Origin of the sequence: Raoultella sp. T31 (genome assembly GCF_002806725.1) — a bacterium.
GTDB lineage: Bacteria > Pseudomonadota > Gammaproteobacteria > Enterobacterales > Enterobacteriaceae > Klebsiella > Klebsiella electrica.
In genome coordinates this window covers 1-56,107 of the sequence record NZ_PIBO01000032.1, presented here as the reverse complement: position 1 = coordinate 56,107, position 56,107 = coordinate 1, and the positions used below count along the sequence as shown (strand labels likewise).

Genomic DNA, 56,107 nt, shown 5'->3' with positions numbered 1-56,107 from the left:
CTGAATGCGCGCGTTGCTGCCCTGGCCGAAGCGCGTCTGAGCGATGCTTACCGTATCACTGATAAACAAGAGCGTTACGCTCAGATTGACGTGATCAAAGCAGAAACCATCGCGACCCTGATTGCTGAAGATGAAACCCTGGACGCTAACGAACTGGGTGAAATCCTGCACGCTATCGAGAAAAATGCCGTGCGTAGCCGCGTACTGGCAGGCGAGCCGCGTATCGATGGCCGTGAAAAAGATATGATCCGTGGTCTGGACGTTCGTACCGGCGTACTGCCGCGTACTCACGGTTCCGCACTGTTCACCCGTGGCGAAACTCAGGCTCTGGTGACTGCGACGCTGGGTACCGCACGTGATGCGCAGAACATCGACGAACTGATGGGCGAGCGTACTGACTCCTTCCTGTTCCACTACAACTTCCCTCCGTACTCCGTCGGCGAGACCGGGATGGTAGGTTCACCGAAGCGTCGTGAAATCGGTCACGGTCGTCTGGCTAAGCGCGGCGTACTGGCCGTTATGCCGACCACGGAAGAATTCCCGTACACCGTTCGCGTGGTGTCTGAAATCACCGAATCTAACGGTTCTTCCTCCATGGCTTCCGTGTGCGGTGCTTCTCTGGCGCTGATGGATGCTGGCGTGCCGGTGAAAGCCGCCGTTGCGGGTATCGCGATGGGTCTGGTGAAAGAAGGCGACAACTACGTCGTACTGTCTGACATTCTGGGTGACGAAGACCACCTGGGTGATATGGACTTCAAAGTGGCGGGTTCCCGCGACGGTATCTCTGCGCTGCAGATGGATATCAAAATTGAAGGCATCACCAAAGAGATCATGCAGGTTGCACTGAACCAGGCGAAAGGTGCACGTCTGCACATCCTGGGCGTAATGGAGCAGGCGATTAACGCGCCGCGCGGCGATATCTCCGAATTTGCACCGCGTATCCACACTATCAAGATCAGCCCGGACAAGATCAAAGACGTGATCGGTAAAGGCGGTTCTGTGATTCGTGCGCTGACCGAAGAGACCGGCACCACCATCGAAATCGAAGATGACGGTACCGTGAAGATCGCAGCGACCGACGGCGACAAAGCGCAGCATGCTATCCGTCGTATCGAAGAGATCACTGCTGAGATCGAAGTTGGCCGTGTTTACACGGGTAAAGTGACCCGTATCGTTGACTTTGGCGCATTTGTTGCCATCGGCGGCGGCAAAGAAGGTCTGGTGCATATTTCTCAGATCGCCGATAAGCGCGTAGAGAAAGTGACCGATTACCTGCAGATGGGCCAGGAAGTGCCGGTTAAGGTTCTGGAAGTTGACCGTCAGGGCCGCGTTCGTCTGAGCATTAAAGAAGCAGCTGAACAGACTCAGCCTGCCGCTGCACCGGAAGTTCCGGTTGCTGAGCAGGGCGAGTAAGGTTGCCGTTTGCCCTCCGCGTTGGCGGAGGGCGTATTACGGGCAGGACGCCTTGTTTGCAGCCGGGGAACTGGACGTTCATCCAATCGTTGTCTTCGGGAGTGGGAAATGAAGCCTTTTTTGCGCTGGTGTTTCGTGGCGACAGCTCTCACGCTGGCAGGATGCAGCAACTCTGCCTGGCGTAAGGACGCAGTCCTCGCGGTGCCATTGCAACCGACTTTGCAGCAAGAAGTGATTCTGGCGCGCATGGAACAAATTCTTGCCAGTCGGGCTTTAACCGATGACGAACGCGCACAGCTTTTATATGAGCGCGGAGTGTTGTATGATAGTCTCGGTCTGAGGGCATTAGCGCGAAATGATTTTTCACAAGCGTTGGCAATCCGACCTGATATGCCCGAAGTATTCAATTACTTAGGCATTTATTTAACGCAGGCAGGCAATTTTGATGCTGCCTATGAAGCGTTTGATTCTGTACTTGAGCTTGATCCAACTTACAACTACGCGCACTTGAATCGCGGCATCGCCCTGTATTACGGCGGTCGCGCTAAGTTAGCGCAAGATGATCTGCTGGCGTTTTATCAAGACGATCCCAATGATCCTTTCCGTAGCCTGTGGCTTTACCTCGCTGAGCGTAAACTCGACGAGAAGCGGGCGCTTGAAGCACTGAAACAGCGCTTCGACAAATCGGATAAAGAACAATGGGGATGGAACATTGTCGAGTTCTACCTTAGCGACATCAACGAAAAAACGTTGATGGACCGTTTGAAGGCAGACGCAACGGATAACACCTCGCTCGCTGAGCATCTCAGTGAAACCAACTTCTATTTAGGTAAGTACTACCTAAGTCTGGGGGACAAGGACAGCGCTACGGCACTGTTCAAACTGGCGGTCGCAAACAACGTTCACAACTACGTTGAGCACCGATACGCATTGTTGGAATTATCGCTCCTGGGCCAGGAGCAAGATGACCTGGCAGAATCGGACCAGCAATAGCTGACGAACACATCAGCCCATTTTTTGTTTGCCATCACCTTCACGGGTGAGGGCGTTGTTGTTCGTTAATACACCTACTTTGAGCCGGTTCACACTTTTCAATGAAAATTACTCTAAATTTTCACGTTGAGTTATGTAGACTGGCCGCCATTAATTTTGAGGCACACGTACTACATGGCTGAATTCGAAACCACTTTTGCAGATCTGGGCCTGAAGGCTCCCATCCTTGAAGCGCTTAACGATCTGGGTTACGAAAAACCATCTCCGATCCAGGCTGAGTGCATTCCGCATCTGCTGGGCGGCCGCGACGTTCTGGGTATGGCCCAGACGGGTAGCGGTAAAACCGCAGCGTTCTCTTTACCGCTGCTGAACAACCTTGATCCTGAGCTGAAAGCACCGCAAATTCTGGTGCTGGCGCCGACCCGCGAACTGGCGGTTCAGGTCGCTGAAGCAATGACGGACTTCTCTAAACATATGCGCGGTGTAAACGTGGTAGCCCTTTACGGCGGCCAGCGTTATGACGTGCAACTGCGTGCTTTGCGCCAGGGACCACAAATCGTTGTGGGGACCCCAGGTCGTCTGCTGGACCACCTGAAGCGCGGTACTCTTGATCTCTCTAAACTGAGCGGTCTGGTACTGGATGAAGCTGACGAAATGTTGCGTATGGGCTTCATCGAAGACGTAGAAACAATTATGGCGCAGATCCCGGAAGGTCATCAGACCGCTCTGTTCTCTGCCACCATGCCGGAAGCAATCCGTCGCATTACCCGCCGCTTTATGAAAGAGCCGCAGGAAGTGCGCATCCAGTCCAGCGTCACCACTCGCCCGGACATCAGCCAGAGCTACTGGACTGCTTACGGTATGCGTAAAAATGAAGCGCTGGTGCGTTTCCTGGAAGCGGAAGATTTTGATGCGGCGATTATCTTCGTTCGTACCAAAAACGCGACCCTGGAAGTGGCTGAAGCGCTGGAGCGTAGCGGCTACAACAGCGCCGCGCTGAACGGCGACATGAACCAGGCGCTGCGTGAGCAGACTCTGGAGCGTCTGAAAGATGGTCGTCTGGATATCCTGATTGCGACCGACGTTGCGGCTCGTGGCCTCGACGTTGAGCGTATCAGCCTGGTTGTTAACTATGATATCCCGATGGACTCCGAGTCTTACGTTCACCGTATCGGCCGTACCGGTCGTGCGGGTCGTGCTGGCCGCGCGCTGCTGTTCGTTGAGAACCGTGAACGCCGCCTGCTGCGTAACATCGAACGCACCATGAAGATGACGATTCCAGAAGTAGAGCTGCCGAACGCAGAACTGCTGGGCAAACGCCGCCTGGAAAAATTTGCTGCCAAAGTTCAGCAGCAGCTGGAAAGCAGCGATCTGGATCAGTACCGCGCGCTGCTGGCGAAAATCCAGCCGTCTGCTGAAGGTGAAGAGCTGGATATCGAAACTCTGGCCGCAGCACTGCTGAAAATGGCTCAGGGCGAACGTCCGCTGATTCTGCCGCCGGATGCGCCGATGCGTCCTAAGCGTGAATTCCGCGACCGTGACGATCGTTTCGAACGTCGTGGCGACCGCAATGACCGTGGCCCGCGTGGCGACCGTCCGGAGCGTAGCGGCGAAGACCGTCCTAAGCGCGAACGTCGCGATGTGGGCGATATGGAACTGTATCGCATTGAAGTGGGCCGCGATGATGGCGTTGAAGTTCGTCATATTGTTGGCGCTATCGCTAACGAAGGCGATATCAGCAGCCGTTACATCGGTAACATCAAGCTGTTCGGTACCCACTCCACGATCGAACTGCCGAAAGGCATGCCGGGCGAAGTTCTGCAGCACTTCACGCGTACTCGCATCCTGAACAAGCCGATGAACATGCAACTGCTGGGCGATGCTCAGCCGCGTCCGGACCGTGGCGGCGAACGTCGTGGCGGCGGTGAACGTCGTGAAGGCGGTCGTGCATTCGGTGGCGAACGTCGTGAAGGCGGCCGCAACTTCGGTGAGCGTCGCGAAGGCGGCCGTGGTGATGGTCGTCGTTTCAGCGGCGAACGTCGTGACAGTGCTCGTGCCCCGCGTCGTGATGATGCGTCTGCGGCTCCGCGCCGTGATGATTCCGCTGGCCGTCGTCGTTTCGGTGGCGATGCGTAATTAACGCACTCCGCTAGCGTAAAGTAAATAATACAGCCCCGATCGTGATGATTGGGGCTTTTTTTATTTCCTTTGTACTCGTGTACTGGTACAGTGCTGCGCGTTAACAACGAAAAGCATGATTGACTGGAGATTTCGGCAAATGGCGACACTTACCACTACGGCAACCCGACCGTCCTTGTTTGGCGGCGTGGTGATAATCGGCGGAACCATCATTGGCGCAGGCATGTTTTCGCTGCCGGTGGTCATGTCCGGCGCGTGGTTCTTCTGGTCGCTGGCAGCGCTGATCTTTACCTGGTTTTGCATGCTCCATTCCGGACTGATGATTCTGGAAGCCAACCTGAACTACCGCATTGGTTCCAGCTTCGACACCATCACCAAAGACCTGCTCGGCAAAGGCTGGAATCTGGTCAACGGTCTGTCGATCGCTTTTGTGCTCTATATCCTGACCTACGCCTATATCTCGGCCAGCGGCTCCATACTGCACCATACCTTCTCTGAGCTTTCATTGAATGTGCCGGCGCGGGCTGCGGGCTTTGGCTTTGCGCTGCTGGTGGCTTTTATTGTGTGGTTGAGCACCAAAGCGGTGAGCCGAATGACGGCAATCGTGCTGGGAGCAAAGGTCATCACCTTCTTCCTGACCTTTGGCAGCCTGCTGGGACATGTTGAACCGACGACGTTATTTAATGTTGCCGAAAAAAATGCTTCCTACACGCCATATCTGCTGATGACGCTGCCGTTTTGCCTGGCCTCCTTTGGCTATCACGGTAACGTACCGAGCCTGATGAAGTATTACGGCAAAGATCCCCGGACCATTATCCGCTGCCTGGTGTACGGCACGCTGCTGGCCCTTGGACTGTATGTCGTCTGGTTACTGGTGACGATGGGCAACATTCCACGCACTGAGTTTATCGGCATCGCGCAGAAGGGCGGTAACATTGATGTGCTGGTACAGGCATTGAGCGGAGTGCTCAACAGCCGTAGTCTGGACCTGCTGCTGGTGGTGTTCTCGAACTTCGCCGTTGCCAGCTCTTTCCTTGGCGTCACTCTGGGCCTGTTTGACTATCTGGCGGACCTGTTTGGGTTTGATGATTCGGCTCTCGGCCGTTTTAAGACCGCGCTCCTGACCTTTGTGCCACCGATCATTGGCGGCCTGCTGCAGCCCAATGGTTTCCTGTATGCCATCGGTTATGCCGGTTTAGCCGCAACCATCTGGGCGGCGATTGTCCCGGCCCTGTTAGCCCGCGCATCGCGTAAACGCTTCGGTAGTCCACAGTTTCGTGTCTGGGGCGGAACGCCGATGATTGTGCTGATTCTGCTGTTTGGCGTCGGCAACATTATCGTGCATTTTTTATCGAGCTTTAATCTGTTGCCTGTTTATCAGTAAGCAGAATGCCCGGTGGCGCGAGGCTGACCGGGCCTACAGGAATGAACAGGCCGGATAAGACGCCGCCGCCATCAGGCAAAAAGTGACCCTGTCGACTCGAAGTGAGAATGCCCGGTGGCGCGAGGCTGACCGGGCCTACAGGGAATGAGCAGGTCGGATAAGACGCCGCCGCCATCCGGCAAAAACTACCCCAGCAACTCCTCTTTCACCTGCATCGCTAAATCAAACGAATGCAAACGCGCCTGATGATCGAAGATCTGCCCGTTGACCATCAGCTCATCGGCCTGGGTTTCCCGCAGAATGGATTCCAGCCCGTGGCGGATTTTGGCTTTATCCCCCACCAGCGACATGCTGAGCGCCTGCTGTACTCCGTACTGTTCAGAGGCGGACCACAGTTGATGCATATTTTCCACCGGCGGCGGCAGCTGACCGGTTTCGCCGCGACGCAGTTTCACGAATGCCTGTTGCATCGAGGTGAACAGGAATTCGGCATCACGGTTGCTATCGGCGGCGATGATATTAATACATACCATGGCGTACGGTTTCGCTAAGCGTTCGGACGGTTTGAACTGGGTGCGGTAGAGATGCAGCGCCTGGAATAACATATCCGGCGCGAAGTGCGAGGCGAAGGCAAAAGGCAGCCCAAGCTGCGCCGCCAGCTGCGCGCTGTACAGACTGGATCCTAACAGCCACACCGGGATCTTCTCGCCGTAGCCGGGAACCGGGCGCACGTGCGGATTGGGGTCGCGGGCATCAAACCAGCCCACCAGTTCGGCGACATCACGTGGGAAGTTATCAACATCCCCACCCATATGGCGGCGGAGCGCCATCATCGTGCGCTGGTCGCTGCCCGGTGCCCGGCCAAGCCCGAGGTCAATACGACCGGGATACAAGGTATTGAGCGTACCGAACTGTTCGGCGATCACCAGCGGTGAATGGTTGGGTAACATCACGCCACCGGATCCCAGGTGCAGCGTCGTGGTATTCGCCGCCAGATAACCGATAAGCACCGAGGTTGCGGCGCTGGCGATGCCAACCATGTTGTGGTGCTCCGCCAGCCAATAGCGGTGATAGCCGCGTTTTTCAGCCAGACGCGCGAGATCCAGAGAGTGTGAGAAGGCCGTTTTGGCGCAAGAACCCTCGGGGATCGGTGCCAGATCGAGCACCGAGAACGGAATAGATTTGTCAGTCATAAAGGCTCACTTTGTTACAGCATCGTCATCAGATTGAAGGTCTTCTTCCAGCCTGGCGCATTCAGCGAGCGTCGGCCAGAAAAGCTGCAGCGTTCATACTGCATGAAAAGACGAAGCATGCTGTTAACAAAGTGAGCTATTTTCAGGACTGCAGTTCCAGCCCGGCCAGCCGTTTCCAGTAACCGTTACAGTCACTGTTGGCGATCAGCGGCAGCGGCGAGGCGCCGTTTTCATTGGCGCGGAAAGCATCAAGCATGGCAAAGGTATCGTTGTCCAGCGGGGACAGGCGCACCATATCGACCAACCCCTGCATCGACGCCAGTTCGTTGCCGAGGTTATAGACATAGCCGCTCATGGTCTGAATACCGTTCAGGACAAACACCTGCTGATTTTCCTGGGACAGCACGCTGCGCCCGTTCGGGTACTTGATGCAGCAGGTCTCGCATTCGTCTTTTGGCCGATCTTCGGAACGTGCGGTAAAGCAGCGCGCAGAATAGGCCAGCGGCAGATGGCCGTAGCTCAGGACTTCCACTTCGAACTGATCGCGCAAACCAAGATCTTCGCACTGGGTGAGCAGATTCACCAGCCAGTCGCGAGACAGTTCAACCGGCATACACCAGCGGATCATTCCCTGTTTACGCAGCAGACGCAGGGTGACGGCGTTATAGCAGTTGAGCGCATGTCCGGCGACGAACGGCAGTTTGCGCTCTGCGCACATATTGACGACGCCAAGATCGCTGGCTTCGATCAGAAATTCGCCGTTATCGACATAGCGCTTCAGCTCATTGAGTTCGGAAGAGGCCTGCACCAGCGCAAGCGTGGAGAGCACCACCTGCTTACCGCTGCCCGCCAGCGCTTTCGCCATCTCCAGCCAGTCGCCTGTTTTGGTGGCGCGACGTTTGCTGCATACGGCTTCGCCCAGATAGATCGTATCGGCACTGGAGCGCGCGGCCTGCTGGTAAAAATCTTCCAGCGTCTCCTTCGGCCAGTAGTAAAGCACCGGCCCTAATGAATATTTCATGACTTTTCTCACTGCCATTTACGGTGGTAGGCGCCAAGAGTGGTTTGTGTCCCTTCGGACATCGCACCGAGCGTCTTCATCCATGCGGATTGCGGAATAAAGTTTTGCGGATCGGCTTTGCAGCGGTCGATCGCCTGACGCCAGACTTTCGCCACCTGGGTGACATAGGCCGGGCTGCGCTGACGACCTTCAATTTTCACCGACGCAATATTTGCCGCCATCAGTTCCGGCAGGAGCTCCAGCGTATTCAGGCTGGTTGGCTCTTCCAGCGCATGATAGCGCTCGCCATCTACCAGATAGCGGCCCTTGCATAGCGTCGGGTAGCCCGCATTTTCACCATCCTGGTAGCGATCGATCAGCACTTCGTTGAGGCGTGATTCGAGACCCTGCGGCGTTTGCTGCCAGCGAACAAAGCGTGCAGGGGAACAGGCGCCGACGGTATTTGGCGATTCGCCGGTCAGGTAGGAAGAGAGGTAGCAGCGGCCTTCCGCCATGATGCACAGGCTACCGAAGGCGAAGACCTCCAGCGGCACCGGCGTTGTGCGGGCCAGCTGTTTTACCTGATGAATTGACAGCACGCGCGGCAGCACGACGCGGGCGACATCGAAATTGCGCTGATAGAAACGCACCGCCTCTTCATTGGTTGCCGACGCCTGTACCGAAACGTGGCGTTCAATATGCGGATAACGCTCCGCGGCGTATTCCAGCATGGCGATATCGGCAAGGATTAAAGCATCCGCGCCCAGCTGCGCCGCCATGTCTACCGCGCGCTGCCAGCGGGCATAGCCGTCAGGATGCGCAAAGGTATTGATCGCAATATGCAGCTTACGACGGTGCTGATGCACAAAACTCACGGCTTCCTGCAGTTTCTTTTCGGTGAAATTAAGACCGGCAAAGTGGCGGGCGTTGGTGTCATCTTTCAGCCCGATATAGACGGCGTCGGCACCGTTTTCGATGGCCGCCTTAAGTGCCGGAAGGTTGCCGGCTGGGCAGAGCAGCTCCATAACTTTTCCTGAAAAATGCGGCCCGAAGGGACGCTGATAGGGTTAATGAGCAGGGATTTTAGTTAACCTTCTGGTGACAATTTTTGATTTGAGGCAGTTAAAAGCGTATTGGCGGCGCCAATAATAGCTACCCGTCGTGGTGATTTTGTTGATTTACGCCGCTATGTCGTTTATTTGATATGGCACAATAGCGGAACTATTGCTTTCATGGAGTAAGGCTTGTGTTGGATAAATTGCGTTCCCGGCTGGTCCACTTTGGCCCGTCTTTGATGAGCGTGCCGGTTAAGCTGGCGCCTTTTGCCCTCAAGCGCCAGGTGCTGGAGCAGGTATTAAGCTGGCAGTTTCGTCAGGCTCTGGAGGATGGCGAACTGGATTTTCTCGAAGGCCGCTGGTTAAGTATTAATGTGCGTGATATCGGTCTGCTGTGGTATACCTCGGTGAGCGATGGGCGTCTGGTGGTCAGCTCTACGGCCGAAGCGGATGTGAGCTTCAGCGCCGATGCCAGCGATCTGCTGATGATTGTCGCGCGTAAACAGGATCCGGATACATTGTTCTTCCAGCGTCGGCTGGTCATCGAAGGCGATACTGAGCTGGGGCTGTATGTAAAAAACCTGATGGATGCCATTGAGCTGGAGCAGATGCCAAAAGCGCTGCGCGTGATGCTGCTGCAGCTGGCTGACTTTGTTGAAGCGGGGCTAAACGGCCCGCGGAAACCTGAACAGACATCGGTAGGTGAGGCATGCTGATTCGAGTTGAAATTGGGATTGATGCACCGGGAATCGACGCGTTATTGCGCCGTACGTTTGGCAGCGATGCCGAAGCGCAGCTGGTGCACGATTTACGTGAAGACGGTCTGATCACGCTGGGCGTGGTGGCGACAGATGATGAAGGGCAGGTTATTGGCTACGTCGCCTTCAGCCCGGTCTCCGTTGAAGGCGAAGAGCTGCAGTGGGTCGGACTGGCGCCGCTGGCGGTAGATGAAAACTATCGCGGCCAGGGCATCGGCAGTCAGCTGGTCTACGAAGGGCTGGATTCATTAAATGAGTTTAGCTATGCCGCAGTGGTGACGCTGGGCGATCCGGCCCTCTACGGGCGCCTTGGCTTTGAGCCGGCTGCCCGCTTCGATCTGCGTTGCCGCTGGCCGGATACCGCCGAGGCGTTCCAGGTACGCCCGCTGGCCGATGACGCGCTGGAAGGGGTGCATGGGCTGGTCGAGTACTGCGATCGCTTTAACCGCCTCTGAGGCTCTCCAGCAGAGTCTCAAAAGAACCATCACCGGCAACGAGGCGCTCTTTCTGGCGCTTCGTTAGCTGCTTGATACGATACTCCAGTCGTAATGCAAGTGAGTGTTCACCAACTTCCTGACTGAACGCCAGCTGCAGCTCGCCTTTTCCCCGCAATGCTTTTGCTCCCTTGCCATCCTGATGCTGACAAAAACGGCGCGCAACATCGGTAGTAATCCCGGTATAAAGGCGATTATCGGCGGTACGTATCAGATAGAGAAACCAGCGCACGGTAGAAAGGTCGGTATGTTAAGGTAGATGCACCATAACATACCGGAGAGTAAAGATGGATACGCTTGCTGCTATCAGCCGCTGGCTTGGCAAACAGCATGTGATTAGCTGGTGCGTTGCCAGTGAGGGAGAGCTGTGGTGCGCCAATGCGTTCTATGTGTATGACGCGCAAAACGTCGCCTTCTATCTCCTGAGTGATGACCATACCCGCCACGGGCAGATGACCGGCCTGCGCGCAAAGGTTGCCGGCACCGTAAATGGCCAGCCGAAAACCGTAGCCCGCATTCGCGGCGTCCAGTTTAAAGGTGAAATTCGCCGTCTTTCCGGCGACGAGGAAGCGGCGATGCGCGCGCGGTACGTCAGCCGCTTTCCGATCGCCAGGATGCTGCGGGCGCCGGTCTGGGAAATCCGTCCGGATGAGCTCAAATTCACCGATAACACGCTGGGGTTCGGCAGCAAGTTACACTGGCTCCGTCACCCGGATAGCGAGTGAAAGCCCGCACGGGCGTGCAGAGTCTGACATTTCCCGCATACTTTTGTTACCGCGGCATCCGCTGCTGAAGGGCTGATTTTTCAGGGGGCATAATGAGCCAGGTGCTAATAACAGGGGCTACCGGGTTGGTTGGTGGGCACTTACTTCGAATGTTAATTCAGGCGCCGGGCATTGCGGCGATAACTGCCGCAACCCGCCGCCCGCTGGCGGATGCCGAGGGGGTGCTGAATCCCCATGCCCCTCAACTGAGCGATGCGCTGGCGCAGGTTGTTGACCCCGTCGATATCGTGTTTTGCTGTCTGGGGACTACGCTGCGAGACGCGGGCAGTCAAGCCGCCTTCATTCAGGCCGATTACCGGCTGGTGGTGGATACTGCGCTCACCGGGCTACGGCTGGGCGCGAAGCACATGCTGGTGGTCAGCGCGATGGGGGCCAATCCGCATTCGATGTTCTTCTACAACCGCGTTAAAGGCGAAATGGAAGAGGCGTTGCGTGCGCAGCCGTGGAGGCGTCTGACGATTTTGCGCCCGTCGATGCTGCTGGGCGATCGCGAGAAAAAAAGGGCAAACGAAGCGGTGCTGGCACCATTGTTCCGACTGCTGCCGGGAAACTGGAAATCTATCCCTGCCCATGAGGTGGCGCAAGCGATGCTGAGCGAAGCGCTGACCCCTGGACGGGAAGGCGTGACGATTCTGCCATCGGCAAAACTGCGTGAAATTGCGACCCGCGAAGGGTAGTATTCTGCGCTTCACATCACCACATCCTTCCTGGGGAATACTATGGCTGGTCAGTCTTCATCTCGGGCGGCATCACCGTTTCAATGGTGGAAGCCCGCGCTGTTTTTTCTCGTTGTTATCGTTGGCCTGTGGTTCGTTAAATGGCAGCCTTACTATGGCAAGGCGTTTACGGCCGCAGAAACCCACAGTATCGGCAAATCAATTCTGGCCCAGGCCGACGCTAACCCGCTGAAAGCGGCATGGGACTACGCGGTGGTCTACTTCCTGGCGGTCTGGAAAGCGGCGGTGCTGGGCGTGCTGCTCGGTTCGCTGATTCAGGTGCTGATCCCACGCGACTGGCTGCTGCGTACGCTGGGTCAATCGCGATTTCGCGGTACGCTCTCAGGTGCGCTGTTTTCTCTGCCCGGTATGATGTGTACTTGCTGCGCCGCACCGGTCGCGGCGGGAATGCGTAAGCAGCAGGTATCGATGGGCGGCGCGCTGGCATTCTGGATGGGCAACCCGCTGCTGAATCCGGCAACGCTGGTATTTATGGGCTTTGTGCTGGGCTGGCAGTTTGCCTTGATTCGCCTGGTTGCCGGGCTGGCAACGGTGCTGATCGTGGCGACGCTGGTGCAAAAATGGGTCAAAGAGGCGGCAACGCAACCGTCAGACCTTCCGGCTGTCGGTGATACCGCACAGGGGCCTTTTTTCACCCGCTGGCTGAGCGCGCTCTGGACCCTGTTCTGGAACACTATCCCGGTCTATATTCTGGCGGTCCTGGTGCTGGGAGCGGCGCGCGTCTGGCTGTTCCCGCATGCCGATGGCGTCGTGGGGAATACCCTGTTCTGGGTGATAGCGATGGCGATAGCCGGCTGTCTGTTTGTCATCCCTACCGCAGCGGAGATCCCTATCGTCCAGACCATGATGCTGGCGGGAATGGGGTTTGCCCCGGCGCTGGCGCTGCTTATCACGTTGCCTGCGGTCAGCGTGCCGTCGTTGATTATGTTGCGTAAGGCTTTTCCGGCGAAAGCGCTGTGGCTGACCGGTGGGCTGGTGGCGCTGTGCGGTGCGGTGACTGGCGGACTGGCGCTGATATAACCCTCCCGGGTCGCGGCGTAAACGCCTTACCCGGGCTACGGGATTGGTGGCGCTGTGCGGTGCGGTGACTGGCGGACTGGCGCTGATATAACCCTCCCGGGTCGCGGCGTAAACGCCTTACCCGGGCTACGGGATTGGTGGCGCTGTGCGGTGCGGTGACTGGCGGACTGGCGCTGATATAACCCTCCCGGGTCGCGGCGTAAACGCCTTACCCGGGCTACGGGACCGGTGGCGCTGTGTGGCGCGCTGGCTGGCGGGCTGGTGTTGATATCGTTCTCCCGGGTTGCGGCGTACACGCCTCATCCGGGCTACGGGATTGGTGGCGCTGTGCGGTGACTGGCGGACTGGTGTTGATATCGTTCTCCCGGGTCGCGGCGTAAACGCCTTACCCGGGCTACGGGACCGGTGGCGCTGTGTGGCGCGCTGGCTGGCGGGCTGGTGTTGATATCGTTCTCCCGGGTTGCGGCGTACACGCCTCATCCGGGCTACGGGATTGGTGGCGCTGTGCGGTGACTGGCGGACTGGTGTTGATATCGTTCTCCCGGGTCGCGGCGTAAACGCCTTACCCGGGCTACGGGACCGGTGGCGCTGTGCGGTGCGGTGACTGGCGGACTGGGGTTGATATCGTTCTCCCGGGTTGCGGCGTACACGCCTTACCCGGGCTACGGGACAGCACATTCGTAGCCCGGCTCAGCGTAGCGCAAGCAGGGGGGCGCGTTTATTTGATATAGGTAAAGGCGGTGGTGACGCGCGACACGCCGCTGACCCGGCTGGCAATATCTGCCGCCGCGCGACCTTCACGTTCCGTGACCAGACCCATCAGGAACACTTCGCCATTCTCGGTCGTTACTTTGACGTTTGACGATTTTACCTGATCGGATCCCAACAGCTGAGAGCGCACTTTTGTGGTAATCCAGGTATCCGAAGAAGCGGTACCTAAACCAATCGGCTGGCCCTGACGCACTTCGTTAAAGACTTCCGTTGTCCCTTCGACGCCCATCGCAATTTGCTTCGCGCGCGCGGAGAGGTCTGCCACCGGAGACTGACCGGTCAGCAGGACTTTACCCTGATAGGCCGTCACGTTAATCCGGGCCTGCTTCTTAATTTGCTCGTCTTTCGACAGCGCGCTGTTGACGCGCAGTTCCAGCGTACTGTCATCAACCTGAGTACCTACCGTACGCGGGTCCGTGGCGGCTTTGGTGCCGACAGCGGCCGTTCCGACTACCGCTGCGGCAACGCATCCTTGTAGCAGTAGCGCAGAAAGAATGATGGCAAGGGGCGAGAGAGCCTTCATGTGTTCTCCTTAATCGTCCTGGTGTGGAAAAAGCGTGTTATCAATTAAATCGCACAGGCAGTTAACGGTGAGCATATGCATTTCCTGAATTCGCGCGCTGCGATGGGACGGAATGCGGATTTCGACATCCTGCTGCCCCAGCAGACCCGCCAGCTCACCGCCATCGTAGCCGGTAAGTGCGACGATGGTCATATCGCGGGTGACCGCAGCCTCAACGGCTTTCACGATATCCCGACTATTGCCGCGTGTGGAAATAGCCAGCAGAACATCACCTGCGTGGCCTAGCGCGCGAACCTGCTTGGCGTAGATTTCGTCATGCAGGCGATCGTTGGCAATTGCGGTTAAGACCACATTATCGGTATTTAGTGCAATGGCGGGTAAACCAGGACGCTCTGTTTCAAAACGATTAATCATGCTGGCAGCAAAATGCTGTGCGTTGGCGGCAGAGGTGCCATTGCCACAACAGAGGATTTTGTTGCCATTGAGTAACGACTGAACCAGGGTCAAGGCCGCACGAGAGATGGCATCCGGGAGAGCTTCCGCTGCTGCAATTTGGGTTTGAATGCTTTCAGTGAAGCAGGCTTTAATTCTATCGAGCACGGGATCCCTTAATTCATTTACGCTATTCGCCAAAGGCGTTTTTCAGCCATTGGATGTCGTTTCCGGTGAAGGCTACCACATCGAAACGGCAATCCACAGTGTCAAAGCTCCCATTCTGTCGGGAGAGCCACAGGCGAGCAGCCTGGAGGAGTCTTTGTTGTTTTTTTTGCGTGACGCTGGAGGCGGCATCTCCGTAGCTTGCGCTGCGCCGATAGCGCACCTCCACAAAAACGGTTACCGCGCCATCGCGCATGATGAGGTCAATTTCGCCACCTCGCTCACGAGCGTTGGCGGCGATAAAACGCAGACCCTGGCTTTCCAGCCACCGGCGAGCCTGGTTTTCCCAGGCATCTCCGGTCTGTTTGGTTAGTTGGCGGCGACAATCTGTCCGCGCTGGTACTTGAGCCATGACAATTTCCTGTTGATCACGCAGTCCTGCGTGGCCGTCAAATCGCCGGTGTTACCGTTCAGCTCGAAGCCCGGCGTCTGGCGCATCTGGGCGAAATGGTTAGCCAGCGACCAGGCATCCGCGCCCATCGCATACAGGCGCGCCAGCGAATAATCGTTACGCACGGCGGTGAGCGCCTGCTGCATCAGCGCCGGGTTGCTGCCGGCCAGCATCGGGATCTCACTATACTGCAAACCTTCCATCTCAAGGCGGAAATCCGGACCGGCAGTGCCCTGGGCGCTACGGGAGCTGGCGTACAGGGTGACATTACTCTGACTGCCGTTGCGCAGGGCGATCATGGGTTTGATATAGGCAATCTGTTCCGGTGTCGCCAGGATCCAGGCGGCATCGACGCCACCGCTACTGCTCACCGGAGCCTCTTCCGGGTTGCCGGTGGCGCTGTCAGCCGCCGACGGCAGCGTAGAAACGGGCGTTCCGCTCAGAGAGATACCGCTGTTGACGCTGGATTTCAGCTCGGAAGTTGAGCCGAAGCGCTGCTGCAGGACGGTACCACCGCCCAGTTTTAACCACTCGTTGGCAAAGGCGCTCACTACGCGATCGCCGAGTGCGCCGCGAGGCACCAGCAGCAGCGGCGTTTGTTTGCCCTGATCGTGAATATGGCGCGCCGCGTCACGGGCCTCATCTTCCGGGGAAAGGGCGAAATAGCAAATATTGGCGCGGTTTTCGACTTTCTCCGGCTGGTTCAGCGCCAGCACGTTGAGCGAGGTGTTGCTCTTGATGACATCCTCGACGTTATCTTTGAGCAGCGGGCCGACGACGAGGGTGGCGCCATCCTGCTGTACCTGCGCGAGCAACTGACTCATGGGTTGCGCGGTGGTGTCGTAAATTTTCAGTTCAGCCGCAGGATTGGCTGGGGCCGTGGCAACCGTCTGGGCCTGCGGGGCGGTGACCGCGGGTTGAGCGCTCGTCGCGCCGGTATTGCTGGTGGCTGGCTGATTCGGCGCCACGGCGGCCTGAGCGGCGGTCGGTGCCGTCACCGGAGCCGGTGCCCGATCGGCTGCCGGCGCCTGCACAGGAGCCGGCGTGGTATTGGCCGAGGTCAGGTCGCCTACTTCTGCCTGCGAAGGGCTTACGACGTCGCTACTGGCGACCTGCGCAACCTGGGCAGGAACGGCGCTTCCGGCAACGGTTGGCGCGCCATTTTTCGCTGCTTCAAATCCCTGCTGAATGGTACGGCCGAAGACGGCGGCCTGGCCGTTGAGCGGCAGCAGGAGCGCAATCTTATTGGTTGAAGCCGGTTTATAATTTTGCATATTCACCAGCGCCGTTGGCAACATTTTCGCGCCAGGGTTCTGCGGATAGCGGGTTTGCCAGTCTTTCACGCCGGCTTTGAGCAGAGTGGGATCGTTACGGTTGTCAAACCACATGTGTTGCAGATCCAGCCATCCCTGGAGCACGTTTTCATCGGCATTGATGATCAGCGCGTTAGCCTGATCCTGGGTCATTGAGGTGAGCGCTTTCCAGGTCGCGTCGATATTCTGCTGCTGTTGTTTCGGCTGACTCAGCAGCGCCTGCCGGGCGATCAGGGCGCGCAGCAGGGTAATTGACGGGCGGCCCTGACTGGCATCAATCTGCGCCTGCCAGTATCGCGGCTGCTGATTGTGCTCAAAACTGGCAGGATCGAGCTTAGCCAGCAGCGCCTGAGCGCCCTGGAAATCGTTCTGCGCCAGCTTCACTTCGACGGCCAGCAGGGATTGTTCGCGGGTCTGGGTGCTGTTGAGATTAGACGGCAGCTGGTTGAACAGATCGATGGCCTGCTGTTTTTTGCCTTCCTGCAACAGTGCACGAATGGCGAGTAATTGCCAGTTGGTCTTGCTATCATTCGAACTTTGCTGCATTTGCTGGAGGTAGTAACTGGAATCTGCCTGTGCCGTACCCTGTAAAAACGCCGTGCTTTGATCCGGGGTATGGGTGCCGCAGCCAGCGAAGATCAATGCAGCCAGCAGTACGGGCAGACAACGCGCGGGTTTAGAACGAAGAAATGTTGACGGTACCATATGTATCCAGTGATATTTTTTTGGCTCAATGCTCAATATTAATTCGGCAATACGGACGAGACAATGAAACAACACGAATCAGCAGATAATTCTCAGGGGCAGCTCTATATTGTGCCCACTCCGATCGGAAATCTGTCTGATATCACGCAGCGTGCCCTGGAAGTGCTACAAGCCGTTGATTTAGTTGCTGCGGAAGATACCCGCCACACCGGTTTGCTGCTCCAGCATTTTGCGATTAACGCCCGTTTATTTGCGCTGCACGACCATAATGAACAGCAAAAAGCTGAAACACTTCTGGCGAAATTAAAAGACGGGCAGAACATTGCGCTGGTGTCTGACGCCGGGACACCGCTGATCAACGATCCTGGCTATCACCTGGTACGGGCCTGTCGCGAAGCGAATATCCGCGTGGTGCCGCTTCCGGGCCCCTGTGCCGCCATTGCGGCGTTAAGCGCGGCGGGCTTGCCTTCCGATCGTTTCTGCTACGAAGGGTTCCTGCCGGCAAAATCAAAAGGGCGCCGCGATACCCTGAAAGCACTGGAAGAAGAGCCGCGCACGATTATCTTTTACGAATCAACCCACCGCCTGCTGGAAAGCCTGGAAGATATCTGCGCGGTGCTGGGAGCGTCCCGCTACGTGGTGCTGGCGCGTGAGCTGACCAAAACCTGGGAATCCATTCACGGTGCGCCCATTGGCGAGCTGCTGGCGTGGGTGAAAGAGGATGAGAACCGGCGTAAAGGCGAGATGGTGCTGATCGTCGAAGGGTTTAAAGCGCAGGAAGAGGCCCTGCCGGCAGTCGCGCTGCGCACGCTGGCCCTGCTGCAGGCGGAACTGCCGCTGAAAAAAGCCGCTGCGCTGGCCGCGGAAATTCACGGCGTGAAAAAAAATGCGCTATATAAATATGCCCTGGAGCAGCAGGGATAAGAGACAGGCCCGGGAACTCCGGGCCATTGATCTCTTATTGGATCGGCGTAGCTTCAAAAACCAGCGTTTGCAGCGGCTGTAGCGTAATCACCACGGCGTCCTGATATTGCTCCGGAACCGTTGGGTTACTGCCGTAGCGAGCGGTCAGAGTGAACCGGGTTGCTTCGCCCTGAGGAATTTCAAAGTCTTTGGTCAGGTTCAGGTAGTAACTTTGCGCTTTATCCGCAGGGTTACGCAGCCCCAGTATCGCCTTGTCTTTGCTCCAGGAGGCCCAGCCATATACCTCAAGCGCCGTCGGATCGCCGCCGACCCAGTGTGTATCCACCAGTACGCGGGCATTCTCACGCGACCATTTTGCCGCCTCTGCCAGAACGTCCCACTTGGCTTTGTTCAACATGGACGGCGTGATGTAAAGCTCTTGTAGCTGGGTTCCCGTGGCGAAATAGCTCCACACCTGATCGGCAAAATCGCTGTCGGTCTGCACTTTTTCCAGTCCGTAATAGGCATTCTCTGCACTGACAATGCCATGATACATCAAGGAATTAAGCGGGAATAACGGCCCCTTACGCACGATCGAGCGCCAGGTTTCCGCGTCGCGATAGGTCATCCACTGCTGTACCGGCGTTCCGGGACCGTACAGATTGATATCATCGCCCTGACGCCAGATTGAATCAGCGTAGAACAGCCACGACGGGCTGGCATCGGTGCCGGTCGTCAGGTTGATGAACAGGTTCGGGTTGGCGCTACGCATGTTGTGCAGCAGGGCGATGGAGGCATCGAAATCGGAAGCAAACGGACTACCCTGAATATGCGAGTTGGCGTTGCCCATGCCGTCCAGTTTGAAGGAGGTGATGTGTTCGTTCTTAATCAGACGGGCGATCTGTTCATTGAAGTTCTTGAAATAACGAGGCCCGGAGAGCGCAAATTTACCGTCGACCGTTTCAAAACCATACTCTTTGGCATGAGAGACGCGAATATCGCGCGGTTTATTGTAACCGCCCCACGGCGAGAGCCATAAACCAACCGAACTATGCAGGCTGTCCGCTTTCTCCCTGACCTTACTGAAACCCTGGCTGAATGCCGGGCCAAATAACCATCTGCCGGTACGATCGTCCCAGCCATCATCCAGCAGGAAAGCATCGAGAGGTACGCCGCGGCCGGTAATAAACGCCTTATCCCATTCATCCATACGCCTCAGCACGTCCTGCTCGGTGTAGGTGGTAAAGAAGCCGATGTCCATCCAGCTATTGTAGTGGAGGTAGGGTTTATAAGGGCGCGGGCGAACGGCATTGATAAACTGGTTAACGCTGCGGCGCAGCTGGCTGGTTTCTGCCACGGTGCCAAACCAGGTGGTATAGCTCACCGGCGTTTCTGGCTGGACGGGCGTTTTAAGTTCGACGTTGAGATGGGTGGTGCCTTCATAGGCATAAGTATTGACGACAGGCTTATTCGGCAACATGAAAAACGTATCGGCAATAATCGGCGAACTGTTAATTGCGCCATCCACATAAGGCGCCTGCGCCTGCTTTTTGGTCGGGAAGAAGGTGATTTTCGCGACATTCTGCGCTTTACCCACGGCGGCAAGGGTGTAATCGATACTGGCGTACTTGCCTTTCAGCAAATTCAGCGTCATGGTCACGTTGAAATCAGGGTGAGCGTACTCCACCACCAGCGCATTCTCTTTTTTCTCAACGTGTCTGATTTTAAAGTCGGCCGCATGGATAACGGTCTCGTCCGGCAGCGTCAGAAAGAATGGCTCCTGAGGCGACAGCTGATGGCCGGAATGGGTATCTTTAACCACCACAGCCGAGCTGGCATCATCGAATGAGAAAGCCATACTGTCGTTATTCAGGGCATAGTTCGCCGCAAAGGCGCTTTGTGAAATAAACAGGGCGAGCAACGAAACATTGAGCGCTTTTTTCATGGGGCAGAGGTCCTTTGTTTTCGTTTTATCAGCGTTATCCTGTCGGGAATAACGCTGTGGGACAGAGGCGTATCATGACCGCCTGCGAAAGCGATCAGGCTTCAGCGGGGAGCAGTAGACGACTGGCTGAGCCGCAGACGGTGATTTTGTGTCTGACCACCTCTTTCATGGCATCCATACCGACGCGCATGTAGTAGCGAGGATCGTTACCCTGCGGATTTTCGGCGAACCATTTTTTGACCGCCGCGGCGAAGGCGATTTTTAGCTCGGTGGCGACGTTGACTTTACATACCCCCAGCTCGATGGTGCGGCGGACGTAATCGTCAGGTACGTCGCTGGCGCCGTGCAGCACCAGCGGTACATCCACGACCTCACGGATTTCCGCCAGACGCTGGAAGTCGATTTTTGGCGTTTTGCTATAGAGCCCGTGGGCGGTGCCGATAGCCACCGCGAGGCTGTCAACACCGGTCAGTTCAACAAACCGTTTTGCCTCCTGCGGATCGGTCAGAAAAGCGCTTTCAGCATCAACGCTCATGTCATCTTCCACGCCGCCCAGGCGTCCGAGTTCTGCCTCTACGCTGCAATCACGGGCATGGCAAAAATCCACGACCGATTTCACCAGCCGGACATTCTCAGTAAACGGGAAATGGCTGCCATCGATCATGGCGCTACGGACGCCGGCATTCACTTTACGGGTAATATCTTCCAGCGATTCATGATGATCGAGGTGCAGCGCCAGCGGCATGTCGTAGGTGGTGGAGTAAGCGCTGCATAGTGCATAGATCTCCTCCAGCGCGATGTGCTTAAACGTGCCCGGCGTCCCTGCGAGGATCACCGGCGATCGCATTTCACTGCAGACTTCGAGGATCGCCTGGATCGTCTCGGCGTTATGAATGTTGAATGCCGGGACCGCATAGCCTTTTGCCTGGGCGTCCAGCAGGAGATATTTTGTTGAAATAATACTCATGATGCGTTCCTCTCAAGCATTCCAGGGGTGAATGACGACACCCTGCACCACGCGGTTAACCGTACCGCTGGCGGAAGGGGTATCCGGCGTATTGCCAACGCGGATAGATTGTGCGAGCGCAAATGTCTGGGCGTACATCAGAAAGCAGAACGCCTGCTCAACATCGCTGAAGACGCGGGAAGCCGACGGTAAAAGGATGTGTGAGCCAGCTTTGACAGCGGCAGCGCTTTCGGCGGCTATCGCCACCACGCGCATGGCCTGGTTGTCACGACGCAGTTCGGCCAGTAGATCGAGATCGTACTGACGGGTATAGGGATGGCTGGACACCATCACCACCACCAGCGTTTCACTATCCACCAGCGATTTAGGGCCATGGCGGAAGCCGACCGGAGAGTCATAAAATGCCGCCAGTTTGCCGGCGGTCAGCTCCAGGACCTTGAGGGCCGATTCACGCGCCGCGCCCTGTAATCCGCCGCTGCCAAGATAGACGATCCGTTTCCACGGCTCATCACCAAATACACCATCGCTAAAATCACCCAGCGACGTGAGGATCGTTTGGCAACGATCCGCCACGTCACGGAAGGTTTTGCTGTTGATCTTCTCCGGCGCGAATACCGCAAGGCAGCTTGCCATCATGGTGGTGATACTGCTGGTCATTGCGAAGCCGCGGTCGTGTGTTTCTGCCGGCATCAATAGCGCAAAGGCGTTATCGCTGTTCACCGCATTTTGGTACAGGTTGCCGGCTTCATTACAGGTAATCGACAGGTGGTAGCATTCCGGTACGAACTGATTGGCCAGCTCAACGGCGGCGACGCTCTCCGGGCTATTGCCGGAGCGGGCGAAGGAGACCAGCAGCAGCGGATGCGCGGCGTTAAAGTAGTCCATGGGGTTGCTGACCAGGTCAGTGGTCGGGATCGCGCTGATATTTTTTCCGCTCTGGCGCGACAGCCAGGGCGCGATGATCTCGCCGATAAAGGCAGAAGTGCCAGCACCAGTCAGGATAATCCGCAGATCGTTTTTGCGCAGCAGCGGGGCGAGGAAGCTGTCGATCGTTGCTCGATTATTGTCGATGTTGTTGAGTGAGCGAAGCCAACAGGAGGGCTGTTGACGAATCTCTGCTTCAGTCCAGGTGCCAGTTGAGGCACAGGCGGCGGTATAGGTTTCAGGCATAACTCAGTCCTTAGTCGTGTGAATTCCACATCAGACGCTGGCAAAAATGTCGCTATCTTTCGTTTCGTTTCACTTATTCATGTGATCAGTTAGATAAAATCTATAGGAAAGAAATCGAAAGTTCAATGAAAGCTGTTGGAAATAAAACGAAAACTGTGATCTTTGAGAAGATTTTGTTTTTAACATTATGATAAATAATGTTTTATTTAATTTTATTATCTGTTTTTCACTATTTCAGAAAGAAAAGGAAAGGCCTTTCGGCACCAGGTCGAAGGCCAATGTGATGCATAACGAAAGGATTAAAGAGGGAGAGCCTGTCCCTGAACCCAGATCTTTTGCAGATGCAGGTTGTCATCCAGCGCAATAACGTTCGCGCATTTTCCCGTCCGCAGCGATCCCAGCCGATCGTCGATACCCAACAGACGAGCAGGGTGGAGCGATGCCATATGAATGGCCTCTTCTGGCGCGGCCCCTGCTTGTTCAACCATGTTGCGAACGGCGGCATCAAGAGAGAGCGTGCTGCCCGCGAGGCCACCGGCAGCGGTACGTACGATGCCCTTACGCATTTCTACCTCTTCGCCGCACAGTGAATAGTGGCCATCCGGCATGCCGGCTGCCCGCATCGCATCGGTGATCAGGACCAGCCTCTCTTTGGCGCAGCGGCAACACAATTGCATGGCGGCAGGGTGGACATGATGGCCATCGGCGATAAGTTCCAGCCATGCGTGCTGGCTGGTTAACCCGGCACCGACCATCCCAGGCTCCCGATGATGTAATCCGCTCATGCCGTTGTAGCAATGCACCAGCCCATCGGCGCCTGCGGTAAATGCCGCTTGGGTCTGTGCATAGGTAGCGGCGCTATGGCCCAGCATGACGCGGATACCCTGCTGTTTAAGATGGTGAATCGCCCGTATGGCATCCGCTTTTTCCGGCGCCAGGGCCACGACCCGCAGCGTTTGCCGGGAGCGAGCAATCAACGTATCCAGCTCGGCGATATCCAGTTCGCGGAACAACTCAGGGGGATGGGCGCCTTTATTCTCTGGCGTGAAATAGGGGCCTTCAAGATAGCTCCCCAGTACCAGGGCGCCGGGGCCGCCGGAAAGCGTGCGCCGGGCTATACGTTCCAGCGCACGGTGGATGGCCTGCAACGGCGCGGTGACGGTGGTGGGGAGCCAGGCTCCCACTCCCTCGCGAATTTTATACATCGCCAGCCTGTCGAGTGCTTCCGCTGCCTCGTCCATCACATCCATGCCCGCGCCGCCGTGAACATGCGTATCGATGTAGGCCGGGCAAAGCAGATCGGCATCGCGAGCGGTGACGCCAACCGGGATGGGCTCGATGGCGGTCATTACGCCCGCGTCCATACGAAGCTGATGATCGGCAAGCCAGCCCTGCTCGGTTAGCAAGCGTCTGGCACGCAGAATGTGCGTCATATTCCTTCCTCAACCGGTTTTTCTTCGCGACAGCGCGCCAGTTCATCGACCAGACTGGTTAACCCGCGATGCCCGCATTCCAGCGCCTGCAGGCGAAACGCCTCGCTGTTCAGCCCTTCTCGTTCCAGCACCATTTCAAGCACTAGCTGCAAATTCGTGCCGGTAATCACCTCGCGCCCGGGTTTTTGCATTGCCAGCGTCGAGGCTACGCGAAAGGGGGTTCCCCCCAGGAGATCGGTCAGAAAAACGATATCGTTCTGCGCATCCAGTGCGTTGACTGCCTGCTCAAGCTGCGCCGTCAGCAGGGCTGTGGTTGAGGTTTCTGGAAAGTCGATAGCAATAAACTGCGATTGTTCACCCAGAATTTGCTTCATCGCCATTTCCATACCGCTGGCAAAGCCGCCATGCCCCGTCAAAATAATGCCTAACATCGAATACCTCTTTGTCTTTACAGGAAGTGGCAGAATTTACCCACAACGCCCAGCACAACGGTGAGCGCGATAAGGCGCAACGGGCTCCAGCCGCGGCGCACCAGCCAAAACATGGTCAGGGTATAAACCAGCGGCAGAAACGCCGGCATCAGTTTATCGATGACATCGGTTTGCAGTTTCACCACCGCATCACCCGCGGTGATCTCCAGCGTGGTGCTGAGGCGGACATAGGTGGCCACCAGCGCGCCAATGACCGTCATGCCAACAATCGACGCCGCGTGTCCGACTTTTTTGGTATTGGCTTTAATCAAAGGGATCGCCGCCACCCCCATACGATACGCGTAGTGCGCAAGACCAAAGCGCAATCCGAGATGGACCACGTTAAACAGCACAATAAACACCACCGCGCCGAGGATAGAGCCTTGTAGCGCGAGGCTGGCCCCAATCCCGCCGCAAATGGGCAGTAGCGTCAGCCAGAACATTGCATCGCCAATCCCACCGAGCGGGGCGCCAACGGCGATTTTGGTGCTCTGAATGCTGTTGACATCCTGCTTGGAGCGTTCCATGGCGAGAATGATGCCGATAACAAATGTCACCAGGAAAGGGTGGGTGTTGAAGAACCCCATATGCCCTTTCATGGCTCGCGCCAGGTCGCGTTGATTGGTATGGATCTTTTTCAACGCCGGCAGCAGACCGTACAGCCAGCCTGAAGCCTGCATACGTTCATAGTTGAACGAGGCCTGCAAAAGCATGGAGCGCCAGGCGACGCGGTTAATGTCTTTTTTCGTCAGCTCCGCACCGAGACTCTGGTCTTCGTAGACGTTTTCATTCACGCCGGAAAGCAGCGTCTCTTCAGGGGCGGAGACGCCTGGCAGAGTGGTTTGATTAGATGCCATCTTCGAATTCCTCTTTCTGTGCCGCAGATGCAGTCGGTTCAGGAGATTTACGCAGCAGGTCTATTAGCGCCATTGCCAGCGCCGCGGCGGCAATGGCCAGCACCGGTAGCTTCAGCCAGGCTGCGGCGACAAAACCGATGATAAAATAGGGGATATAGACGTTTTTCATCATGATTTTCAGCAGCACGGCGAAGCCGATAGCAGGCATAATGCCGCCAGCCACCCCGAGACCGTCGATCAGGCGCTCAGGCAGGACATCAATGGCCGTTTTCGCATGTTCCGCGCCGAAATAGATCGGCAGAAAAGCACAGAGAAAATAGAAAACCCCCAGCGCCAGCAGCGCCAGATAGTTCACCCGTTCAATACCGCGGGTATCGGCATTCGCTGCCATACGGTCGCAGCGAGACATCACCCCTGACATCACCGAGAACAGGAAGGTGATCCCCATTTGTACTGCGACGGCGAAGGGCACGGCGACACCGACGGCAACGTCAGGTTTCACGCCGGTGGTAATGGCGAAGGTGGTGCCGACGATGGTGCCGATAATCACGTTTGGCGGCTGAGCACCGGCCAGCGGGGCCAGCCCCATCCAGACCAGTTCCAGCGTACCGCCGGTTAAAATACCGGTATGCAGATCGCCGAGAATCAGGCCAACCAGCGGGCCGAGCACCACCGGGCGATGCATGTGTGTTAAGCCATTGAACATATCCAGGCCCGCAATAAAGGCCAGAATGCCCAACGCAGATGCCTGCAACAGACTGATTTCCATTATGAATCCCTCAGAGTAGTTTAAAGAGATCCAAAGCGGGTTCTGTCGGAACGCCCTGAACAAAGCATTCCACCCCGGCGGCCTTAAGGCCGTTAAACGCCGCAATATCGTCAGCGTCTACAGAAACCGTTTTGGCAATGTGTTGTTTGCCATTGGCGTAGTGCATATTGCCTACGTTGATACGTGTGACGGGAACGCCGCCTTCGACCAGGCGTAAGAAATCGGCGGGCGTTTTGCAGACCAGCAGAATCTTTTGTCGATCGGCGGCGCGGTGGATATTGTCGATAACCTTTTGCAGTGACCAGAAGCGTACGGCGATCCCTTCCGCCAGGACCATTTCCATCAGGTTCTGTTGTACCGGGTCTTCAGCAACCTCATCATTGGCCACCAGTACCAGGTTCGCTCCGGCAAATCCGACCCATTGGACACCCACCTGACCGTGGATCAAACGTTCATCAATACGGCTTAAGACAATGTTTGGCATCGCGTTTTCCTCTTCGTTGTTATGCGTTATGGGACGTCATGCCCACACAGGCGGCGTGGTACTGCTGGAGTATGTCCTGAATGTGATCGAGGATGAGTTCTCGCGGCTCCGCCTTGAGATCGCCCTCGCGAACTTTGATGTACTGCAGGGGCATATACTGACTGAGGAGCGGCAGCGGGAGCGGCCAGTCCGCGAGATTACGCACCAGGCGGGCAAACGCCTCATCGATTTGCCGATCCGGCCAGTAGTAGCGCACGCGGTCTGAATAGCTATAGCCTCGCGCCAGACGCCGCGCATGACCATCGCCGTGATAGTGGTTTTGCCAGTATTCCGGGCGATCGAGCATCACGTTTTCCAACACCTGACGCAGTCCGGAGCAGGCCTTCGCAGGCAGCAGTTCTTCCTCGATTGCCGCCAGTGAGAACAGCGCTTCACGCAGGGCGAAGGTGAGCGCCGGGCCAACCTTCAAAATAGCAAAGTGATCTTTAACCAGCTGCCGCAGCGCCTGCGGCGTCTGGTAATCGGTCGAGTGGGCTTCAAAGACCAGCGCGTCATAGTCTTCAACCATGGCGCTAAGCGCTTTGGCTCGCAGGGGTTGATAGTCGATGATATGCGTGTGATCGAATTCGACGCCGGGCTGTACCACTAACCCGACGATACGTGGCCAGATAGCGGTCAGCCCGCGTAGCTCAAAGGCATGTCGATGTGCTTCCAGCGTCGCACGCGCGGCATCAGGTGTCGTGACCTGTAGTTCGGTCAGGGTTTCATGGGCCCCGCCTGGGACGGGGACTTCGGTGCCGATGACGTAGACCAGGTCAGATTCGCCAAAACGTTCGCGACAGGTCTCTTCCGCCACCTGAGCCAGCCGCGCGGCGCGTTCGGCGACGATGTCATCGGTTAGCGGTAGCGGATCGCCTTCGCAGGACATACTGCAATCGAGGTGGATCTTTTTAAAACCGGCGGCGACGTAGCTTTTTATTAAATCATCGGCATTCGCCATCGCCTGGGCGGCAGGCAGGGTTTGCCAGCGGTTGGGCCCAAGATGATCGCCGCCGAGGATCAGCTGTGATTGGGGAAAATCGAGCGAATCGGCGAGCTGGTGGACAAAACCGCGGAAATCAGCCGGCGTCATGCCGGTATAACCGCCGAACTGATCGACCTGATTGGATGTGGCTTCAATCAGTAGCGGGGTCTGCTGCGCCCGGGCGTAACGAATGGCGGCCTCAAGTACCAGTGGATGGGCGGAACAGACGGCATAAATACCGTTGCCCCCACCTTGTTTATGCTGCGCCACCATTTTTGTCAGATGTTTCACTTTCCTCTCCATTTCGGATGGTAATGAGATTGATCTTTCGTTTTGTTTCATTAAATACTGCATTATGGTGATGTAAAAATAAAACGAAAGATAATGGTTTTCCGATCTGTTTCACAAAAGAAACATAATGAAAGTTTTCAGCGAGGGGCGTTACGCTTCCCCCTGGCGTTGTGGGGCTTGCATTCGGCTAAAAGAAAGGTGTTAATAGGGGAATCGAAATGAAACGAAAGATTTGATGAAAGGAATACTTATGAGCGGCAGCGACTCTTCTGCAGATAAGCGCACCAGCGGCACCAGTGAAAGGCGGGAGCAGATTATCCAGCGCTTACGGCAGCAGGGAAGCGTGCAGGTGAACGATCTTTCCCTTTTATACGGTGTCTCGACGGTCACCATTCGCAACGATCTGGCCTTCCTTGAAAAACAGGGGATTGCGGTTCGCGCCTACGGTGGCGCGCTGATCTGCGATGGGACCATGCCGGCTCCCGAACCGTCGGTGGAAGATAAAAGTTCGCTCAATACCGCAGTGAAGCGCAGCATTGCGCGGACGGCGGTAGAACTGATTCAGCCGGGGCATCGCATTATTCTCGACTCCGGGACCACCACCTATGAAATCGCCCGCATGCTGCATCAGCATTCGGACATTATTGCGATGACCAACGGGATGAATGTGGCGAATGCGCTACTGGCTGCCGAAGGGGTAGAACTGTTAATGACCGGCGGACATCTGCGCCGTCAGTCGCAGTCGTTTTATGGCGATCAGGCCGAACAGTCTTTGCTGAATTACCACTTCGATATGCTTTTTCTTGGCGTCGACGCCATCGACCTCGATCGCGGTGTGAGCACCCACAATGAAGATGAAGCCCGCCTGAACCGACGGATGTGTGAAGTGGCGGAACGCATTATCGTCGTCACCGATTCCACCAAATTTAATCGTTCGAGCCTGCATAAGATCATCGATACGCAACGCATTGATATGATTATTGTCGATGAAGGGATTCCGACGGAAAGCCTGGAAGGGCTGCGTAAGTGCGGGATTGATGTGCGGCTGGTGAAGCGCCAGGAGGCGGCATAGACCCCCTTCCTGAGGGAAGAGAGTCTGCGGCCAGGCGGCTGGCGTCGCGCCGCCCGACGGGCAATCAGGTCACCGGCGCCGGATTAAAGACCGCCAGTTGATTATGCAGGCCCCACCGATCGGAGAAGGTTTGCTTGCGGCCGCTGGCGACATCAAGAATCAACCCGAACAGCTTCTGGCCAACCTCTTCAATTGTCTCTTCGCCGGTGGCGATAGTCCCGGCGTTGATATCCATTAAGTCATACCAGCGGTTTGCCAGCTCGGTACGGGTTGCCATCTTGATGACCGGCACGGCGGCCAGGCCATATGGCGTGCCGCGCCCGGTTGTAAACACCTGGACCGTAATCCCGGAAGCAACCTGCTGAGTGCCGCAGACAAAGTCGCTGGCCGGCGTCGCCGCGAAGATCAGGCCGCGTTTGGTTGGGCGCTGACCCGGTGAGAGGACCTCGGCAATCGCGCTCTTGCCGGATTTGGCAATCGAGCCCAGTGCTTTTTCCACCACGTTCGCCAGGCCGCCTTTCTTATTGCCGGGGGAAGGATTGGCGCTGCGATCGGTTTGGCCTGAATCGAGATAGTTATCGTACCAGGCCATCTCTTCAAGCAGACGCTTACCCACTTCTTCGTTGATGGCCCGCGGCGTCAGCAGATGGATAGCATCGCGAACTTCAGTCACCTCAGAAAACATGACGGTTGCGCCACAGCGGACCAGCAGGTCGGAGGCATAGCCGACCGCCGGGTTGGCGGTCACCCCGGAAAAGGCATCGCTGCCGCCGCACTGCATGCCCACCACCAGTTCAGAAGCCGGACAGGTTTCACGCTGACGGGCATTCAGTTTTGCCAGATGTTGTTCCGCTACCTGCAAAATATCGTCAACCATTGACTGGAACCCGACATGCTGTTCATCCTGCAGGCGGATGATACTGGCGCTGTCGACGGCGACGGGCTCGACATCCTCGCTGCCCTGAAGCAGGCGTTCCGGCTGGAGCTTTTCACAGCCGAGTCCCACCACCATGACTTCACCGCCGAAATTGGGGTTCAGCGCGAGGTTATGGATTGTGCGAATGGGGATCACGGCGGCCGGGGCGTTGATCGCCACGCCGCAGCCATACAGGTGGTTGAGAGCGACCACGCCGTCGACATTCGGGTATTTCGGCAGCAGGTCTCGTTCAATAATTTTCACCACATAATCGACGACGCCGGCGACGCAGTGCACGCTGGTCGTGATACCGAGCAGGTTTCTGGTTCCGACGCTGCCATCGGTGTTGCGATACCCTTCAAAGGTGTAGCCGGTCAGCGCAGGCAAAGGCTGCGGAATTTTGTTTGCCAACGGCAGCGTGTTCAGCGGCGGCGCCTTCGGCAGTTCGACCAGCGATTCGTCAATCCAGCTACCCTGCGGGATATCACGCACCGCGTAGCCAATGACTTCGCCATAGCGGAGGATTTCACCGTGCACGGGAATATCAACCAATGCCACTTTGTGACCTTGCGGAATATGCTCGATGAGCGTTAGCCCATCAGGGAAATGCGTTCCGGCCTTTAAACCTCGATCGTTAACAATAATCGCTACATTATCCGTTTCGTGTACTTTTATATAAAACGCCGTCGGCGATTCTTGTCTGATTTCAATGTCAGCCATTGTCCAGTATTCTCCAGCAAGGTGCGAATAATAAAATAAAACGGCTATTCAGTTTCTGATGAACGAATTTCCTGGGCCAAGAATGTCAGGTGTTTTGCTTGAGATGTGTGATCCCAGTCACTCATTGTTGCGGGAGCAAATCCGCTGCCGGGGGCAATCCATGGAACTGTGCATCAGCGCCCATTGATTATGGCGTATGCACAATTTTAATGATTATTTATTCCATTTTATGGGGTTTATGCACGGTGTTCTATTGTCGTGAGCTGATTATACTGAGTCATGCTTACTATGCGCCGGATGAGTAAATATATGCTTCTGATCGCGGTTTATACATTAAGAGATCCGCCAATAATAAATAAATGAAGCGACTGGCTCTGATTCAACGCAGCGCGAATCTTCGGCGGATGTCTGGCCTGATGGCAATGAATTATCCCCCGTTTATTGTCGGCGACATTCAATATATGGAACTGCAGAAATAATTAACGGTTAAGCGACAAGGTATAAGTGATGAATAACGATATCTTTCCCAACAAATTTAAGGCGGCGCTGGCGGCGCATCAGATTCAAATTGGCTGCTGGTCCGCCCTGGCCAGTCCCATCAGCACCGAAGTATTAGGCCTGGCCGGTTTCGACTGGCTGGTGCTGGACGGCGAACATGCGCCGAACGATATCTCTACCTTTATCCCCCAACTGATGGCGCTGAAAGGCAGCGTCAGCGCGCCGGTTGTGCGCGTACCGACCAACGAACCGGTGATCATTAAGCGCCTGCTGGATATTGGTTTCTATAACTTTCTGATCCCGTTCGTGGAAAGCGAAGAAGAAGCGATCAACGCCGTCGCCGCCACGCGCTATCCGCCGGAAGGGATTCGCGGCGTCTCCGTGTCGCACCGCGCCAATATGTTTGGCACGGTGCCGGATTACTTCGCGCAGTCGAACCAAAACATCACCATCCTTGTGCAAATTGAAAGCCAGCAGGGGGTGGACAACGTTGATGCGATTGCCGCTACGGCGGGCGTCGACGGTATTTTTGTCGGCCCAAGCGACCTGGCCGCCGCGCTGGGACATCTGGGCAACGCCTCTCACCCGCAGGTCCAGCAGGCTATCCAGCACATCTTTGCGAGCGCGAAAAAGCACGGCAAGCCGAGCGGCATTCTGGCGCCGGTAGACGCGGATGCGCGCCGCTATCTGGCATGGGGGGCGACCTTTGTCGCCGTCGGCAGCGATCTGGGCGTATTCCGCTCCGCCACGCAGAAACTGGCTGATTCCTTTAAGAAATAACCGTCACCGGAATAAGAGAGAAAGACATGACAATGAAAGTTGGTTTTATTGGCCTTGGCATCATGGGTAAACCCATGAGTAAAAACCTCCTCAAAGCGGGTTACTCATTGGTGGTTGCCGATCGTAATCCGCAAGCCATCGCAGAAGTGATTGCCGCAGGCGCTGAAACCGCCGCTTCGGCGAAAGCGATAGCTGAACAGTGTGAGGTGATCATCACCATGCTGCCGAACTCCCCGCATGTGAAAGAGGTGGCGCTGGGCGACGGCGGCATTATCGAAGGGGCGAAGCCGGGCACCGTGCTGATTGATATGAGCTCTATCGCGCCGCTGGCGAGTCGCGAAATCAGCGATGCGCTAAAGGCGAAAGGCGTAAATATGCTGGATGCGCCGGTCAGCGGCGGCGAGCCGAAAGCCATCGACGCTACTCTGTCCGTCATGGTTGGCGGCGATAAAGCGATTTTTGACCAATATTATGACCTGCTGAAAGCGATGGCAGGCTCTGTCGTGCATACCGGCGATATCGGCGCCGGTAATGTGACCAAGCTGGCCAACCAGGTGATCGTGGCGCTGAATATTGCGGCCATGTCTGAAGCCTTGACCCTGGCGACCAAAGCTGGCGTGAACCCGGATCTGGTGTATCAGGCAATCCGCGGCGGTCTGGCCGGCAGCACCGTGCTGGATGCCAAAGCGCCCATGGTGATGGATCGCAACTTTAAACCGGGTTTCCGTATCGATTTGCATATCAAAGATCTGGCGAATGCGCTGGATACCTCCCACGGGGTGGGCGCACAGCTGCCGCTGACCGCGGCGGTGATGGAGATGATGCAGGCGCTGCGCGCGGATGGTCTGGGTACCGCTGACCACAGCGCACTGGCGTGTTACTACGAAAAACTGGCGAAAGTGGAAGTCACTCGCTAACAAGAAGGGCGGAGGACGCCCTGTCATTCTTGCCTTGCGCGGCACTGTCAGGCTAATCACTATGAAAATCGTAATCGCCCCAGACTCGTATAAAGAAAGTCTCTCGGCCACTGAGGTTGCACAGGCTATAGAAAAAGGTTTTCGGGAGATTTTCCCCGATGCGCTCTACGTGAGGGTTCCGCTCGCCGATGGCGGAGAAGGGACTGTTGAGGCGATGATCGCCGCGACCCAGGGAACCAAAATGAGCGCGTGTGTGACGGGGCCGCTGGGTGTACCGGTTGATGCCTGCTGGGGGCTTTCCGGGGATGGTCAAACCGCATTCATTGAAATGGCGGCGGCCAGCGGGCTGGGGCTGGTGCCTCCCGCGCAGCGTAATCCGCTGTTGACGACCTCGCGCGGCACCGGTGAGCTGATTTTGCAGGCGCTGGAGCATGGGGCGAGAAATATCATTATTGGCATTGGCGGCAGCGCGACCAACGACGGGGGGGGCAGGGATGGTGCAGGCGCTGGGAGCGCGGCTTCGCGACGCGAACGGCGTGGATATTGGCGACGGCGGTGGCAGCCTTGCCTGCCTGAATTCGATTGACCTGTCGGCGCTGGATGTGCGTTTGCAGGGATGTTCAATTCGCGTGGCCTGCGATGTCTCTAACCCACTGACTGGCGAGACGGGCGCTTCGTGGATTTTCGGCCCGCAAAAAGGGGCGACGCAAGCGATGATCCTCGAGCTGGATCGTAATCTTGAGCACTATGCCGATGTCATTAAGCGAACCCTGCGCGTCGATGTCAAAGAGGTCGCCGGAGCCGGTGCCGCAGGCGGCATGGGCGCGGCGCTGATGGCATTTCTGAATGCTGAATTACGTAGTGGTATTGAGATTGTGACCCAGGCGCTGAATCTGGAAGAGCATATTCTTGACTGTTCGCTGGTGGTGACCGGTGAAGGACGGCTCGACAGTCAAAGCATTAGCGGTAAGGTGCCGGTCGGCGTCGCGAGCGTGGCGAAAAAATACCATAAGCCGGTGATTGGTATTGCCGGCAGCCTGGCCCGCGATGTCGGCGTGGTACATCAGTATGGCATCGACGCGGTATTCAGCGTGCTGACCACTATTACGAGCCTGGAGGAGGCCTTTCGCGGCGCGTCGGACAATATTTATCGCGCTTCACGGAATGTTGCCGCGACTTTGCAGGTCGGGATTGTGATGGAAGGATGACAACCGGCGGTAAACCTTTTATACTTCGCGCCGAAGCTGACCAGACAGTCGCCGCTTCGTCGTCGTCCTCTTCGGGGGAGACGGGCGGAGGGGAGGAAAGTCCGGGCTCCATAGGGCAGGGTGCCAGGTAACGCCTGGGGGGGAAACCCACGACCAGTGCAACAGAGAGCAAACCGCCGATGGCCCGCGCAAGCGGGATCAGGTAAGGGTGAAAGGGTGCGGTAAGAGCGCACCGCGCGACTGGTAACAGTTCGCGGCACGGTAAACTCCACCCGGAGCAAGGCCAAATAGGGGTTCACAAGGTACGGCCCGTACTGAACCCGGGTAGGCTGCTTGAGCCAGTGAGCGATTGCTGGCCTAGATGAATGACTGTCCACGACAGAACCCGGCTTATCGGTCAGCTTCCTCATTCACCGAAAACCCCCGTCAGTAATGGCGGGGGTTTTTGCTTATTGCATAGAAATAAAAAAAGATGACTGACTGTCCACGACGCTATCCCTAAAGACAAAGCGTCTTAGCGGTCAGCTTCAACTCGTTCAATGAGCAATACCCTTTTTCACTAGTCATCATCGTACCCACCCAAGATACTTTCACCTCCGCCGCTCTGAAGCGGGACAATCACATCATCCATGAAGTCCTTTCTTTGATATTTCACAGACCGGATGAAAATCTACGAAATATTCATGCAACGAATATTTTGAAATTGCGTTTTATTTTTATTGAAAATAACTTCCTTGGTGTGGGCGTTATTTGTACAATAGATTACGTATGAGGGAAAATTCACAACAAGCAGAGGGACTTATGCAGCAATACACTAATGAACTTACCGCCGAAATACTGGCAGCCTTTGACCAGTCACCATTCACAGCTGAGCAGCTCGCGGAAATGAACGAAGAAGCCCGTAGCCTGATCGCTGAAAGAAATGACTACAACCTCGCTCATCCAGTTACAGCCGCTTATCTGGTCGCTACAGAAGGCAGCTTAACCCGCGATGGAGGAACGGTTTTCAGTGAATACAACGGGCAGCAGATCGAAATTGAGGGCGGTGTACGGCTAAATGTTTCTCTTGTGGGTGATGAGGTTCGTTATCCGGATGGAGCCTCCGCGAAGATTAGCACCGGGGCAGGAAATACTTCTGGTGACTCCGTCGCTCTTGTTGGTAGTTCACTCGATAACGGCGACGAAATAATCAGTAGCCCTCAGGGAAGTGTCAGAAGGTCAGTCCGGGCCGGAGAATCCTTACCAGAAAACTTTCTGAAATAAGGCGGTCACTATGGCATCGGTAAACAGAGGCTGTACGGTTCACGGTAAAAATGTTGGGCTACACGGGGATAAAACCTCAACAGGCGCACAATGTATTGCCGCTCGCCCCGGTATGTCGGTCATGGGCAAGTTAAAACTCTACATTGGTGATAAGACCACACCTTGCCCGAAATGCGGGGAAGTAGGGGTAATTATTACCGGCGATCACCGACAAACGAATGGCGAAGCTGTCGCCGTAGATGGTTCGGTCATTCACTGCGATTGCCCGATGGGCTCAAACTTCCTTATCGCCCCCGGAACGGTGCAGGTCAATGATCCTTTCGGTGTTTTAGAACCACCAGTAAATAAAGCCGCCGCCGCTGCGGCAGCGCTGAGTGCATTACCTGTCTTTGCAAAATCCTGTCTACGGGGGGAAGGTTGCACCGACGCAGGGACCGATCAGGAATCCGTTGATAATTTCGGTCATGCTGGCTATTACTGTGCAACTCCTCAAGCGGAACAACCAGAAGAAGAACCCGTTCAGCATGCACAGGCAGCAAAGAAACACAAACCAGCTGAACCAACACCACCACCAGAAGACAACCGCCCGTGGTATAAGCGCCTTTTCAGTTCCCCGGATACAACTAAAGCCACTGTGACAGCAGGAACGGCAACAGCAAGAGCCGCGACAACTGCCGGGATTACGACAGGTGCGACGACTGAGGCCGGGTATGCGACATTGCAAAAAATCGGCGGGAACCTTACTGCCGCTGGTCGTTGGATTACGCCTAACCCCTCAACAGTTTTTCTATTCGGTATGTTCTACTCGCCAAAACTCAACAGCGGCGAGCAGGACTATATCGACAGGATGCGCCTTGAACAGGCAGCACAGAAAAAAGAAGATGTTCCAACCCGCGTGCGTTTTCGCTGGGAGGCTGACCAGTACGGCACCATGAGACCGAAAGGATTCCACGTCAGCGCCAGAGGCGGGCAGGATAAAGTTCCGGTGCGTATGCTTCAGAAGAACACCACTACGGGGAATTACGAATTCTGGGAAGATGGTGCAACTAAACCGATTATTGTCTGGACACCAGATGATCCTGGATATGCTTCACCTTCCAACACTGGCAAGCAGGATAACGTCTACATTCCGCCGAACGTGCTGGTTTACCCGGAAAGTGAAATCGACAGCCCGTGGTCAACGGAAACACCCGCACCGGGAGAACGCTCCTTCCGGGATTATATTCTTGTACATCCAGCCGGGATCTTTGACCCAGTTTATATCTATCTAAACGCGGCTCACAAATACCATACACCTCCAAAAGAAAATCCGCCGTTGCCGGCATTCCCTGATGCAAAAAAAACACAGGCTAAAACCCCTGTGAAAGGTGGTGGGAAATTGCGAAATAGATGGAAAGATTCTGAGGGGAAAATTTATGAATGGGATTCACAGCATGGCACAGTCGAGGTGTATGATCGTTCTGGCCGCAATCACTTAGGCGAGTTCAATCATATTACTGGAGAGCAAACAAAACCTGCTAATCCAACCAGAAAGGTGGAGAAATAATGATAGTTTACACAATTGATGCTTACAGCAAGGTAGATGAAAATTTACTTTTTGAAATCGATATACCAGAAAAAAATGCCAATACATTAGCCGAAATTATGGGATTAAACGCTGAGGATAAAGCTGATTTCATGCATGGTATTGGTGTTTACAATATCAACAAAGAACAAGCCATTCTTTTGGAGGTATTGCTAGGTAGGACATTTTACTCCAGTGATCTTACCCTGCAACTTTCGGCTGGAGAAATTTGACACTTGGCTCAAAAAGCAAACCAGTCTAGCAGACCCAACCAGAAATGTAGAAAAGTGATGATAATCAATTCTGTGGAAGTACCGCTTCATGTTCAATGAATACACTGACCTGAAAAGTGCTCTTGGCCTCTCCAGCCGTTCAATCACTCATCGGTGGAATGAAACAGGCGTTAGCGATATCGAAGGTTACGCGACACACATCGAGAAGCTGGCGAAATACGTCAAATGGATGGAAACAGCCGGGAAGATCGGCATTGGCCTTTCAGCATTGGATACCGCAGCGAAGATCACTGAAGCCTGCACTGTGGGGCGAGATTGTGCCAAAATCTCGTTTACTTCCATTGGTGAGTTTGCAGGTAGCTTAGCTGGGGGGGCTTTGGCAAGCAGAATTATCCAAGGCAGCGCAGCAAGTTCAATCTGCGCAGTGGTACTGGGGGCTGCAACAATAGAGGCTGGCGGCGCAGGTGCCTTGCTCTGCACGATCGGCGTAAGTGGTGGTATAGCATACGGTAGTGATAAGGCATTATCTGCGGTAGGAGAGTACTCCGGCGAGCTTTTATACAAGGTAAGCAGCAATGATTAATACTCCAGATAAAGTATTCCTCGTGGCTACTTGCCTTGGTACTGTGTTCATCATTGCCAGTGTAATAGCCTCACTTCTGAACAGGAAAAGATTTAAAGAGGTCTGTCAGCTATACAAAGAGAAGTTTGGCTGCCTTCCCGATGCCGTATTACTGTTCGAGAACGTTAACTCACTTTACTTCAAGGGCGCATACGGCATAAAAACGCAGTTCATATTTATGCCGCTATTGTGGAATAAAAGCTCAATACTGACCAAAAATGATGATAAAGATTTCATCCGGGGACTACCGAAACGGATTATCAGACCATTTTATGTAGAGGCACTTCTTGGTCTGATTAGTATAGTATTTTTTGTAATCTCAGGGATTTTGATGCTGGCGATAAAACATAGTTGGGTGTAAAAGGCACGTCTCTTAGCGGGCTTTGCTCTGAGACACAAAGTGAGATACAGTCTGCGACACAAGACAACCCCTGCGCCGTAGATACCTGACGTATGGTTGAACGGAGCCGGCTTATCAGTCAGCTTCAACTCATTCAAAAACGCCCTGCGCAGGATAAGCTAAGCAGGGCGTTTTGCTATTTCCGAAGGTGACCGTTCAGGCGGCGTTTTCTTCATCCTGAATCCGCATCTCGGCTTCTGAAACAATGGCTTCCAGTTCGCTGAGCATCTGTTCATAACCAAAACTGACGACCTGCGTTGGCTCCGTTAACAGCGGCTCGGGCGACGATACGGCTTTCTTTGCTTTCTTCTTATGCTTACTCACTGACAGACTCCATGACTCCCGTTATTACACCGGTAAATCTATCAGTAAAGCCCGCAACGGCGTATCAGCAACGAGGGTAATGTTAGCTTCGTCACGAATAAACGCTCCGTCACCGCAGGTCAGGGCCTGTTTTTCTTCTTCATCGGCGACCGCATGCACCGTTCCATGGATCGATTGCAGGTAGGCGCGCGGCCCATGGATCCGGACATCAACCTGTTCGCCTTTGGCGAGATCGAGGTGGTGGATCCACACCTGCTGACGCAGCTGTAAACTGTTTTGCGCGCCGTCAGGCGACGCGAGCAGCTGTTGCCCGCTACCGGCGATAGCCATTTTCTGCACCAGCGGATTTTCTCGCTGCGGGCAGGCATCCAGCCACAGCTGCATCCGCGTCAGCGAACCGTCTTTACTCAGATTGTGCTCGCTGTAACTCACCCCCGGCTGAGTGGATATCAGCAGCGCTTCACCGGCCTTTGCCTGTACATGGTTGCCGTCACTGTCACGATATTCCGCCTCCCCTTCCAGAATCAGGTTCAGGATATCGACTTTCGGGTAGGTACGCGGTTGAAACGACGCGCCGGGTGCCAGAACTTCCTGGTTGAGGACGCGTAAAGACGCGTAACCTAACAGTTTAGGGTCAAAGTAGTGTCCGAAGGAAAAGGTGTAGCGGGCCTGCAGCCAGCCGAAATCTGCTTGTCCGCATTGTTTGGCTGTTCGGGTAGTAATCATTTTCTTGACCTCTCTTTACACTAAATCAATGGTAAAGGTATGGACGCTGTATTGTTAGCCAGATATTCTGCCCGGTATATTCAAATTTCCTGAATGAGAGTGCTATGGCCAGAGAGAGAGCATTAACGCTGGAAGCGTTACGCGTAATGGACGCTATCGACAGGCGCGGGAGTTTTGCTGCTGCGGCTGATGAACTCGGACGAGTGCCCTCAGCCCTCAGCTACACCATGCAAAAGCTGGAAGAGGAGCTGGATGTGGTGCTGTTTGACCGCTCAGGACACCGGACAAAATTCACCAACGTTGGGCGGATGTTACTGGAACGCGGGCGCGTGTTGCTGGAAGCGGCCGATAAACTCACCACCGATGCCGAAGCGCTTTCGCGCGGCTGGGAAACGCATCTGACCATCGTGACCGAAGCCCTGGTACCGACCCTGGACTTTTTCCCGCTGATTGAGAAGCTGGCAACCAAATCAAATACCCAGCTGTCGGTGCTTACCGAAGTGCTGGCCGGCGCGTGGGAGCGGTTGGAACAGGGGCGTGCGGATATTGTGGTCGCCCCGGACATGCATTTTCGTTCCTCATCGGAGATTAACTCTCGCAAACTCTATTCGGTACTGAGCGTCTATGTCGCTGCGCCGGATCACCCCATTCACCAGGAGCCGGAGCCGCTTTCCGAGGTGACGCGGGTAAAATATCGCGGCGTGGCGGTGGCCGATACCGCCCGCGAGCGTCCGGTTCTGACGGTACAGCTGCTCGACAAACAGCCGCGCTTAACGGTCAGTACCATTGAAGATAAACGTCAGGCTCTGCTGGCGGGGCTGGGGGTGGCGACGATGCCCTATCCGCTGGTCGAGAAAGACATCGCCGAAGGGCGCTTACGGGTTGTCAGCCCGGAATATACCAATGAAATCGACATCATTATGGCGTGGCGCCGCGACAGCATGGGCGAAGCGAAGTCATGGTGTCTGCGCGAGATCCCTAAGCTGTTTGCCGGGAAATAAATCCGCTATGCGCTCCTTCCGCGGGAGGAGCGCATCTTTCACGATGACAGGGGTTTGGGATCCGGCCCGAAACGGTTGTTGCCGGGCGTACCGTTCTGGCAATTGAAGAGCAGGATGATAAGCCAGCCAATAACCGGAATCAGCAGCAGCAACAGCCACCACGCCGAGCGATCCGTATCGTGTAAACGGCGAAACTGCACCGCCCACCATGGTAAAAAGACCAGCACGCCATAAATCGTCGTCAGGATGCCTTCACCTCCTGCGCGTTGCCATCCCAGCATTTTATCGATGATGCTCAGTACGCCGGTCAGGATGATGTTGACCAGAATAAACATCCAGTACTCTTTGCGGCGTGCGCGGCCGCCAAATCCAATATAGTTTCTCAGTACTTTTAAATACCAGTCCATTTTTACGCCTCGGTTAACGGTCAATCACTTGTTTTTAAAGCGATCGCAATAAGAATAGACGTGAATAGCAGGCGGGTAAATATTCAGGATCTGAAAATATCGGGCGCCGGGAATGGCGCCCGGCAGGTTAGCGGAACAGACGGTCCCGGCCGTGCGGCTCGCTGAGATCCTGATGAGGTCCGACGGAGATAATCCCGGTTGGGTTTATCGTTTTATGGCTGCGATAGTAGTGGTTGCGGATGTGGGGAAAACTCACTGTTTCCGCAATGCCCGGTATCTGGTAGATATCGCGCAGGAAACCATACAGATTGGGGTAATCGCTGATACGGCGTTTGTCGCACTTAAAGTGGGTCACGTAGACCGGGTCGAAACGCACGAGGGTAGTCCACAGACGAATATCGGCTTCGGTCAGCTGGCTGCCTGTCAGATAGCGATGCTGGCCCAGAATCTGCTCCAGGCGCTCCAGCGAGGTGAACACGGCATCGACCGCTTCATCATAGGCCTGCTGGCTGGTGGCGAACCCGGCTTTATAGACGCCGTTATTGACGTTGTCGTAGATCCAACCGTTAAGCGCATCGATCTCTTCGCGCAGCGCGGGCGGGTAGTAATCACCCGCGCTGGCGCCGAGGCCGTCAAAGGCGGTATTGAACATGCGGATGATTTCAGCCGACTCATTACTGACGATCGTATGCTGTTTTTTATCCCACAGCACCGGCACCGTGACGCGTCCGGTGTAGTGCGGATCGGCGTGCAGGTAAAGCTGATAGAGGAATTCATGTTGATACAGCGTATCGCCGGTAGCCTCGGGAAAATCGTCGTCGAAAGTCCAGCCGTTTTCCAGCATCAGGGGATGCACCACCGAGACGGAAAGGAAAGGATCCAGGCCTTTGAGCTTGCGCAGAATTAACGTGCGGTGCGCCCACGGGCAGGCGAGGGATACGTACAGGTGATAGCGATCTTTTTCTGCGGCAAAGCCGCCGTCGCCGGAAGGGCCCGGTGCGCCATCGGCAGTCAGCCAGTTGCGGAAGGCTGAAACGGAACGCTTGAAACGCCCTCCGGTGGATTTGGTGTCGTACCAGGTATCATGCCAGACGCCGTCGATTAATTGTCCCATTTTTTCCTCCTTCAGGCTTCAGATAGCAAAAGCGAGGAGATATCTCCTCGCTTTGTTCTTCACTCAGTATAGTGCGCTTACCACTTTTTATTCAGCACGCGGTCGATGCTGAATGCGCCTGGGCCGGTGATGGCCAGCAGCAGGAAACCGCCTGCGATGGTCAGGTTTTTCATGAACATCAGTGAGTTCACGCCTTCAGCAAAGTTGCTGTGGAACAGGAACGCGGTCAGCAGGGTGAAGCCTGCGGTGAACAGCGCGGTGGTACGCGTCAGGAAACCGAACAGAATCGCCAGACCGCCGCCGAACTCCAGCAGAATGGTTAACGGCAGTAATGCGCCCGGTACGCCCATGGCTTCCATATATTGTTGAGTACCCGCATAACCGGTGATTTTTCCCCAACCTGCGGTGATAAACAGGATTGGCATCAGAATACGTGCTACCAGTACACCAACATCTTCTAATTTTTTCATTTCTTACTCCAGAAAACCCAAAGGGCGGCGATTTTGTTTTTTGGTGCAATCCTGCGTAGTTACGCGGGTTTGCTGTCGATGGAGAGAATAGTAGCGAGGCTCGAAAAGAATTGTTAGCAAGGAAAACTGTAGATCTTCATCAAAGATTCTGAGTGATTGCGATCGGCAGACAGCGGTAACCTGGGCAATGAGCAGGGATGACCGCCGTCGCCGGCGGTCGCCGTGGCGATGAAGAGCCGCGTCATGCACGGAGGCATTTACGCCGCGGAACAAAGAAAGTCGGGGACGGGAAGAGGTTTAGAGGGATGATGTCTGGCGCAGCAGGCGTTTTGCCATGCGCCAGGTGCTCCAGAGACCGAAGCCGCGTTTAGTCCAGCGCAGTAAAAAGCGCGGATGACGAACGGACCAGACGGCCATCAGACCACTGCCGACTACCGCCCAGGAGCGCAGGTGCTGGAAGGTTTGCCAGCCGCGGTCTAACGGGGCGGTCGCGTCGAGCCAGTCGCGGCGGCTGGCGATTAAATCCAGCCGCTGCTGTTGGATCTCGCGCAACAGCAGCGCTTTGCGCTGCTCGCGTTGCTGTTTGCTGCTCATTGGCGTTCTTCCTCCAGCAGCGCGCGGTCTTCCGCCAGCTCTTTGCGCGTCAAGCGCAGGAAAGTCGAACGGCGGGCTTTACGCAGCGTCCAGATACCGCCAGTTAATGCGCTGAGAAGCAGCACGGCGGTGGTCGCAATCATCACATACAGCCGATACTGGGGATCGATGGCCCAGATTATCAGAACCAGCAGGCTCATCAGGCCAAAGGCGGCAAACAGCAGCGTCAGCCCCAGCATCAAAAACAGCTGGAAGAGGTTCGCCTTCTCTTCTTCCAGCTCCACGACCACCAGGCGCAGGCGCGTTTCCACCATTTCAACCAGCAGCGTCATGATCCGCTGGCCGATACCGAAAACGCTCTTGCCCGGCCCCTGCGTGTATTGAGAATCCGCCATAATTAACGACGCGTCAGCAGGACACCCAGCACCAGCCCGACGGCTGCGCCAATACCTACACCGGTCCACGGATTTTCGCGGACGTACTCGTCGGTGCGGGCGGCGGTTTCACGCGTTTGTCGGACGATGGCATCGCTGGTTTCACCCAAACGGACGCGGCTTTCCTTCAGCGCGCTTTCTGCCTTGCTACGCAGTTTGCCAATCTCTTCTTTTGACTTATCCGTGGAGGAGTTCAGCACTTCTTCCAGGGTATCAGCCAGAGTCTTCAGTTCTGCACGCAGATCGTCTGCAACGTTGTCTTTAGGCATCTTTCTCTCCTGTAGAGTGGGTCCATAACGTAAAAAGTAACTAACTAGTAATCACGCGACTCGAGCGTTTTCAGCTCTTGCTGCGCTTCATCAAGTTTGTGCTGGCGCTTGCTGATTTTATCCGCATCACCTTTTTTCCGGGCTTCCTTCAGGTCGCGCTGACGTTCAGCAATCTCTTCACGCTGTCTGGCGATTTTTTGCTGATGAGCGGCTCTGAGCTGGCTGTCGCTGCAGTTTGCTTTGACCTGGCTGAGTGCCTTATTCAGGCCATCGATACGGCTCTGATTGTGGTGTTTTTCAGCGTAGCTAATCTCACGCTTAATATCCTGCTCTTTTTCCTGACAGGGAGTGTTGGCAAAGGCGCTGGCGCTAAGCGAACCCAGGACCAGGAGCAGAGCTATGCGGTATTTCATGAATGCTACCTTCCATTGTGTGAGGGCATACCGGGAGATATGCCCGATCCAGTCGATAAACGTCAGCCCGGCGGCTCCCGCAGTCTTAAGCATAGTAAGTAAAACGAGAAACCACCAAACTGCGTGAAAATATTCAGAATTTTGGCTGGTTATCCAAATCTGTGTGGCGCATCGCGCAGACGGGAGAGCCATGCTGTCGGCGTATTCTCGTCCTCCAGCAAAGCAATAATATAACCATGTGGCAGGGCGCGGCCCAACACTTCTTTTGCGGCGATGCCCTGGGCGTTGGAATCAAATTTGATCAACAGGCCGTCTTCTTGCGGTGTGATACTTTTAAAACGAATCCCGTTGGCGTCAAGATGATGCCAGACGGAAAAACCGTCAGGTATGCCAACGCCCCGGGAGACAGGGTGGATAGTCAGGGTTGATTCCTGTTGCTGCGCCGCCAGCCATAGCCAGATCAGCGCGCACAAAAAAACAGAACCGCCCAGCAGCCAGCTAATCCGGTATCGGGAGAGGCTTTTTATGGCCATCATCAGCTCCGGCTTCTGTATTTTTTCTTCCACAGGACCACTAACGAGCCGATTAAACCAAATACCAGCAGCACGACCGGCAGCAGCATCAGGCAGGACATCAGCTGATCCTCATATTTGAGGAACACCGGGGTTTTACCCAGCAGGTAACCCAGGGAAGTCAGAATCAGAACCCACAGCAGACCGCTCATCCAGTTAAAGAACTGGAAGCGGGCATTGCTCAGACCCGAAAGTCCGGCAATAGTCGGCAGCAGCGTACGAACGAAGGCGATAAAACGGCCCATCAACAGGGCGGAGAGCCCGTGTTTATGAAACAGGTGATGCGCGCGCTGGTGGTAGTGGGAAGGCAAATGTGAAAGCCAGTTTTGCACAATCCGCGTATTGCCGAGCCAGCGGCCCTGAATATAGCTGAGCCAACACCCCAGGCTGGCTGCCGTCGTCAGCAGAAGCAGGGTTTCCGGAAAACCCATTGCGCCTTTAGCGATCAGAACGCCGACCAGCACCAGCAGGCTGTCGCCGGGTAAAAAGGCGGCGGGAAGCAGGCCGTTTTCAAGGAATAAAATCATAAATAAGGCAAAATAAAGCATGCCAATCATGGAGGGATTCGCGAGGGTCTCGTAGTCCTGGCTCCATAAAGCATTCAACAATTGGGTTAATAGTTCCATTCACGATTCCTGGTACAGCGGTTAACGTTATGCCTGAACGCAGTGTGTATAGCGATATAGATTCTTATTCGATTAGGGTCGCTGTCGGTGCGTTCTGAACGGTTCCCTGTTAAAAGTGAAATCAGCGCAAGCTCGCTTCAGAACGTCAAAATGCATCTAATTGTAACAAATGCACTGAGTTTACGTCAGAAAAATTGCAGTCAGATGCTGGTTGATTTTGCTGATTGCGGCGGCGGGTGGCGAGTGTCTTTACACAGGCTGACACTATATATGTTTGCTTACCCTGGCTGGGTTGCGGGCAGGCGCTGGCCGCCTGCCTGAAATGAAGATAACCGCTTATTTTGCGCCGTTGGCGGCGGTATCGAGGTGAACGACCGGATTTTCTGCAAACAGATAGCGGTCGGCATTGAATTCAAAATCGTCGCTGGTTTCGTTGAACAACATCAGCTTAGTGTTCTCCAGGTGCTGCCACATGGCCAGTTTCGCCGCGTGCGGATCTTTGCGAATCAGCGCCTTCAGAATTTGGTCATGATCGTCGCACCAGTTATCCACCGTGCGCAGGTCGATATGGTCATGGAGCTTTTTCCAGTACGGGTTATGCACGCGCTGGGTCCACATTTTTTCAACAATAGCGGCTAATGCCGTATTTTGCGTCGCCAGGGCCACCTGGACGTGAAACTGGAGATCCCATTCCGAATCGCGGAAACATTTCTCTTTACGCGCCTTCTCCTGAATCTCCATCAGCTTCATGATGTCCTGCTTGGTTACCTGAGTGGCGGCGAATTCGGCAATATTGCTTTCAATCAGCTGACGCGCCTGCAGCAGCTCAAAGGGACCGTAGCTGGCGAACTCCAGGGTTTCATCAACCGCCTGCTGATGCTTCGGATGATTGGAGATGACGTGGATGCCGGAGCCCTTGCGTACCTCCACATAGCCTTCCACTTCCAGCATGATAATGGCTTCGCGAACCACGGTGCGGCTGACGCTCTTTTCATCGGCGATAAAACGCTCTGCAGGCAGCTTATCGCCCACAAGGTAGACACCTTGTTCAATGCGCGCCTTCAGCTCGGCAGCAAGCTGCTGATACAAACGACGCGGTTCTGTGATTTCCATATTCACTCCCGGAAGATGGCGACAATATTGGATTTGTTATACCACTTTTACCCGCATCTCACCACATTAAGGCATGAAAAAGCCGCCTTCGAAGAGGCGGCCTGGTCAACCTTTCTCACTATATCAGGGCTAGTTTTGCGTCGCCGGCTTAGTCGTTTTGAGCGGTGGGGCGTCGTCATCGGCCGACTTGTTCTTCAGAACGGTCCAGATGACAAGGGCGCCCAGCAGATCGAAGACCGCCAGTACGGCGAACAGCGGGCTGAAACCGATGGTATCCGCCAGAGCGCCAACCACTAGGGCGAACATGGTGCTCGCCATCCAGGCCGCCATACCGGTCAGGCCGTTTGCCGTAGCCACTTCGTTACGGCCAAATACGTCAGAAGAGAGCGTAATCAGCGCACCGGACAGCGCCTGGTGTGCAAAGCCGCCGACGCACAGCAGGGCGATAGCCACGAACGGGCTGGTAAACAGGCCGATCATCCCCGGGCCAATCATCAGCAGTGCGCCCATGGTCACGACCATTTTACGCGACACAATCAGGTTAACCCCAAACCAGCGCTGGAACAGCGGCGGCAGATAGCCGCCAACAATGCAGCCCAGGTCGGCAAACAGCATTGGCATCCACGCGAACATGGCGATTTCTTTCAGGTTAAAGCCATAGACTTTAAACATGAACAGCGGGATCCAGGCATTGAAGGTCCCCCAGGCTGGCTCGGCCAGGAAGCGCGGCAGGGCGATGCCCCAGAACTGGCGGTTGCGCAGGATCTGCCACGGCGACATTTTCTTGCTGTTGTTGGTCTGGTGCTGTGATTCCTGACCGCCGATGATGTAGTCTCGCTCTTCGGTGGTTAATTTTTTCTGGTCGCGGGGGTGTTTATAGAAGACCAGCCATGCCATTGCCCAGATAAAGCTTAAGACACCGGAGATAATGAACGCCATCTGCCAGCTGTGCATTACAATCGCCCAGACCACCAGCGGCGGGGCGATCATCGCGCCGATTGAAGAGCCGACGTTGAAGTAACCCACGGCAATAGAACGTTCTCTTGCCGGGAACCATTCGGAGCTGGCCTTCAGGCCTGCCGGGATCATCGCCGCTTCCGCTGCGCCGACCGCGCCACGAGCCAGCGCTAATCCGCCCCAACTGCCCGCCAGCGCCGTTGAACCACAGAAAACGGCCCACGCGATAGCGAAGAAGGCATAGCCGATCTTCGTGCCCAGTACATCAAGGACGTAGCCCGCCACCGGCTGCATGACGGTATAAGCAGCTGAATAGGCTGCGATGATATAGGAATACTGTTGGGTGGAGATGTGTAACTCTTCCATCAGAGTTGGCGCAGCCGCAGCCACAGTGTTACGTGTCAGGTAACCCAGCACGGTGCCCATTGTCACCAGTGCGATCATGTACCAACGTAACCCTTTAATTTTACGCATGTAAAACCTCATCGTTTGTTATATCTCCGCAGCGCGTGCGGCCATCTTCAAACCCTGTAGCAGGGTTGAGAAGGAGAAACGGAGGGCCCAGCAGGGAAAACCCATATGGCCCGAACCTTGCCATTAATTGTTTTGCTCAATTCGGTATCCATACCGGTCAATGCGATGTAATGAATCATCGCCAGTACATTCCTGTGGTTTATATGTTGCGACGGCAGAAAGATAACTTGTCATACAACTTTAAAGGTTGAGTACTGTCACAAAAGTGGGAAAGTTTATGGGGGTATTATTTCTTGCGAGCAAAGCCAGTACTGGCGCGGCTTGCGCAAGGGTTTACGCCAGAAAGGGGACTTTTTTTGTCAGCGTTTATTGATCTAACTCACGAAAAAGATTTCGGCCTGTGTAAATTGGTGTGATAACTTTGTCAGCATGATCGTCAATCATCTGAAGGGCTCCTCAATGGGGCGAAGAGGAAATGAAAATGACACCATTTATGACCGAAGATTTTCTGCTTGATACCGAGTTTGCCCGCCGTTTGTACCACGACTACGCCAAAGACCAGCCGATTTTCGACTATCACTGCCACCTGCCGCCGCAGCAGATTGCCGAAAATTATCGCTTTCAAAATCTGTATGACATCTGGCTGAAAGGCGACCACTACAAATGGCGCGCGATGCGCACCAATGGCGTGGCCGAGCGCCTGTGTACCGGCGATGCCTCGGACCGCGAGAAGTTTGACGCATGGGCGGCAACCGTACCGCATACGATCGGCAACCCGCTTTATCACTGGACACATCTGGAGCTGCGCCGCCCGTTTGGTATTACTGGTAAGCTGCTCTCCCCGTCCACCGCGGATGAAATCTGGAATCAGTGTAACGATCTGCTGGCCCAGCAGAGCTTCTCCGCCCGCGGCATCATGACGCAAATGAACGTGAAAATGGTCGGCACCACCGATGATCCGATTGATTCGCTGGAACATCATGCGGCGGTGGCGAAAGATACGACCTTCACCACCAAAGTGCTGCCAAGCTGGCGTCCGGATAAAGCGTTCAACATTGAGCAGGCGACGTTTAACGACTATATGGCGAAGCTGGGTGAAGTCTCGGATACCGATATCCGTCGCTTTGCCGATCTGCAGGCTGCGCTGATGAAACGTCTGGATCACTTCGCCGCGCACGGCTGTAAAGTCTCGGATCATGCGCTGGATGTGGTGCTGTTTGCCGAAGCCAGCGAAGCCGAACTCGATAGCATCCTTGCTCGCCGCCTGGCCGGTTCAGCGTTGAATGAGCATGAAATTGCGCAGTTTAAAACGGCCGTGCTGGTCTTCCTCGGCGCAGAATACGCCCGTCGTGGCTGGGTGCAGCAGTATCACATTGGCGCGCTGCGCAACAATAACCAGCGTCAGTTCAAACTGTTAGGGCCGGATGTTGGCTTTGATTCCATCAACGATCGTCCAATGGCGGAAGCGCTGTCCCGTCTGCTGAGCAAGCAGAATGAAGAAAACCTGCTGCCGAAAACCATTCTTTACTGCCTGAATCCGCGCGATAACGAAGTGCTGGGTACGATGATCGGCAACTTCCAGGGAGAAGGGATGCCGGGCAAGATGCAGTTCGGATCCGGCTGGTGGTTCAACGATCAGAAAGACGGCATGGAACGTCAGCTGACCCAGCTGGCTCAGCTTGGTCTGCTCAGCCGTTTCGTCGGCATGCTGACCGACAGCCGCAGCTTCTTGTCCTACACCCGTCATGAGTATTTCCGCCGCATTCTGTGCCAGATGATCGGCCGCTGGGTTGCCGCGGGCGAAGCGCCGGCGGATATTCAACTGCTCGGCGAGATGGTGAAAAATATCTGCTTTAACAATGCGCGTGATTACTTCGCGATTGAACTGAATTAAGACCAGAGGCCGGTTGTTATGCAATACATTAAAATCCACTCGCAGGATAACGTTGCTGTCGCGTTAGCAGATATGGCGGCGGGTACCCAGGTCACCATTGATGATGATGCGGTTACCTTAAGCCAGGACGTGGTACGTGGTCATAAGTTCGCGCTACGCGCGATTGCGAAGGGAGAAAACGTCATCAAGTATGGTCTGCCCATTGGTCATGCGCTGGCGGATATTGCGCCTGGGGAGCATATTCATGCCCATAATACGCGAACCAACCTGAGCGACCTTGACGAGTATCGCTATCAACCGGATCTTGCCGGGCCGTCGGCGCAGCCGGCCGACCGCGACGTGCAGCTCTATCGTCGTGCTAACGGTGAGGTCGGGGTGCGCAATGAACTCTGGATCCTGCCGACCGTCGGCTGTGTCAACGGTATCGCCCGTCAGATTCAGAACCGGTTTCTGAAAGAGACCAACGAAGCGGAAGGCACCGATGGCGTCTTCCTCTTCAGTCACACTTACGGCTGCTCGCAGCTGGGGGATGATCACATCAATACCCGTACCATGTTGCAAAACATGGTGCGTCACCCGAACGCCGGGGCCGTGCTGGTGATTGGCCTCGGTTGCGAGAACAACCAGGTCGACGCGTTCCGCGAAACCCTCGGCGAGTTCGATCCGCAGCGCGTTCACTTTATGATCTGCCAGAAGCAGGACGACGAAGTGGAAGCGGGAGTGGAGCATCTGCATCAGCTTTATGAGGTGATGCGTCACGACAGACGTGAGCCAGGCAAACTGAGCGAGCTGAAGTTTGGCCTCGAGTGCGGCGGTTCGGACGGCCTGTCGGGGATTACCGCGAACCCGATGCTGGGACGCTTCTCGGATTACCTGATAGCCAACGGTGGCACCACCGTACTGACGGAAGTCCCGGAAATGTTCGGCGCCGAGCAGCTGCTGATGAGCCACTGCCGCGATGAAAAGACCTTCGACAAGCTGGTGACGATGGTCAATGACTTTAAACAGTACTTCATTGCGCATAACCAGCCGATTTACGAGAACCCGTCGCCGGGGAATAAGGCGGGCGGGATCACCACGCTGGAGGATAAGTCGCTGGGCTGTACGCAGAAAGCGGGCTCCAGCGAGGTGGTGGATGTCCTGCGCTATGGCGAACGTTTAAAAGTGCATGGCCTCAACCTACTGAGCGCGCCGGGCAACGATGCGGTGGCCACCAGTGCGCTGGCCGGTGCGGGCTGTCATATGGTGCTGTTCAGCACCGGTCGCGGCACGCCTTACGGCGGTTTCGTGCCGACGGTGAAAATCTCGACCAACAGCGAGCTGGCGGCGAAAAAGAAACACTGGATCGATTTCGACGCCGGCCAACTGATTCACGGTAAAGCGATGCCTCAACTGCTGGAAGAGTTCGTGGATACCCTCGTTGATATCGTCAATGGCAAACCGACCTGCAATGAGCGTAATGACTTCCGTGAGCTGGCTATCTTTAAGAGTGGCGTAACGTTGTAGGAACCCGCTATTATCCCCTGCCGTTGCCCCTGGTCTGTTGAGGGTAGCATTATCGTTGCTGTTAAAAACGGCGTTTCATAATATGGAGCGCCGTTTGTTTGTGTATTTCCTGATAAGGACTTCCCATGACCGCGTATTGGCTGGCCCAGGGCGTTGGCGTCATCGCCTTTCTGATCGGTATCACCACTTTTATCAATCGCGACGAGCGTCGATTTAAACTACAGCTGGCGGTCTATAGCGCAACCATCGGCGTGCACTTCTTTTTGATGGGAGCGTACCCGGCGGGGATAAGCGCCGAGCTGAATACCATACGAACCCTTGTCTCGATGCGTACCCGTAAGCTCTGGGTGATGGCCGTTTTTATTGTGCTCACGCTGGTGTTTGGACTGGCAAAAATCCAGCATGCGATGGAACTATTGCCCATTATTGCGACGCTTGCCAGCACCTGGGCACTCTTTCGCTGTCGGGGGCTGACCGTTCGCTGTGTGATGTGGTGTGCGACCGCCTGCTGGGTTATGCATAACTTCTGGCTGGGGTCGATCGGCGGCACGCTAATTGAAGGGAGCTTTCTGGTGATGAACGGCCTGAATATCGTGCGCTTCCGGCGGATGCAAAAGCGTGGTATCGATCCGTTTAAAGTGGAAAGGAGCGTGCAGGAAGAGACCCCTCCTGCGCGCTAAATGCGGCGGTTTTGTCCGCCATCGTCCATATTTGCCAGGCCTGCGGGAGCAACGCGCCGGGTGAAAACGGTCTCCCCTGGCCATGTTGTCGCTGATTACCGCTGTTTTTGCTTGTCGTGTTGCTGATTGACCCAGGCGTTAATCAGCAGCGTCAGCGCCAGAATACCGCCAACCACGCCGAGCGAGACGCCAATCGGGATATGGTAGACGTCGACGATCAGCATCTTGATACCGATAAAGACCAGAATGATCGACAGACCATATTTCAGCATGGAGAAGCGCTCTGCGACGCCAGCCAGCAGGAAGTACATGGCGCGCAGGCCGAGGATCGCGAACAGGTTCGACGTCAGCACGATAAACGGATCGGTGGTGACGGCGAAGATTGCCGGGATACTATCGACCGCGAAAATCACGTCGCTCAGTTCGACCAGGATCAGCACCAGCAGCAGCGGCGTGGCGAACAGGACGCCGTTTTGCCGCGTAAAGAAGCGCTCGCCTTCAATCTTATCGGTCATCCGCAGGTGGCTGCGGATCCAGCGTACCAGCGGTTTGTCGCCGATGTCGGCATCATCCTCTTTCGCCAGCGCCATCTTCACGCCGGTAAACAGCAGGAAAGCGCCGAAGAGATAGAGCAACCACTCGAACTGGGAAATGAGCCAGCTGCCGCCAAAGATCATTCCCGTACGCAGCACGATCGCGCCCAGTACGCCATAAACCAGTACCCGGCGCTGCAGCGCAGGCGGCACGGAGAAGTAGCTGAATAGCATCAGCCAGACAAAGACATTGTCTACGGCCAGCGCTTTTTCAATCAGATAGCCGGTAAGGAAGGCCAGCGCCTGCGGATCGGCGACGGCGCGGCCTGCGGTTTGCGCCAGATACCACCAGAAAGCGGCGTTAAAGAGAAGGGAGAGCGTGACCCAGAGAATTGACCAACCCGCGGCCTGTTTCATGGTCATGCCATGCGCCCCACGCCGTCCCTGAAGAAGCAGATCGATGGCTAACATGATCACCACGACCACGGCGAATCCGCCCCATAACAACGGTGTGCCGACAGTATTCATTACTTAATTCCTTACATAAAAACAAAACGGCTGACGTCGGAAGACGGCAGCCGTTGCGTGTTTATGCATAGACCTCGCCTTCCGGCAAGGTCTCACTTACAACAATAAAAGAACCGCGCGATAACGGCAGGACCTTTTATTATTGCCCGGCGACCGGATGCGGCTTTGCACGCATCGTAATGACGATCCACCGGCAAGGAAGTTACTCCCCTTTGCAGGTAACAAAATATGACAAGGGATAAATGGCGTCAATGGTGGCTGACGCTCCCTTTACACTCTTTTACGCCACCTGCGGATTATCCGCCGGGAATACGACGCCGGTCTGGCGACGTATTTCACTCAGCAGCTTCGCCGTAATACGGCTGACTTCCAGCCCCGGGTGAACAACCTGGTTGTTCTCCACCAGACGCGCAAACTCTTCTGCCTCGTACAGCATGGTATTGATATGCTGCGGCTGCGTCAGATCCTGAGCCTTCCCGCCGCGTGGGATGAAACAGATCTTCTGGCACTCGGAGATTTTTTCGATCGTCAGCGCACCGGCTTCGCCCTGAATTTCGCTTGGCAGCGTGGAGTCGCTCACTTTGGAGTGGTGCAGGGTGACGTCAAAATCGGCGTAGTTCAGGATCACGCTACCCTGGGCATCAACGCCGCTGTCCAGCAGGCTGGCGCTGGCGTGAACCGCGCGCGGCTCGCCCCACAGCGCCACCGCCGAGGCCAGACAATAGAAACCGATATCCATAATCGAGCCGTTCGAGAAGGCCGGGTTGAAGGTGTTCGGGTTCTCACCGTCGAGATAGCGCTGATAGCGGGAGGAGTACTGGCAGTAGTTGATAAACGCTTTATGCAGTTTACCCACCTTGCCGAGCGACTGTTGCAGCAGCAGAAAATTCGGCAGGCTGGCGGTCTTGAAGGCTTCGAACAGCACCACCTGGTTTTCGCGAGCGATACGGATAGCGTCTTCGACTTCCCGCAGGTTTGAAGCCAGCGGTTTTTCGCAAATTACGTGCTTTTTATGGCTCAGAAATAGCTTTGTTTGCGGGAAGTGCAGGGAGTTCGGGCTGGCAATGTACACCGCGTCGATGGCATCGCTTTGCGCCAGCTCGTCCAGCGAGGTAAACAGCTGTTCGACGGGATAATCGCTGGCAAAGGCCTGCGCTTGTTCAAGACTACGGGAGTAAATGGCGGTGAGTTTATACTTGCCCGTTTCATGGGCGGCATCGACAAACTGTTTTGTTATCCAGTTTGTGCCAACAACAGCGAAACGTATCATAAACGTTAACGAACTCCGTTAAAGGGGACCTTGGGCCACTCTAACATGCCATCATGACAAAACCAGTGCGCGACTACGCAGAACGATTTAACGAAAGATGCGTCAGCCACAGACGGGTATCGAACTCCAGCTGGTGGTACTGCGGCTCCATATAGCAACACAGTTGATAGAAGGCCTTGTTGTGATCCTTCTCTTTAAGGTGCGCCAGCTCATGCACCACGATCATGCGTAAAAATGCCTCCGGCGCATCGCGGAACACCGTCGCCACCCGGATTTCGGCTTTCGCTTTCAGCTTACCACCCTGAACCCGCGAAATGGCGGTATGCAGGCCGAGCGCGTTATTCAGGACGTGGATCTTACTGTCGTACATCACCTTATTGACCGGCGCCGCGCCGCGCAAATAGCGGGTTTTCAGATCCTGGGTGTATTGATACAGCGCCTTATCGTTATTGACGTCATGGCCTTCCGGGTAGCGTTTCTGCAGGACCGCCCCCAGGCGCTGTTCGGCAATCAATGTGCGGACCTGAGAAAGTAAATTCTCCGGATAGCCCTGCAGGTAAGTGAGTTGACTCATGACGGCTCCAGATAAAAGATCTTCACATCCTCCTTCAGGCTGCATCGGCGCATCTTGAATGATTTTGTGTATAAAAAGGGTATACTCACGCACCCTTTCAGGGATAACGCCGAAATTTTACCACTCAGGAGGGCCGATGAGCCACTTAGACAACGGTTTCCGTTCACTGACACTAAAACGTTTTCCAGAAACGGATGACGTTAACCCGCTACTGGCGTGGGAAGCGGCGGATGAATATCTGCTGCAGCAGTTGGATGACACGGAGATTAACGGCCCGGTCCTGATTTTCAACGATACCTTTGGCGCACTGAGCTGCGCGCTGGCGGAGCATACGCCGTTTAGCATCGGCGACTCTTATCTCACCGAGCTCGCCACGCGTGAGAATTTACGCCATAACGATATTGCGGAATCCAGCGTCAAGTTTCTCGACAGCACTGCGGAGTATCCGTCGGCGCCAGGCGTTGTCCTGATGAAAGTGCCGAAAACGCTGGCCTTGCTCGAGCAGCAGCTGCGCGCGCTGCGCCAGGTCGTGACGCCGCAAACCCGCATTATCGCCGGCGCAAAGGCGCGAGATATTCATACTTCTACGCTGGATCTGTTTGAGAAAGTGCTGGGGCCGACCACCACCACTCTGGCCTGGAAGAAAGCCCGACTGATCAACTGTACTTTCAGTAAGCCAGAACTTGCCGATGCGCCGCAGACGCTGAGCTGGAAGCTGGAGGGGACCGACTGGACCATTCACAACCACGCGAACGTGTTCTCCCGCACCGGGCTGGATATCGGCGCGCGATTCTTTATCGAACACCTGCCGGCAGATCTTGAAGGCGAGATTGTCGATCTGGGCTGTGGTAACGGAGTGATTGGCCTGACGCTGCTGGAGAAGAACCCGCAGGCTAACGTGGTGTTCGTCGATGAGTCGCCGATGGCCGTCGCCTCCAGTCGCCTGAACGTGGAGACCAACATGTCCGAGGCGCTGGATCGCTGCGAGTTTATGATTAATAACGCGCTGTCCGGCGTTGAGCCTTTCCGCTTCAACGCCGTGTTGTGCAACCCGCCGTTCCACCAGAAACACGCGTTAACCGATAATATCGCCTGGGAGATGTTCCACCACGCGCGCCGCTGCCTGAAGATCAACGGTGAGCTGTATATTGTGGCCAACCGCCATCTGGATTATTTCCACAAGCTGAAGAAAATTTTCGGTAATTGCGCCACCGTCGCTACCAACAATAAATTTGTGGTGTTGAAAGCGGTGAAACTGCGTAAGTTGCGCTAATCGCAGACCGCCAGGACACCCCGGCTGGCGGCGTTCGCCTTAGCCGGGCTACTCATCTCACGTCGCTCGCACATGTAGCCCGGGCAAGCGCAGCGCCCCCGGGAAATCCCGTTAAATCTCCAGCACATGTAGCCCGGGCAAGCGCAGCGCCCCGGGGAAATCCCGTTAAATCTCCAGCACATGTAGCCCGGGTAAGCGCAGCGCCCCCGGGGAAATCCTGTTAAATCTCCAGCACATGTAGCCCGGGCAAGCGCAGCGCCCCGGGGAAATCCCGTTAAATCTCCAGCACATGTAGCCCGGGCAAGCGCAGCGCCCCCGGGAAATCCCGTTAAATCTCCAGCACATGTAGCCCGGGCAAGCGCAGCGCCCCGGGGAAATCCTGTTAAATCTCCAGCACATGTAGCCCGGGTAAGCGCAGCGCCCCCGGGGAAATCCTGTTAAATCTCCAGCACATGTAGCCCGGGCAAGCGCAGCGCCCCGGGGAAATCCCGTTAAATCTCCAGCACATGTAGCCCGGG

General features: G+C 55.6%; 58 protein-coding genes, 1 other RNA gene and 1 pseudogene (1 of these 60 cut by a window edge). 26 read left to right on the top strand and 34 right to left on the bottom strand.

All coding sequences use genetic code 11. The annotated features are described in order from the left end of the window. The 5 genes from pnp to mtr all read left to right on the top strand — a co-directional run. Window positions 1-1,413, top strand: partial view of a polyribonucleotide nucleotidyltransferase gene (gene pnp / locus CWM52_RS19100; RefSeq protein ID WP_100685544.1) — the 3' portion only. 723 nt of this gene lie to the left of the window's left edge; only the last 1,413 of its 2,136 coding nucleotides appear in the window; its start codon lies off the left edge, out of view; its stop codon occupies window positions 1,411-1,413. A 108-nt stretch (window positions 1,414-1,521) separates the two neighbouring features. Continuing rightward, window positions 1,522-2,406 (top strand): lipoprotein NlpI, encoded by an 885-nt coding sequence (gene nlpI / locus CWM52_RS19095; RefSeq protein WP_100685543.1) that lies wholly within the window; start codon window positions 1,522-1,524, stop codon window positions 2,404-2,406. A gap of 101 nt (window positions 2,407-2,507) precedes the next feature. Beyond that, a complete protein-coding gene (yrbN, locus tag CWM52_RS19090; protein WP_099001532.1) occupies window positions 2,508-2,588 on the top strand; it encodes a protein YrbN in 81 nt (26 codons plus the stop codon). Then, entirely contained in the window at window positions 2,581-4,542 is a 1,962-nt protein-coding gene (locus CWM52_RS19085) for a DEAD/DEAH family ATP-dependent RNA helicase (RefSeq protein ID WP_100685542.1), read from the top strand. Before yrbN ends, CWM52_RS19085 begins: the two co-directional genes overlap by 8 nt. Before the next feature lie 142 nt (window positions 4,543-4,684). Next, on the top strand, window positions 4,685-5,929 hold the full coding sequence (mtr, locus tag CWM52_RS19080; RefSeq protein WP_100685541.1) for a tryptophan permease: 1,245 nt from the start codon (window positions 4,685-4,687) through the stop codon (window positions 5,927-5,929). A 185-nt stretch (window positions 5,930-6,114) separates the two neighbouring features. Here the strand turns inward: mtr and CWM52_RS19075 are convergent, their stop codons facing one another. From CWM52_RS19075 to ubiU, 3 genes are all read right to left on the bottom strand, one after another. After that, on the bottom strand, window positions 6,115-7,122 hold the full coding sequence (locus CWM52_RS19075; RefSeq protein ID WP_100685540.1) for a luciferase-like monooxygenase: 1,008 nt from the start codon (window positions 7,120-7,122) through the stop codon (window positions 6,115-6,117). A 142-nt stretch (window positions 7,123-7,264) separates the two neighbouring features. Next, window positions 7,265-8,143, bottom strand: coding sequence for a U32 family peptidase (locus tag CWM52_RS19070; protein ID WP_100685539.1), 879 nt, complete (start codon window positions 8,141-8,143; stop codon window positions 7,265-7,267). An 8-nt stretch (window positions 8,144-8,151) separates the two neighbouring features. Beyond that, the gene (gene ubiU / locus CWM52_RS19065) at window positions 8,152-9,147 is read right to left on the bottom strand and encodes a ubiquinone anaerobic biosynthesis protein UbiU (RefSeq protein WP_100685538.1); all 996 of its coding nucleotides are present in this window, start codon (window positions 9,145-9,147) and stop codon (window positions 8,152-8,154) included. Window positions 9,148-9,368: 221 nt separating this feature from the next. On the opposite strand from ubiU, the gene ubiT reads away from it, so the two are divergent. Further along, on the top strand, window positions 9,369-9,893 hold the full coding sequence (ubiT, locus tag CWM52_RS19060) for a ubiquinone anaerobic biosynthesis accessory factor UbiT (protein WP_100685537.1): 525 nt from the start codon (window positions 9,369-9,371) through the stop codon (window positions 9,891-9,893). Beyond that, a complete protein-coding gene (locus tag CWM52_RS19055; protein ID WP_100685536.1) occupies window positions 9,887-10,390 on the top strand; it encodes a GNAT family N-acetyltransferase in 504 nt (167 codons plus the stop codon). Before ubiT ends, CWM52_RS19055 begins: the two co-directional genes overlap by 7 nt. Here CWM52_RS19055 and CWM52_RS19050 read toward each other — a convergent pair. After that, window positions 10,377-10,661: a GIY-YIG nuclease family protein gene (locus CWM52_RS19050; RefSeq protein ID WP_004868040.1), complete on the bottom strand. Its 285-nt coding sequence runs from the start codon at window positions 10,659-10,661 to the stop codon at window positions 10,377-10,379. The genes CWM52_RS19055 and CWM52_RS19050 overlap by 14 nt on opposite strands. A 55-nt stretch (window positions 10,662-10,716) precedes the next feature. On the opposite strand from CWM52_RS19050, the gene CWM52_RS19045 reads away from it, so the two are divergent. The 3 genes from CWM52_RS19045 (at window position 10,717) to CWM52_RS19035 (ending at window position 12,971) form a co-directional block, all read left to right on the top strand. After that, entirely contained in the window at window positions 10,717-11,154 is a 438-nt protein-coding gene (locus CWM52_RS19045) for a YhbP family protein (RefSeq protein ID WP_100685535.1), read from the top strand. 92 nt (window positions 11,155-11,246) lie between these two features. Next, the gene (locus CWM52_RS19040) at window positions 11,247-11,891 is read left to right on the top strand and encodes an NAD(P)H-binding protein (protein WP_100685534.1); all 645 of its coding nucleotides are present in this window, start codon (window positions 11,247-11,249) and stop codon (window positions 11,889-11,891) included. A 42-nt stretch (window positions 11,892-11,933) separates the two neighbouring features. Further along, window positions 11,934-12,971 carry a permease gene (locus tag CWM52_RS19035; protein WP_100685533.1) on the top strand — a complete coding sequence of 346 codons (1,038 nt, stop codon included), beginning with the start codon at window positions 11,934-11,936 and terminating at the stop codon, window positions 12,969-12,971. A gap of 718 nt (window positions 12,972-13,689) precedes the next feature. On the opposite strand, the gene dolP is transcribed toward CWM52_RS19035, so the two are convergent. The 4 genes from dolP to CWM52_RS19015 are packed head-to-tail and all read right to left on the bottom strand — an operon-like array spanning window position 13,690 to window position 17,331. Beyond that, window positions 13,690-14,265 (bottom strand): division/outer membrane stress-associated lipid-binding lipoprotein, encoded by a 576-nt coding sequence (gene dolP / locus CWM52_RS19030; RefSeq protein WP_100685532.1) that lies wholly within the window; start codon window positions 14,263-14,265, stop codon window positions 13,690-13,692. Between the two features lie 9 nt (window positions 14,266-14,274). Next, window positions 14,275-14,865 carry a DnaA initiator-associating protein DiaA gene (gene diaA, locus CWM52_RS19025; protein WP_004868024.1) on the bottom strand — a complete coding sequence of 197 codons (591 nt, stop codon included), beginning with the start codon at window positions 14,863-14,865 and terminating at the stop codon, window positions 14,275-14,277. A 22-nt stretch (window positions 14,866-14,887) separates the two neighbouring features. Then, window positions 14,888-15,274 carry a YraN family protein gene (locus CWM52_RS19020; RefSeq protein ID WP_100685531.1) on the bottom strand — a complete coding sequence of 129 codons (387 nt, stop codon included), beginning with the start codon at window positions 15,272-15,274 and terminating at the stop codon, window positions 14,888-14,890. After that, window positions 15,232-17,331, bottom strand: coding sequence for a penicillin-binding protein activator (locus tag CWM52_RS19015; RefSeq protein ID WP_100685530.1), 2,100 nt, complete (start codon window positions 17,329-17,331; stop codon window positions 15,232-15,234). The genes CWM52_RS19020 and CWM52_RS19015 overlap by 43 nt, the downstream gene beginning before the upstream one ends. 63 nt (window positions 17,332-17,394) lie before the next feature. On the opposite strand from CWM52_RS19015, the gene rsmI reads away from it, so the two are divergent. After that, a complete protein-coding gene (gene rsmI / locus CWM52_RS19010) occupies window positions 17,395-18,255 on the top strand; it encodes a 16S rRNA (cytidine(1402)-2'-O)-methyltransferase (protein ID WP_100685529.1) in 861 nt (286 codons plus the stop codon). A 34-nt stretch (window positions 18,256-18,289) separates the two neighbouring features. Here the strand turns inward: rsmI and CWM52_RS19005 are convergent, their stop codons facing one another. The 9 genes from CWM52_RS19005 to kbaZ form a co-directional block, all read right to left on the bottom strand. Beyond that, window positions 18,290-20,179 (bottom strand): enterotoxin, encoded by a 1,890-nt coding sequence (locus CWM52_RS19005; protein WP_100685528.1) that lies wholly within the window; start codon window positions 20,177-20,179, stop codon window positions 18,290-18,292. Between the two features lie 94 nt (window positions 20,180-20,273). Then, the gene (gene kbaY, locus CWM52_RS19000; RefSeq protein WP_100685527.1) at window positions 20,274-21,146 is read right to left on the bottom strand and encodes a tagatose-bisphosphate aldolase subunit KbaY; all 873 of its coding nucleotides are present in this window, start codon (window positions 21,144-21,146) and stop codon (window positions 20,274-20,276) included. A gap of 12 nt (window positions 21,147-21,158) precedes the next feature. Then, window positions 21,159-22,316 (bottom strand): SIS domain-containing protein, encoded by a 1,158-nt coding sequence (locus tag CWM52_RS18995; RefSeq protein WP_100685526.1) that lies wholly within the window; start codon window positions 22,314-22,316, stop codon window positions 21,159-21,161. Between the two features lie 299 nt (window positions 22,317-22,615). Further along, on the bottom strand, window positions 22,616-23,749 hold the full coding sequence (nagA, locus tag CWM52_RS18990) for an N-acetylglucosamine-6-phosphate deacetylase (protein ID WP_100685525.1): 1,134 nt from the start codon (window positions 23,747-23,749) through the stop codon (window positions 22,616-22,618). Further along, window positions 23,746-24,180, bottom strand: a complete 435-nt coding sequence (gene agaF, locus CWM52_RS18985) for a PTS galactosamine/N-acetylgalactosamine transporter subunit IIA (RefSeq protein ID WP_100685524.1) — start codon at window positions 24,178-24,180, stop codon at window positions 23,746-23,748. Before agaF ends, nagA begins: the two co-directional genes overlap by 4 nt. A gap of 17 nt (window positions 24,181-24,197) precedes the next feature. Further along, window positions 24,198-25,076, bottom strand: coding sequence for a PTS N-acetylgalactosamine transporter subunit IID (gene agaE, locus CWM52_RS18980; protein WP_015585675.1), 879 nt, complete (start codon window positions 25,074-25,076; stop codon window positions 24,198-24,200). Further along, complete coding sequence (gene agaW, locus CWM52_RS18975; RefSeq protein WP_100685523.1) at window positions 25,066-25,845, bottom strand: PTS N-acetylgalactosamine transporter subunit IIC; 780 nt, start codon at window positions 25,843-25,845, stop codon at window positions 25,066-25,068. The genes agaE and agaW overlap by 11 nt, the downstream gene beginning before the upstream one ends. Window positions 25,846-25,855: 10 nt before the next feature. Beyond that, window positions 25,856-26,329 (bottom strand): PTS N-acetylgalactosamine transporter subunit IIB, encoded by a 474-nt coding sequence (gene agaV / locus CWM52_RS18970; RefSeq protein WP_015585677.1) that lies wholly within the window; start codon window positions 26,327-26,329, stop codon window positions 25,856-25,858. Window positions 26,330-26,348: 19 nt separating this feature from the next. After that, entirely contained in the window at window positions 26,349-27,644 is a 1,296-nt protein-coding gene (gene kbaZ / locus CWM52_RS18965) for a tagatose-bisphosphate aldolase subunit KbaZ (RefSeq protein ID WP_206057725.1), read from the bottom strand. A gap of 250 nt (window positions 27,645-27,894) precedes the next feature. Here kbaZ and CWM52_RS18955 point away from each other — a divergent pair, with 250 nt between their 5' ends. Continuing rightward, window positions 27,895-28,716, top strand: a complete 822-nt coding sequence (locus CWM52_RS18955) for a DeoR family transcriptional regulator (RefSeq protein WP_100685521.1) — start codon at window positions 27,895-27,897, stop codon at window positions 28,714-28,716. Between the two features lie 64 nt (window positions 28,717-28,780). On the opposite strand, the gene garD is transcribed toward CWM52_RS18955, so the two are convergent. Continuing rightward, window positions 28,781-30,352, bottom strand: coding sequence for a galactarate dehydratase (garD, locus tag CWM52_RS18950; protein ID WP_100685520.1), 1,572 nt, complete (start codon window positions 30,350-30,352; stop codon window positions 28,781-28,783). A gap of 507 nt (window positions 30,353-30,859) precedes the next feature. On the opposite strand from garD, the gene garL reads away from it, so the two are divergent. The 9 genes and pseudogenes from garL (at window position 30,860) to CWM52_RS18905 (ending at window position 37,798) form a co-directional block, all read left to right on the top strand. Next, window positions 30,860-31,630 (top strand): 2-dehydro-3-deoxyglucarate aldolase, encoded by a 771-nt coding sequence (gene garL, locus CWM52_RS18945; protein ID WP_100685519.1) that lies wholly within the window; start codon window positions 30,860-30,862, stop codon window positions 31,628-31,630. A gap of 26 nt (window positions 31,631-31,656) precedes the next feature. Continuing rightward, a complete protein-coding gene (gene garR, locus CWM52_RS18940) occupies window positions 31,657-32,547 on the top strand; it encodes a 2-hydroxy-3-oxopropionate reductase (protein WP_100685518.1) in 891 nt (296 codons plus the stop codon). Window positions 32,548-32,608: 61 nt separating this feature from the next. Next, window positions 32,609-33,755 (top strand): annotated as a pseudogene (gene garK, locus CWM52_RS18935) (glycerate 2-kinase). 32 nt (window positions 33,756-33,787) lie between these two features. Beyond that, window positions 33,788-34,164: RNase P RNA component class A (rnpB, locus tag CWM52_RS18930), an RNA gene on the top strand. 392 nt (window positions 34,165-34,556) lie between these two features. Next, window positions 34,557-35,018 (top strand): hypothetical protein, encoded by a 462-nt coding sequence (locus CWM52_RS18925; protein WP_227521314.1) that lies wholly within the window; start codon window positions 34,557-34,559, stop codon window positions 35,016-35,018. Window positions 35,019-35,028: 10 nt separating this feature from the next. After that, window positions 35,029-36,564: an S-type pyocin domain-containing protein gene (locus tag CWM52_RS18920; protein ID WP_100685516.1), complete on the top strand. Its 1,536-nt coding sequence runs from the start codon at window positions 35,029-35,031 to the stop codon at window positions 36,562-36,564. Then, window positions 36,564-36,815: a hypothetical protein gene (locus CWM52_RS18915; RefSeq protein ID WP_100685515.1), complete on the top strand. Its 252-nt coding sequence runs from the start codon at window positions 36,564-36,566 to the stop codon at window positions 36,813-36,815. The genes CWM52_RS18920 and CWM52_RS18915 overlap by 1 nt, the downstream gene beginning before the upstream one ends. An 88-nt stretch (window positions 36,816-36,903) precedes the next feature. After that, complete coding sequence (locus CWM52_RS18910; protein WP_227521313.1) at window positions 36,904-37,398, top strand: hypothetical protein; 495 nt, start codon at window positions 36,904-36,906, stop codon at window positions 37,396-37,398. Next, the gene (locus CWM52_RS18905) at window positions 37,391-37,798 is read left to right on the top strand and encodes a hypothetical protein (protein WP_100685514.1); all 408 of its coding nucleotides are present in this window, start codon (window positions 37,391-37,393) and stop codon (window positions 37,796-37,798) included. The genes CWM52_RS18910 and CWM52_RS18905 overlap by 8 nt, the downstream gene beginning before the upstream one ends. A 195-nt stretch (window positions 37,799-37,993) precedes the next feature. Here CWM52_RS18905 and CWM52_RS26390 read toward each other — a convergent pair whose 3' ends face one another. Next, window positions 37,994-38,161: a hypothetical protein gene (locus CWM52_RS26390; RefSeq protein WP_165785416.1), complete on the bottom strand. Its 168-nt coding sequence runs from the start codon at window positions 38,159-38,161 to the stop codon at window positions 37,994-37,996. Between the two features lie 24 nt (window positions 38,162-38,185). After that, window positions 38,186-38,887 carry a pirin family protein gene (locus CWM52_RS18900; protein WP_100685513.1) on the bottom strand — a complete coding sequence of 234 codons (702 nt, stop codon included), beginning with the start codon at window positions 38,885-38,887 and terminating at the stop codon, window positions 38,186-38,188. A gap of 104 nt (window positions 38,888-38,991) precedes the next feature. Between CWM52_RS18900 and CWM52_RS18895 the strand changes: the two genes are divergently transcribed. Next, on the top strand, window positions 38,992-39,888 hold the full coding sequence (locus CWM52_RS18895; protein ID WP_100685512.1) for a LysR family transcriptional regulator: 897 nt from the start codon (window positions 38,992-38,994) through the stop codon (window positions 39,886-39,888). Window positions 39,889-39,926: 38 nt separating this feature from the next. Here CWM52_RS18895 and CWM52_RS18890 read toward each other — a convergent pair whose 3' ends face one another. The 11 genes from CWM52_RS18890 to CWM52_RS18840 all read right to left on the bottom strand — a co-directional run bounded on the left by CWM52_RS18890 (window position 39,927) and on the right by CWM52_RS18840 (window position 47,331). Further along, window positions 39,927-40,295: a DUF805 domain-containing protein gene (locus tag CWM52_RS18890; RefSeq protein WP_100685511.1), complete on the bottom strand. Its 369-nt coding sequence runs from the start codon at window positions 40,293-40,295 to the stop codon at window positions 39,927-39,929. Window positions 40,296-40,422: 127 nt separating this feature from the next. Beyond that, the gene (locus tag CWM52_RS18885) at window positions 40,423-41,409 is read right to left on the bottom strand and encodes a glutathione S-transferase family protein (protein ID WP_100685510.1); all 987 of its coding nucleotides are present in this window, start codon (window positions 41,407-41,409) and stop codon (window positions 40,423-40,425) included. A 77-nt stretch (window positions 41,410-41,486) separates the two neighbouring features. Next, on the bottom strand, window positions 41,487-41,879 hold the full coding sequence (locus tag CWM52_RS18880; RefSeq protein ID WP_004867955.1) for a DoxX family protein: 393 nt from the start codon (window positions 41,877-41,879) through the stop codon (window positions 41,487-41,489). 297 nt (window positions 41,880-42,176) lie between these two features. Next, on the bottom strand, window positions 42,177-42,473 hold the full coding sequence (locus CWM52_RS18875; RefSeq protein WP_100685509.1) for a YqjK-like family protein: 297 nt from the start codon (window positions 42,471-42,473) through the stop codon (window positions 42,177-42,179). Continuing rightward, a complete protein-coding gene (locus CWM52_RS18870) occupies window positions 42,470-42,868 on the bottom strand; it encodes a phage holin family protein (RefSeq protein WP_100685508.1) in 399 nt (132 codons plus the stop codon). The genes CWM52_RS18875 and CWM52_RS18870 overlap by 4 nt, the downstream gene beginning before the upstream one ends. A 2-nt stretch (window positions 42,869-42,870) precedes the next feature. Further along, a complete protein-coding gene (locus tag CWM52_RS18865; protein ID WP_100685507.1) occupies window positions 42,871-43,176 on the bottom strand; it encodes a DUF883 family protein in 306 nt (101 codons plus the stop codon). Between the two features lie 44 nt (window positions 43,177-43,220). Then, window positions 43,221-43,589: a DUF1090 domain-containing protein gene (locus tag CWM52_RS18860; protein WP_100685506.1), complete on the bottom strand. Its 369-nt coding sequence runs from the start codon at window positions 43,587-43,589 to the stop codon at window positions 43,221-43,223. 149 nt (window positions 43,590-43,738) lie between these two features. After that, complete coding sequence (gene mzrA, locus CWM52_RS18855) at window positions 43,739-44,122, bottom strand: EnvZ/OmpR regulon moderator MzrA (protein WP_100685505.1); 384 nt, start codon at window positions 44,120-44,122, stop codon at window positions 43,739-43,741. A 2-nt stretch (window positions 44,123-44,124) separates the two neighbouring features. Further along, the gene (gene yqjA, locus CWM52_RS18850; protein ID WP_100685504.1) at window positions 44,125-44,787 is read right to left on the bottom strand and encodes a DedA family general envelope maintenance protein YqjA; all 663 of its coding nucleotides are present in this window, start codon (window positions 44,785-44,787) and stop codon (window positions 44,125-44,127) included. A 336-nt stretch (window positions 44,788-45,123) separates the two neighbouring features. After that, a complete protein-coding gene (exuR, locus tag CWM52_RS18845; protein WP_100685503.1) occupies window positions 45,124-45,900 on the bottom strand; it encodes a transcriptional regulator ExuR in 777 nt (258 codons plus the stop codon). A gap of 129 nt (window positions 45,901-46,029) precedes the next feature. After that, window positions 46,030-47,331 carry an MFS transporter gene (locus CWM52_RS18840; RefSeq protein WP_100685502.1) on the bottom strand — a complete coding sequence of 434 codons (1,302 nt, stop codon included), beginning with the start codon at window positions 47,329-47,331 and terminating at the stop codon, window positions 46,030-46,032. A gap of 481 nt (window positions 47,332-47,812) precedes the next feature. Here CWM52_RS18840 and uxaC point away from each other — a divergent pair, with 481 nt between their 5' ends. The 3 genes from uxaC (at window position 47,813) to CWM52_RS18825 (ending at window position 51,411) form a co-directional block, all read left to right on the top strand. Further along, window positions 47,813-49,225: a glucuronate isomerase gene (uxaC, locus tag CWM52_RS18835; protein WP_100685501.1), complete on the top strand. Its 1,413-nt coding sequence runs from the start codon at window positions 47,813-47,815 to the stop codon at window positions 49,223-49,225. Between the two features lie 18 nt (window positions 49,226-49,243). Beyond that, complete coding sequence (locus CWM52_RS18830; RefSeq protein ID WP_100685500.1) at window positions 49,244-50,731, top strand: UxaA family hydrolase; 1,488 nt, start codon at window positions 49,244-49,246, stop codon at window positions 50,729-50,731. A 125-nt stretch (window positions 50,732-50,856) separates the two neighbouring features. Continuing rightward, window positions 50,857-51,411 (top strand): YgjV family protein, encoded by a 555-nt coding sequence (locus CWM52_RS18825; protein WP_100685499.1) that lies wholly within the window; start codon window positions 50,857-50,859, stop codon window positions 51,409-51,411. Window positions 51,412-51,506: 95 nt separating this feature from the next. On the opposite strand, the gene CWM52_RS18820 is transcribed toward CWM52_RS18825, so the two are convergent. The 3 genes from CWM52_RS18820 to CWM52_RS18810 form a co-directional block, all read right to left on the bottom strand. Then, a complete protein-coding gene (locus CWM52_RS18820; protein ID WP_100685498.1) occupies window positions 51,507-52,472 on the bottom strand; it encodes a TerC family protein in 966 nt (321 codons plus the stop codon). Between the two features lie 280 nt (window positions 52,473-52,752). Next, window positions 52,753-53,742, bottom strand: coding sequence for a Gfo/Idh/MocA family protein (locus CWM52_RS18815; protein WP_100685497.1), 990 nt, complete (start codon window positions 53,740-53,742; stop codon window positions 52,753-52,755). 73 nt (window positions 53,743-53,815) lie between these two features. Then, the gene (locus tag CWM52_RS18810) at window positions 53,816-54,316 is read right to left on the bottom strand and encodes a M48 family metallopeptidase (RefSeq protein ID WP_100685496.1); all 501 of its coding nucleotides are present in this window, start codon (window positions 54,314-54,316) and stop codon (window positions 53,816-53,818) included. Window positions 54,317-54,452: 136 nt separating this feature from the next. Here CWM52_RS18810 and rlmG point away from each other — a divergent pair, with 136 nt between their 5' ends. Next, complete coding sequence (gene rlmG, locus CWM52_RS18805; RefSeq protein ID WP_100685495.1) at window positions 54,453-55,589, top strand: 23S rRNA (guanine(1835)-N(2))-methyltransferase RlmG; 1,137 nt, start codon at window positions 54,453-54,455, stop codon at window positions 55,587-55,589. Window positions 55,590-56,107: the final 518 nt, after the last annotated feature.

Coding starts and splice junctions, on each gene's coding strand:
- nlpI (WP_100685543.1), top strand. CDS start 1,522: ATGAAGCCTTTTTTGCGCTGGTGTTTCGTGGCGACAGCTCTCACGCTG.
- yrbN (WP_099001532.1), top strand. CDS start 2,508: ATGAAAATTACTCTAAATTTTCACGTTGAGTTATGTAGACTGGCCGCC.
- CWM52_RS19085 (WP_100685542.1), top strand. CDS start 2,581: ATGGCTGAATTCGAAACCACTTTTGCAGATCTGGGCCTGAAGGCTCCC.
- mtr (WP_100685541.1), top strand. CDS start 4,685: ATGGCGACACTTACCACTACGGCAACCCGACCGTCCTTGTTTGGCGGC.
- CWM52_RS19075 (WP_100685540.1), bottom strand. CDS start 7,122: ATGACTGACAAATCTATTCCGTTCTCGGTGCTCGATCTGGCACCGATC.
- CWM52_RS19070 (WP_100685539.1), bottom strand. CDS start 8,143: ATGAAATATTCATTAGGGCCGGTGCTTTACTACTGGCCGAAGGAGACG.
- ubiU (WP_100685538.1), bottom strand. CDS start 9,147: ATGGAGCTGCTCTGCCCAGCCGGCAACCTTCCGGCACTTAAGGCGGCC.
- CWM52_RS19055 (WP_100685536.1), top strand. CDS start 9,887: ATGCTGATTCGAGTTGAAATTGGGATTGATGCACCGGGAATCGACGCG.
- CWM52_RS19045 (WP_100685535.1), top strand. CDS start 10,717: ATGGATACGCTTGCTGCTATCAGCCGCTGGCTTGGCAAACAGCATGTG.
- CWM52_RS19040 (WP_100685534.1), top strand. CDS start 11,247: ATGAGCCAGGTGCTAATAACAGGGGCTACCGGGTTGGTTGGTGGGCAC.
- CWM52_RS19035 (WP_100685533.1), top strand. CDS start 11,934: ATGGCTGGTCAGTCTTCATCTCGGGCGGCATCACCGTTTCAATGGTGG.
- dolP (WP_100685532.1), bottom strand. CDS start 14,265: ATGAAGGCTCTCTCGCCCCTTGCCATCATTCTTTCTGCGCTACTGCTA.
- CWM52_RS19020 (WP_100685531.1), bottom strand. CDS start 15,274: ATGGCTCAAGTACCAGCGCGGACAGATTGTCGCCGCCAACTAACCAAA.
- CWM52_RS19015 (WP_100685530.1), bottom strand. CDS start 17,331: ATGGTACCGTCAACATTTCTTCGTTCTAAACCCGCGCGTTGTCTGCCC.
- rsmI (WP_100685529.1), top strand. CDS start 17,395: ATGAAACAACACGAATCAGCAGATAATTCTCAGGGGCAGCTCTATATT.
- CWM52_RS19005 (WP_100685528.1), bottom strand. CDS start 20,179: ATGAAAAAAGCGCTCAATGTTTCGTTGCTCGCCCTGTTTATTTCACAA.
- kbaY (WP_100685527.1), bottom strand. CDS start 21,146: ATGAGTATTATTTCAACAAAATATCTCCTGCTGGACGCCCAGGCAAAA.
- CWM52_RS18995 (WP_100685526.1), bottom strand. CDS start 22,316: ATGCCTGAAACCTATACCGCCGCCTGTGCCTCAACTGGCACCTGGACT.
- nagA (WP_100685525.1), bottom strand. CDS start 23,749: ATGACGCACATTCTGCGTGCCAGACGCTTGCTAACCGAGCAGGGCTGG.
- agaF (WP_100685524.1), bottom strand. CDS start 24,180: ATGTTAGGCATTATTTTGACGGGGCATGGCGGCTTTGCCAGCGGTATG.
- agaE (WP_015585675.1), bottom strand. CDS start 25,076: ATGGCATCTAATCAAACCACTCTGCCAGGCGTCTCCGCCCCTGAAGAG.
- agaW (WP_100685523.1), bottom strand. CDS start 25,845: ATGGAAATCAGTCTGTTGCAGGCATCTGCGTTGGGCATTCTGGCCTTT.
- agaV (WP_015585677.1), bottom strand. CDS start 26,329: ATGCCAAACATTGTCTTAAGCCGTATTGATGAACGTTTGATCCACGGT.
- CWM52_RS18955 (WP_100685521.1), top strand. CDS start 27,895: ATGAGCGGCAGCGACTCTTCTGCAGATAAGCGCACCAGCGGCACCAGT.
- garD (WP_100685520.1), bottom strand. CDS start 30,352: ATGGCTGACATTGAAATCAGACAAGAATCGCCGACGGCGTTTTATATA.
- garL (WP_100685519.1), top strand. CDS start 30,860: ATGAATAACGATATCTTTCCCAACAAATTTAAGGCGGCGCTGGCGGCG.
- garR (WP_100685518.1), top strand. CDS start 31,657: ATGACAATGAAAGTTGGTTTTATTGGCCTTGGCATCATGGGTAAACCC.
- CWM52_RS18925 (WP_227521314.1), top strand. CDS start 34,557: ATGCAGCAATACACTAATGAACTTACCGCCGAAATACTGGCAGCCTTT.
- CWM52_RS18920 (WP_100685516.1), top strand. CDS start 35,029: ATGGCATCGGTAAACAGAGGCTGTACGGTTCACGGTAAAAATGTTGGG.
- CWM52_RS18915 (WP_100685515.1), top strand. CDS start 36,564: ATGATAGTTTACACAATTGATGCTTACAGCAAGGTAGATGAAAATTTA.
- CWM52_RS18910 (WP_227521313.1), top strand. CDS start 36,904: ATGTTCAATGAATACACTGACCTGAAAAGTGCTCTTGGCCTCTCCAGC.
- CWM52_RS18905 (WP_100685514.1), top strand. CDS start 37,391: ATGATTAATACTCCAGATAAAGTATTCCTCGTGGCTACTTGCCTTGGT.
- CWM52_RS18900 (WP_100685513.1), bottom strand. CDS start 38,887: ATGATTACTACCCGAACAGCCAAACAATGCGGACAAGCAGATTTCGGC.
- CWM52_RS18895 (WP_100685512.1), top strand. CDS start 38,992: ATGGCCAGAGAGAGAGCATTAACGCTGGAAGCGTTACGCGTAATGGAC.
- CWM52_RS18890 (WP_100685511.1), bottom strand. CDS start 40,295: ATGGACTGGTATTTAAAAGTACTGAGAAACTATATTGGATTTGGCGGC.
- CWM52_RS18885 (WP_100685510.1), bottom strand. CDS start 41,409: ATGGGACAATTAATCGACGGCGTCTGGCATGATACCTGGTACGACACC.
- CWM52_RS18880 (WP_004867955.1), bottom strand. CDS start 41,879: ATGAAAAAATTAGAAGATGTTGGTGTACTGGTAGCACGTATTCTGATG.
- CWM52_RS18875 (WP_100685509.1), bottom strand. CDS start 42,473: ATGAGCAGCAAACAGCAACGCGAGCAGCGCAAAGCGCTGCTGTTGCGC.
- CWM52_RS18870 (WP_100685508.1), bottom strand. CDS start 42,868: ATGGCGGATTCTCAATACACGCAGGGGCCGGGCAAGAGCGTTTTCGGT.
- CWM52_RS18865 (WP_100685507.1), bottom strand. CDS start 43,176: ATGCCTAAAGACAACGTTGCAGACGATCTGCGTGCAGAACTGAAGACT.
- CWM52_RS18860 (WP_100685506.1), bottom strand. CDS start 43,589: ATGAAATACCGCATAGCTCTGCTCCTGGTCCTGGGTTCGCTTAGCGCC.
- mzrA (WP_100685505.1), bottom strand. CDS start 44,122: ATGGCCATAAAAAGCCTCTCCCGATACCGGATTAGCTGGCTGCTGGGC.
- yqjA (WP_100685504.1), bottom strand. CDS start 44,787: ATGGAACTATTAACCCAATTGTTGAATGCTTTATGGAGCCAGGACTAC.
- exuR (WP_100685503.1), bottom strand. CDS start 45,900: ATGGAAATCACAGAACCGCGTCGTTTGTATCAGCAGCTTGCTGCCGAG.
- CWM52_RS18840 (WP_100685502.1), bottom strand. CDS start 47,331: ATGCGTAAAATTAAAGGGTTACGTTGGTACATGATCGCACTGGTGACA.
- uxaC (WP_100685501.1), top strand. CDS start 47,813: ATGACACCATTTATGACCGAAGATTTTCTGCTTGATACCGAGTTTGCC.
- CWM52_RS18830 (WP_100685500.1), top strand. CDS start 49,244: ATGCAATACATTAAAATCCACTCGCAGGATAACGTTGCTGTCGCGTTA.
- CWM52_RS18825 (WP_100685499.1), top strand. CDS start 50,857: ATGACCGCGTATTGGCTGGCCCAGGGCGTTGGCGTCATCGCCTTTCTG.
- CWM52_RS18820 (WP_100685498.1), bottom strand. CDS start 52,472: ATGAATACTGTCGGCACACCGTTGTTATGGGGCGGATTCGCCGTGGTC.
- CWM52_RS18815 (WP_100685497.1), bottom strand. CDS start 53,742: ATGATACGTTTCGCTGTTGTTGGCACAAACTGGATAACAAAACAGTTT.
- CWM52_RS18810 (WP_100685496.1), bottom strand. CDS start 54,316: ATGAGTCAACTCACTTACCTGCAGGGCTATCCGGAGAATTTACTTTCT.
- rlmG (WP_100685495.1), top strand. CDS start 54,453: ATGAGCCACTTAGACAACGGTTTCCGTTCACTGACACTAAAACGTTTT.